The sequence below is a fragment of the uncultured Thomasclavelia sp. genome, from assembly GCF_944324745.1.
GTDB lineage: Bacteria > Bacillota_I > Bacilli_A > Erysipelotrichales > Coprobacillaceae > Thomasclavelia.
The window spans coordinates 57,672-115,132 of sequence record NZ_CALUXO010000073.1; the positions used below are offsets into that span (position 1 = coordinate 57,672).

The following is a 57,461-nucleotide window of genomic DNA, read 5'->3' on the forward strand; positions in this document are numbered from 1 at the left end:
TTAATCCGGAAAATAAGCGAGCTTATCAGCTGATAGTGACTGATTCTGGTAAAGAGGCAATCATTAAATGGGATAAGCATTGTTATGATTCTGAAAAATTAGTGCTAAAAGGGTTTACTGACAGTGAGAAAAAACAGTTAAGTGACTTCTTTTGTCGAATGTATTTTAACTTGACTGGTAAAGAAATTGAATAAGAGGGGGAAAAACATGATAAAGCGACTATATTCATATATGAAACCATATCAAAAAACATTCTTGCTCGCTTGTTTGGCTATAGTAGCGGAAACAGCATTTGAACTAGTAATCCCTTTTTTGATGGCGGATATTATTGATGTTGGTGTGGCTAATAATGATACTGATTATATAATGTGGAAAGGAATCCAGATGGCTATTTGTGCTATAATCGCTTTGGTCCTTGGGTTGGCTTATGCCCGTTTTGCAGCAACTGCGGCTCAAGGATTTGGTGCTGGATTAAGACGTGATGAATTTATTAGAGTTCAAAACTTTTCATTTAAAAATACTGATCATTTCTCAACTTCATCTTTGATTACAAGATTAACTAGTGATGTTACGATCATTCAAAATGCTATCAGTAATGGGATCCGGCCAATTGTCAGATCGCCAATTATGTTATTAATGGCTTTGTTTTTTACTTTTTCGATTAATGCTACACTTGCAATGATTTTTATTATTGTAACGCCGATATTAGGAATTGGGTTATTTATTATTGTTAGAAAAGTAGGGCCATTGTATCGCTTGATGCAATCAAGTATTGATAAATTAAATACCGTGGTTCAAGAAAATTTAAATGCTATTAGAGTGGTTAAATCTTATGTTCGTGAAGGATATGAAGAAGAAAAATTTGCCAAGATCAATGCTGATTTAAAGGGGAATAGTGAACAGGCTTTTAAAACTTCGGTTTGGAATGCTCCTTTATTTCAATATTGTATGTATACGACGATTGTCTGTATTATATTCTTTGGCGGGCAAATGATTTTCAATGGACAAATGCAGGTCGGAGAATTAACTGGATTTTTAAGTTATGTTCTACAGATTTTAAATTCATTGATGTTGATATCAAATGTCTTTTTAATGGTAACCCGTTCTATTGCTAGTTGTCAGCGTATTTTTGAAGTTTTAGATGAAGTACCAGATATCAAAGATCCCGAAACACCAATTACTGAAGTTAAAAAAGGTGATATAGAATTTAAAGATGTTTATTTTAAATATAAAAATGAAGCTAAAGAGTATGCATTAAGTAATATTAATTTAAGTATTCCAGCTGGTTCGACTATTGGTATTTTAGGGGGAACTGGTTCAGCTAAAACTTCATTAGTCCAATTGATTCCGCGTCTTTATGATGTAACTGAAGGTCAAATTTTAATTGATGGACATGATGTCAGAGAATATAGTGTAGAACATTTGCGTGATTGTATTGCGATGGTTTTACAAAAAAATACATTATTTAGTGGTACTGTTAAAGAAAACTTATTATGGGGAAATGAACATGCCAGTGATCAAGAAATTGCCTGGGCAAGTAAAATTGCTTGTGTTGATGAGTTTATTGACAATTTGGCCAACGGTTATGAAACTGATTTAGGTCAAGGTGGTGTCAATGTATCTGGTGGTCAAAAACAAAGATTATGTATCGCTAGAGCTCTTTTGAAACGTCCAAAAGTGTTAATTTTAGATGATTCCACTAGTGCTGTCGATACTGCTACTGAAGCAACGATTCGTAGTGGTTTGGCTAGTTTAAAAGAAACGACCAAGATAATCATTGCTCAACGGGTCAGTTCCGTAATGCATGCTGACCAAATTGTTATTTTGGATGATGGAAAGATTCATGCTATCGGTACTCATGATGAGCTGTTAGCACATGATGAAATTTATCAGGATATCTATTATTCACAACGGGAAGGAGCTGGTTTATAATGGCAAGACAATTGACAAATGCAAAACCCAAGGATATGCATAAAACTTTGAGTTCGTTTAAAAAATATATCGGTCATCATAAATATGCTTTGTTGATCGTAGCTATTTTAGTCGTTATTAGTACTGGGGTCAACCTCTGGGGAACTTTCCAGATAAGAACCGTTGTTAATGATTATATTTTGACTAAAGATTTTACTGGATTAGTTCGCTTTGCTATCTTGATGGCTGTAGTCTACGTCATTGGGGCAACGGCTACGGCTATTTATAAACAAGTGATGGTCCGGACGGCTGCTAAGATAATTCAAGAAATTCGTCAAGATTTATTTAATAAAATGCAAAAGCTGCCCTTACAGTATTTTGATACCAATAGCCATGGTAATATCATGAGTTGTTTTACTAATGATTTGGATACTGTTCAAGATGCTTTAAATAATAGTTTTGATAATGTTATCCAAAGTTTTATTTTGATCGTTGGAACTTTGACATTGATTTTTGTTTTAAATTGGCAATTATCATTAATTGTTTTAGTTTGTATGATCATTATGTTTGTATTAATTCAATATTTAAGTAAGCGCAGTAAATATTATTTTAAACGCCAACAAGATGCCATGGGTAATTTAAATGGTTTTATTGAAGAAATGGTTGACGGGGTCAAAGTTGTTAAAGTATTTAATCACGAAGAAAAAAATATTGAAGAATTTGATCGGCGTAATCAAACATTACAAGATGCTGCAACTGAGGCTTTAACATATTCAGGTCGAACTATTCCTACGGTTGTTAGTATTTCATATTTTAACTATGCTTTAGTAGCTAGTATTGGTGGTTTCATGGCTATTGGAGGCATGATGGATCTAGGAAGCTTATCTTCATATTTGATTTTTGTACGACAAATAGCTTTACCAGTTAATCAATTTACTCAACAATTAAACTTTATTTTAGCTGCTATGGCCGGAGCAGAACGTATTTTCTTGATGATGGAAGAATGTGAAGAAATTGATCAAGGAAATGTTACTTTAACTCGAGTTCGTCGTTTATCTGATGGCACTTTACAAGAATGTGATGAACATACTGGTTTATGGGCTTGGCGTCATCCACGTAATGATGGAACAGTAGAATTAGTTCCATTACAAGGTGATGTGCGGTTCCATGATGTCGTTTTTGGTTATAGCGAGACTAAGCCAATCTTAAAACAAATTAATCTTTTTGCTAAACCAGGTCAAAAAATTGCTTTTGTCGGTAATACTGGAGCTGGTAAAACGACCATTATTAATTTGATTAATCGTTTTTATGATATTCAAAAAGGAAGTATTACTTATGATGGTATCGATGTTAAGTTGATTAAAAAAGACGATTTAAGACATTCAATTTCAATTGTCTTACAGGACACACATTTATTTACTGGTACAATTGCCGATAATATTCGTTATGGAAAACTTGATGCAACGATGGATGAAGTTATTGATGCAGCTAAATTAGCTAATGCTCATAGTTTTATTCGTCGTTTACCAGATGGTTATGATACGATGTTAAGCAGTGATGGAGCTAATTTATCTCAAGGTCAACGACAATTATTAGCGATTGCGCGAGCAGCAATTGCCAATCCGCCAGTACTTATCTTAGATGAAGCTACCAGCTCAATCGATACTAGAACTGAAAAATTGATTGAAAAAGGAATGGACGCTTTGATGGAAGGTCGAACTACATTTGTCATTGCCCATCGTTTATCAACAGTTAGAAATGCTGATGCTATTATGGTGTTAGATCATGGTGAAATTATTGAACGTGGTAATCATGATGATTTAATTGCTCAAAAAGGGCGTTATTATAAGCTTTATACAGGACAATTTGAATTAGAATAATTTGTTATAAGTGATAGAATAGCTATTGCCAGGCTTTAGCTATTCTTTTTTGCTAGTTAGATTTTATCTTATCAATTATTATGGTTTAGAGCTATTTTGGATTTTGACATAAGTAAATGTTTATTTTAAGATAGTAATAAAAAGGGGGTAAAAAAATGATTCGAGCTGATAGAGAAGTAACTGATCCACTATTAATTGCAGAAATGTTAAAAATGTTTAATATTGTAAATGTAGGAATCAATGGTGATGATGGTTATCCTTATGTATTGCCATTAAATTTTGGTTTTGAAGTAAAAGATAATAAATTTATTTTTTATACTCATTTTAGTAAACGGGGGCTAAAAGTTGATTTAATAAAGAAAGATCCTCGAGTTTGTCTGGAATTTAGTGCTTTTAATGACTTTCCTGATCATAAATATAAGGGACATTATCATGATTATCGTAGTGTTATTGCCAAAGGGACTATGAAGATAATAGATGGTAATGCAGATTATGAAACCTTTAAACGAGGTTATGATTTATTATATTTGTGTAATAACCGTGAAATAAAGCCATTAGAAAACCGACCAGGGATACCGCCGATATATATTGGGGTCGTAGAGTGTGAGATGACTAATATCACTGCAAAATCTGAATTTCCACTTCGTAGTGTTGAAGATGTTCCGTTTATCGATGTTTATTTGCAGGAAGACTAGTTTTAAAATAATCATAGCTTGGTTATTTAAAGGAAGAATTGTTGAAAGCCTTTCTTTAAATGATCGAGCTTTTTTAAATAAAAAAAGGTCATTAATGACCTTAATGAAACATATCTTTTTTGATAAATATGATTGTTGCGATAATACAGGCAATAACTGCCAGTAACGTTGGAAACCACCAAACAGGTACTGGTAAACCAGTAACATTCATACCATAGAAACTAAAGATAATATTTGGAATTGCCATGACAATCGTAATAACGGTTAATACCTTCATAACAATATTCAAGTTATTAGAAATAACTGAAGCAAAAGCATCCATTGTTCCTGATAAAATATTAGAGTAGATATTACACATCTCAATTGCCTGATGGATTTCAATCATCACATCGTCTAATAATTCCTGATCTTCATCATATAATTTAATTGGTTTTCCGCGCATAATTTTGTTTAAAGTAATTTCATCTGTTTTTAATGAAGTAGAAAAATAAACTAATGATTTTTCTAATCCTAACATTTGGATCAATTCTTTATTTTGCATTGATTTATGCAAACGCTGTTCAGTTCTTGAAGATAAACGATCAATTTGGCGTAGATAAATCAAATAACGTTGTGAAATTCTAAGTAATAAAAGAAGTAAAAATCTTGTTTTTAAATTAGTATCAACTCCACGCACGTTACCATTAGCCATATCCGAAATATTGTAATTATCATAAAGAGAGATAGTAACAACATAACCTTTCATAATAACGATACCTAGTGGTAATGTAGTATACTGTAAAGTATCAAAACCATCAGTCTTATCTTCGGCACTTGGGTAATCGACAATTACTAGAGTCTGATTGTTGTCTTCATCGTAGTCAATATGAGAACTTTCTTCTTCGTCTAAAGCAGAGCGAACGAATTCTGGGACGATTCCCATTTTATCAATTAAGAAATTTTTTTCTTCTTCAGTTGGATCGATGGCGCTGATCCAGCATCCATATTCTGGTTCATCGATTTTTACTGTGTTATTTTCAAAAGTTTTGTAAAATTCTAACATCTTAACCTCCTTGGCAGGAGACTAAGACCATGTCTCCTGCTTTATATCATTATTTAATTGTAATTTCTTTCCAAACGACTCGGGCTCGGGAGACATAATAACACCTTCTTTCGGTGAGTAATTATAACACAAAAGAATTAATTTTTTCTATAAAAATTGTTAGTTTTAGATAAAATATTTTCTTTTTTTAATATTAACTACTTTTTTTAATTAATACTTGAAGAAATATCAAAAATTAATTATATTATTTTCTGGTTTTGATAAATATTTGACGAAATAGTCAATCTAAGTATATACTATTAACTAGTTTAATTAATAAATAAACTTGGAAATGAGGTTGAATAATGAAGATTACTGATTTATTAACTTTTGATAGTATAGATTTAAATGGAAATGTTTCTAATAAAGAAGAAGCAATCGACCATTTAGTGTCTTTAATGGTCAATAGTGGTAACATTATTGATAAAGAGACATATTTAAAAAGTATCTGGCAAAGAGAAGAGTTAGGATCTACTGGAGTTGGTGAAGGTGTGGCAATACCGCATGGACGATGTAACGCTGTAATAAAACCAGCTTTAGCGGCAATGGTTGTCAAAGAAGGGGTGGATTTTAATTCTTTGGATGGAAAACCTGCTTATTTATTTTTTATGATTGCCGCACCAGAAAATGGTGATCAGGCTCATTTGGAAGTCTTAGCTGGGCTTTCTAAGATGCTGATGGATCATGATTTTAAAGAACGATTGATCAATGCTCGTGATAAAAATGAGTTTGTAACCCTTTTAGCTCATCAAGAAAAGGAAACTGAAAATGAAGATAATCACGAAGAACATTTCGACGTTTTAGCAGTGACAGCTTGTCCTACTGGAATTGCCCATACTTATATGGCGGCAAAAAGTTTGGAGGATAAAGCTCGAGAGTTGAATATTAGTTTAAAAGTAGAAACTAATGGTGCATCGGGAATAAAAAACCAGTTAACTGATGAAGAAATTAAAAACGCCAAAGGAATTATTGTAGCGGCTGATAAACAAGTCGCTATGGACCGTTTTGCCGGTAAGTCAGTTGTAATAACTAAAGTAGCGATGGGAATTGAAGAGCCAGAAAAATTGCTGGAAGCAGCTTTGAATTCTCAAGCACCAATTTACCAAAAAGGACAAAAGAATCATGATTCTTTATTACGACAAATATATATGCAAATTGCTTATGCCATTAATCAAATTATTCCTATTATGGTAGGCGCTGGTACTTTAATATCAATACCAGTTTTATTACAGCAATATCAGTTATTTAATATTACTAGTATTTTTGATCATAGTTATTTAATGACTAGTTATCTGGCAGGAAATTTAATTGCAACCTTGATTGTTATTTTATTTGCTGGTTATTTAGGTCAGGCAATTGCTAAACAACCTGGATTTGCCTTAGGACTGGCTGGAGGAATTGGAATGATTTTAAATAGCATTTATTTAAATAATGCCAATGCCCCAGGATTATTAGGTGGTATAATTGCCGGACTTTTAGGTGGGTATTTAGCTAAAATTATGGCTAAACTAATGACAAAACTACCGGAGGATTTAGCTAGTTTGCATACGACAGTTATTTATCCAATTTTTGGTATGTTAATAACTTTGGCTATCAGTTATATATTAAGTTCTTATATTGGCTTTGTTAATCAGATTATTGCTGTTTATATTAGTAATTTGAGTATTGTTGGCAGTCTTATTTTAGGAATAGTTGTAGCTGGAATGATGGCTTTTGATATGGGTGGACCAATTAATAAAATCGCTTATATCTTTGGTATTTCACAAATTTTAGAAGGTAATTATGATGTTATGGCGGCAGTTATGGCCGGGGGAATGGTTCCACCATTAGTGATTGCAATTGCAACAACATTTTTTAAACATAAATTTACTAATATCCAACGTAAACTTGGTAGAAAAAATTATTTGCAAGGTTTAATGTTTGTATCTGAAGGAACTTTGCCTTTTGTAAAAGAAAACCGACGTTTGGTAACTGGAGTATGTATGATTGCTTCAGCCATGGCTGGTGGTTTTTCTATGATTTATAACTGTGGTATCAGTTTGCCCCATGGTGGTATCTTTGTTTTACCACTAGTTATTCATCCGATAAGATATGTCGTCGCTTTATTAGCTGGAAGCTTATGTGGTGGCATGCTTTATGGGATTTTTAAAGAAAGAGAGAGTGTAAATTAATGAAAAAATATATTTTCTTTGATATCGATGGAACTTTGACGGATAATCAAACTCATCAAATTGTTCCTAGTGCCAAAAAGGCTTTAGATAAATTACAGGCTAATGGTAATTTTGTAGCTATTGCTACCGGTCGGGCATATTATAAGTCAAAAGACTTTATGGAGGAAGCTGGTTTATCTAATATGGTATGTAATGGTGGTAATGGAATTGTTTTAAATCATCAATTAATTAAAAATGCGCCATTAGATCGTAGTAAAGCTTTAAAGATAATTAACGAAGCTGAAATATTGGGTTATGGAATTTTAGTAGCTCCTTTTGATAGTATTGATGTTTATAGTAAAAATACTTTATTTTTAAAACAGGCCGGATATCGTAAAGAACCAACTAGATATACGATTGATACTAATCTTGATTATCGAGATTTAAAAGAAATTTATAAAATTTATATTTCAATTCCTGAAGATAAAGAAGCTGAATTAACAACAAAAGATACTTTAGGGCATTTACGTTTTGAATCAGAATATTTGATGTTTCAGCCTGATGATAAAAGAAAAGGAATCTTAGATTTGATGGAAATGATAGATGGTAATATTGATGATGTAGTGGTTTTTGGGGATGATTATAATGATTTGGATATGTTTGATGAACGTTTTTATCGTATCGCTATGGGTAATGCCTGCGATGAGTTAAAAAAAGTAGCTGATTATATTACTGATCGAAATACTAATGATGGTATTTATAACGCCTGTCGTGTACATGGTTGGATAAAATAATGTAATTTTTTTCAATAGTTCACATTAAATTCATACACCAATGATAGGATAATAGTGTCGAAAGACAAACCATAATAATATGTAAAATATATTAATCCCCTCATATATGTTTTACAACCCAATGATGGATGATTCCCTCTCCCAAAAAATACATCCATCATAATAAGGAGTCTCCCCTGGCTCCTTATTTTTTATTAATAATATTACTGTACATTTTTTTTAGATAAGCATATAATCAAAAAAAAGAGGGGGTCACAAAGATGATTGATGGACATATGCATTTAGAGTATGGTGATTTAAGTAAAGAATATGTTTTAGAGTTTGTCGATGCGGCTGTTGCTAAAGGCATTGATAAAATTCAAATTTTGGATCACACACATCGTTTTAAAGAATTTGAACCAATTTATACTCAATTAAAAGAAATTCCACAACAAAAAGTCTGGTTAGAAAATAAAAAAATGAAATTTAAAGATAGTCTATCAGACTATCAGCGTTTAATTGATGAAGTCAAACAATTAGATTTGCCAATCAAAGTTACGTTTGGATTGGAAGTTTGTTATGTTCCTCAATATGAAGACTATATTCGTAAGGTTTTAAGTCAGCACCATTATGACTTTGTAGTTGGAGCGATTCATTCAATAAATGGTAAATTATATGATATGAATTTTTCTAAAGAAATATTATGGGATAAATATGATGTTAATGATATTTACCGTGATTATTATGATCTGATTTTTAAATTGATCAAATCAGATTTATTTACTCAATTAGCCCATCCAGATACGATTAAGATGTTTAATTATTATCCTGATTATGATCTAACACCAACATATCATCAATTAGCCGATTTGTTAGTGGAACATCATATGTTAGCGGAAAATAATACTGGATGTTATTATCGCTATCATCATCAGGATATGGGATTAAGTGATGAATTATTAAGTATTTTTAAACAGCATGGGGTTAAGATGATTACCGCCAGCGATGCTCATCAACCTAGTCATGTTGGTATGAATATTAAAGATATTTATGAAAAAACTATGAAATAGAAAAATAGCCAAGTTGTCTTTAAACAACTTGGTTTTATTTATCCATTTTTTAATTAGTGGTTAAAAGTGGAGTGAAATGGGTAAAATTGTAATTTTGGTATCAGAAAATTTATAAGAGGTGGGATATTGAGTAGCATTAGGGTCAATAAATGGTAAAAAGAGGGAATGAAAAGGAAATTAGCGAAAATAAGGGGTTAGAAAAGGGTAATAGTGGCTGGAAGTGGTGAAAAAGGGGAAAATGAGTTATTGTGGTTATTAAAAGTGGGAAAGTAATTCAAATTGCAACAAAAAACGGTATTACTTGAAATAGTAATACCGCTATATTTTATTGGGAAGGTGCTGGGGTATTATCAGTAGTTCCATCTGTTGGTGTACTAGGATCACTTGCAGGAGCTGTTGGAGTTTGTTCAGGCGTTGCTGGAGTTTCCGGAACTTTCATCGTTCCTTTAGAAATTATTTCTTCGTGACCTTTATAAACACTATAAGCTTCTTTAGTAGAAGAAATTAAATTACCATTTTTATCATAGATATTTCGCCATGATTGGGCTTTGGCTCCGTTAGTTCCTTTTTGAACTACAACTTCTTGTCCTTCTGGTAGACTTGGATCATTTTCATATTTAGTGGTAAATGGTATAGATGATAATTGTTTACTAGTAATTTCAACATAAGTATTATCTTCTTTAGTACCATAGATTTGAGCTGTTTGTTTATTATTAGAGTATGACATAACAATTTTGATTGGATAATTTTTGTTGTTTTTAAATTTAAAATCGGGACCACCCCAAGAAACTGTCGCATCACGACCAATTGGGACATAACCAGAAACATAAGTATGATTAGAACGTTCGGTGATTTCTAGATTTGATAATAAAACAGCATTATATAGAGTTGACGAAGTTTGACAAACGCCACCACCAACTTCTTGAACTGTTTCACCATTTAAATAAGCAGCTGCTTCGCCAAAACCATTTTCTTTAGTCCGTTTACCAACCGTTTCATTATAAGAAAACTCTTCACCTGGCAGTAAAATAACATCGTTGCACTTTTCACCAGATAAGCGAACATTGTTTTTTCTAACTGATGTTCCACTAACATTAGTAGTATAAGTTCCTAAAACATCTTTAAAAAGATTTTGTTCTAACATTTCTTTAGTGATTTCAGGTTCAATAATAGTAGCAGCTACAGTAAATTTTTTACCTTCAGCCGTTTGGTTATATTTTTTGGTTGCTTCTTCTAGATCAAATGATGCCCCAACCTGGCTATCAACGATAGCGTAATTATTGTTTTTATCTAAAGTAGCATTTTTGGCTCCATTAGCTAATTCTTTATGCAATGAATTCATTTCGTCTTCATTTTTTAATTCATGATCAACTGGCTCATAACTGATTTTATTTTTAAAATCATAATCTTTTAAAGCCTGTTTGATCGTCGCGGCAACAGAATCCGTTTCAGCGGTTTTACCGGAAGTACCTTTTGTAAAAACAATTTGATTATCTTGAATTTCATAGCTGGTTTTTACTAAAGTATTATAATTTAAAATACCACTGGCTGTTATTTGAGTTGCCAATAATTCATCATCATTGATTGTGGCTCCAACGTTATAATGACGATTAAAGAGAAAATTATAACCTCGAGTTAGAAAATTATTTGATAAATTGGCAATTTTATTGACCTGATCACTAATGTCAAAAGTTAAATTATCCTGTAAGTTAACCGTAAACTCCTGATCTTCAATTGTCAAAATGACATTAGAATCCTGAATATCTTCTTGATATTGTTTTTCAAGGGCGCTAATTGCCTCATCAACTGTTAAATCACTTACTTTAATACCATTGATCGTTGTACCGGTAATAAAAGCATTTCCCTTAGTAAAGAAACATAATCCTAAATAAATAATAATTAAACATCCAATAATACTTCCAAAAACTATGGAACATTTTTTTAGATTAATTTTAGTTTTGAATGCATTAAATTTTGAAATAAATATGTTCATTCATTATCGCCAATCCTCTCCTCATATTATTTCATCATTATGATATACTAGATAATATGAAAGTTCAAATTTTTTTGATTACTTTTATATAAAATAAGAAATATTAAGAACTATTAAAATCATGATAAAAATTGTGTAATTGTATACAATTTTTGCTTTTTTGCTTTACAAATGATACTTGATAAAATATAATTAAGGTCATACACAAGAAAGGAAAGGTGTTAATATGACTGAAAAAAGAGTATTTAATTTTTCTGCAGGTCCATCAATGTTACCTGAGCCAGTTTTAGAAAAAGCGGCTAAACAAATGTTGAATTATGAAAACACTGGAATGAGTGTAATGGAGATGAGTCATAGATCCTCTTCCTACTTAGATATTTTCAATAAGACAAAGGACTTATTAAAAAAAGTAATGAATATTCCCGATGGTTATGAAATTGTGTTTATTCAAGGGGGAGCGACACAACAGTTTTCAATGGTGCCATTAAACTTATTAAAAAACGGTAAAGCTGATTATATTATTACTGGGTCATTTAGTAAAAAAGCGGCTCAGGAAGCAAAAAAATATGGGAAAATTAATATTGTTTATGATGGAAAAGATAACGATTATAAACATATTCCTACACAAGATGAATTAAAATTAGATCCTGATGCATCTTATGTTCATCTATGTGCAAATAATACGATTTATGGTACTGAATGGAAATATATTCCTGAAACTAATGGGGTACCAATTGTGGCTGATATGTCATCAAATATTTTATCAAAGCCAATTGATGTTTCTAAATATGGAATGATCTATGCCGGAGCACAAAAGAATATGGGGATTGCTGGTCTTGGTGTAGCTATTATTAAAAAAGATATTTTACAGCCAGTAGCTAAAAATACCCCAGTGTTATTAGATTATACTTTGATGATCGATAATGATTCAATGTATAATACGCCACCAGCTTATGCAATTTATGTTTTAGGTTTAGTGCTTGAATGGATCGATAACATGGGTGGTCTTGAAGTAATGGAACAAAGAAATATCCAAAAAGCGCAAGTATTATATGATTATCTTGATAGCAGTGATTTTTACCAGGCTCATAGTGATAAAGATAATCGTTCATTAATGAATGTTACTTTTACTACCCCAAGTAAAGATTTAGATGCCAAGTTTGTTAAGGAAAGTATTGAAGCCGGGATGACAAACTTAAAAGGACATCGTTCTGTTGGTGGTATTCGTGCTTCTATCTATAATGCGATGCCATTAGAAGGGGTAGAAAAATTAGTTGCTTTCATGAAAGATTTTGAAGCAGCAAATAAATAGGGGTGTAATGCTTATGTATAATGTTAAATTGATCAATAAGATTTCACCAGTAGGTTTAGATGAGTTTGATGAAAACTATGCCTATGGTGAAGATATAGAAAATGAAGATGCTATTTTAGTAAGATCAGCTTCATTGCATGATTATGATTTTAATCCAAATTTAAAAGCTATTGCTAGAGCTGGAGCTGGGGTCAATAATATTCCTATTGATAAATGTACTGAAAATGGAATTGTTGTTTTTAATACGCCAGGGGCTAATGCTAATGCCGTTAAAGAATTAGTTATTTGCAGTTTATTTCTAGCATCACGAAAAGTAATTGAAAGTCATGAATGGATCAATGGTTTAAAGGATGAACCTGATGTAGCTAATATCGCTGAAAAAGGAAAAAATAACTTTATTGGACCAGAAATTGAAGGAAAGACTTTAGGGGTTATTGGTCTAGGTTCTATCGGAGTTAGTGTTGCTAATGCGGCAATTAAATTGAATATGAAAGTTAAAGGATATGACCCTTATATTCGCGTTGATGCTGCCTGGGCTTTATCTAAACATGCTAAACAAGCCGCTTCATTAGAAGAAATTTATAAAGAATGTGATTATATCACAATTCATGTTCCTAGTACCAAAGAAACTCGAGGTTCTTTAAATAAAGAAGCTTTTGCATTGATGAAAGATGGGGTGCGGATATTAAACTTTGCGCGTGGCGATTTAGTTAATAATGAAGATTTACTAGCAGCTATCGCTAGTGGTAAAGTTGGTAAATATATTAGTGATTTTGCAGCACCAGAATTACTAGGTAAAGAAAATATTATTATTTTCCCACATTTAGGAGCTAGTACTCCAGAATCTGAAGATAACTGTGCTAAAATGGCAGTTTCTGAAGTTCGTGAATACTTAGAAAATGGTAATATTATTAATTCAGTTAACTTCCCTGGCGTTAAACAGGCTCGTGAATCTAAAACACGAATTTGTGTTATTAATAAAAATGTGCCTAATATCTTAGCTCGTATTTCTAACTTGTTTGCTGATCACAATTTAAATATTGAAAATATGGTCAATCGTTCGCGTGGTGTCTTTGCCTATACTTTAATTGATACTAATGATGAAGTTCGTCAGGATATCGTTGATCGCATTAAATCAGCTAAAGGAGTAATTAGTGTTCGAGTGATTGCTGATTAGATTAGTTAAGTCATTATCATTAATTTGATAATGGCTTTTATTTTGTCACAAATTGTGGTAAATTAACTTATACAAAGTAAATGAGGGAATGGATATGAAAAAATTAAAGAAGTTGACGCTTAAGGGAAAAATAGCAATTTTTGTTTTAGTGACTGGTTTAGTAATATTATTGATTGCTATTTATTTTATGTGGCGTGAGCCGCTAATTTTAAAAGAAAATGAAGTAGATGTAGAAATTAATGAAGAATTTAATGCTGTAGATAATATTAAGGAAGTTTTACGGGGCAGTATTGCTGATGTTAAAATTGATGATAGCCAGGTTAATTATCAGCAACTAGGCAGTTACCAGTTAATTTATCGACTAGATAAACAAGAATATTCAATAACGGTTAATGTTGTAGATACGATAAAACCGGAATTTGATGTAGTTAATTTGGATCTTGATCTAGGCATGTCAGTCGACCCTGCAAATATGGTAGCTAATTTAAATGATGCTACCAAAACGACCATTAAATTTAAAGAAGACTATGATTTTAGTCATGAAGGAACAGTTGATGTAGTAATTGTGGTTAGTGATGAAGGAAATAATGTTACTGAAAAAAAGGGACAAGTAGTGATTGTTAAAGATGATCAAGAACCGGTCATCAGTAAGCTGGAAACGCTAGTTGTTATAGCTGGTGATAGTGTTGATTTTAATCAAGGGGTAACCGTTAGTGATAATCGTGATCCAGCACCAGTTTTAACGGTTGATTCCAGTCAGGTTGATTTAAATAAACCGGGAACTTATTATGTTACTTATGTAGCCACTGATCGCTCTGGTAATCGTGCTACTGTCAAGCGGGAAGTTAAAGTAGTTGCTAAAGTTAATCTATCGTCCAATGTTCAAAGTAATGAAAAGATCGTTTATCTAACTTTTGATGATGGTCCTTCGGCTAATACCCAAAAGATCTTGGATATTTTAAATCAGTATCATATTAAAGCAACTTTCTTTGTGACAGGAAATAATCAAAGTTACAATTATTTAATTAAAACAGCATATGATCAAGGTCATACGATTGCTTTGCATACATATAGTCACGATTATAAAACGGTATACTCTTCACTATCGGCTTATTTTAATGACTTAAAACAAGTATCGGATATGGTGGCTAATATAACTGGCAAGGCGCCTAAATATGTCCGGTTTCCTGGTGGTTCCAGCAATACAATTTCTAAAAAGTATTGTCCGGGTATTATGAGTACTTTATCCAAAGAATTAATAGCTCAAGGATATCAATATTATGATTGGAATGTTGATAGTAGTGATGCTTCAGGTAATAATGTTCCAGTAAGTAAAATTATTGCCAGTGCTACTAGTGGCAAGGCTAATAATTTAAATATTTTATTTCACGATACTGCAGCTAAATCAACAACTGTTCAAGCTTTACCAGCAATCATTGAACATTATTTAGCTCAAGGATATCGTTTTGAAGGAATAAGTGACAGTTCATTTGCACCACATCAAAATATTAACAATTAAAAGGAACTAAAGTTCCTTTTAATTTTTGTGACAATGATGACAGCGAATTTCATTTAGTTGATCGATAGCGATTTCGGCTTTATCTTTTAAAGCTTCTTCAATAGCAGCAATAGCTTGTAAAGTAGCAACAACTGTTTCATTGATACTGATCAATTCTGAAATAGAATTACCACAAGCTACAGCTTTTTGAATCTTTTCACCTTCAGCATTTAAGATATGCGCAAGTGCTGCTTCTTCTAAAGCAATCGATTGAATGACCGCAGTTAAAGCACAGCTTTCATCAACTGGTGTGCATTTGATAACTGGCATTGACATAAGTTATCACCCCCTTTACTTATATAAATATGTAAATTAATAAAAGTATTTAGGGTAAAAGTCGCAAATTATAACTAAAGATTTTCAATTTTATTAAACTATGATAAGATAATGGGAGTTGTGGAGGGTTAATGATGTATTGTGAAAAATGTGGACATGAATTAGTTAATAAAGAATGTGGTATTGATGGTTTGGTACCGTATTGCCCTAATTGTCATGAATTTCGGTTTCCGCGCTTTAATAGTGCCATTTCGGCAATTGTTTTAAATCCAAAACGTAATAAAATTTTGTTGATCCAACAATATGGTCGTCATGATAATATTTTAATTGCTGGATATATTAATAAAGGTGAAAATGCTAAAGAAACATTGAAACGAGAAATCAATGAAGAAATTGGTTTAAAAGTAACAGATTATTTATATAATGATAATTCTTATTTTAAACCAACTGAGACTTTAATTCATAATTATGTAGCTATCGTTAGCAGTGAAGAATATCATTTGACTAGCGAAGTAGATCAGGCATGCTGGTTTACGATTGATGAAGCAATTAGAGCAATCAAGCCAGAATCATTGGCTAAGGCTTTTTTATTGGAAGCAATAGAAAAATTTAATTTAAAATAGCGAAATTTAATCATTCGCTATTTTTTTAGTTAACCTATTAGAAATAATTAGTGCAATGATAATTTTTAAAGTATCACCTGGTAAAAATGGAATCACACACATCGTTAACGCACTGATTAAATGAGCATCAGTGACATACATAAACCAAAGGGTTCCAATAAAATAACAAACTGCAGTTCCAATGATCATAGCTATGATTTGAGCTAGTATACTTTTTTGGCGGCTGATAATCAAACTGATTGATAAAGCCATGATTGGAAAACTAAAGATGAAGCCGCCACTAGGTCCTAATAAACTGGCAATGCCACCGCTAAAACCACCAAAGACAGGTAATCCAATGGCCCCCATTAAAACATAAACTAAAGTACTGATCAAAGCCAGTTTGGGTTTTAAAACTGCACCAATGATATATACTCCTAATGTTTGCATCGTTATCGGTACCAAAGTTGGTAAGGAAATTTGAAGTTGGGCTAAAATAGCCATTAAACAGGCAAACAAGGAGCAATAGAGCATATTTTTAACTTTTTTGTTCAATTGATTGTACCTCCGAGTCGATTCTATCAAATCTTGATTAAATAAACAAGATTTGATTTACTATAAAATATTTTGGTTTATAATGACAATAAGCAGGTGAAATTATGTTATTAGAAAAATTAAATGATAAAAATTTATTTACTGAAAGTCAAATGCCCATAACTACTTTTATTCATCAAAATCTTCATGAAGTTAGCCAAATGACTATTGGCCAGCTGGCTAAAGCTACCTATTCATCTAATGCAACGATCATTCGAATTTGTCATAAACTCGGTTGTGAGGGTTTTAAGGAATTTAAATATCAATTAACTAAAGAATTAGAATCAAATAAATTTGTTAAGCAGTCAGTTGATTTTACTAAACCGTTTTATTTATCGGAATCAGATTTTGAAATTATCAATAGTCTAGGCTCTTTATATAAAGAAACAATTGATATTATTAATTCCAGTCTTGATTTTAAAAAATTGGAACAAATAGTTCGTATCATTCATCAATCGAAACGGGTGTTTATTTATTCTGTTGGGGATACCAGTTTGACCGTTAAAAATTTTATGAATAAGTTGATGAAAATTAATATTTATGCTATTGAAGCAACTGAATACCATGAAGAAATATCGACTAGTCATAATGTTACTAGTGATGATTGTGTTTTACTAGTAACTTATCGTGGTCAAACTAATAAGTTTTTAGAGTGTCTTCAAATTGTCAGAAAGTCAGGCTGCAAGACGATTATTATCACGGCTAATCAAGGCAGTTTATTAGTAAAATTAAGTGATTATTGTTTACTTTTACCACATAAAGAAAACGATGATCGAATTGCAACTTTCTATTCACAGCTGGCTTTTAATTACATCTTAACAATTATTTATGCCTTGTTACATAAAAAAACCGAACTTTAAGTTCTAAAAACGGGATTAAAAAAATAAAAAAAACGTATCTAATGTTCCCTTTTGCCCTCAATTCTTTTCAAATCAGCGTTAATATGTCAAAATAATTGTGGCAGGTGAAAGAAATGAATGAAGAATTAATTACATTTAAACAATTTAGTCATCAGGATGCTTTTAACTTTGGCTTAAGAGCTTTAAAAATCGTTGAAGCTGAACAGTTAAAACCATTAAGAATTCGTGTTATGATCGATGGAGATATTGTTTTTCAATATTTGATGGATGGTAAAACAAGTGACTTATGGTTGAATTTAAAAGAAAATACTGTTAAGGCTTCTAAACATTCCTCAATGTATGTTTTTAAGCATCAAACAGAATTCAAAGAATTGCTTAATAACGATGAATATGCTATCTGTGGTGGTGGCTATCCTTTAGTTATTAATGATGAGATTCGAGGAATTTTTAGTATTTCTGGTTTAGAGCATCAAGATGATCATGGACTAATAGTTCGCATATTAAATGAAATGAAACAATAGGAGGATGAAGATGAAATTAGGTATTTTAGGAACAGGAATGATCGTTAAGGATCTATTGACCACTTATGATCAATTAGAAATTGAATATACAGCTATTTTAGGAACAGAAGCAACTAAAGAAGAAACCCAGCAATTAGTCAAACAATATCATTTAGATCAATGCTTCTTTGATTATGATCAATTATTGGCTGATGATATTGATACGGTTTATGTGGCTTTACCAAATTTTTTACATTATAGTTTTGCTAAAAAAGCAATTGAACATCATAAGCATGTTATTATCGAAAAACCGATTACGGCCAATGCTAAAGAATTAAAAGAATTAATTGAATTAGCGAAAGAAAATCAGGTTTTGATGATGGAAGCGATGAATATCCATTATTTACCAGCTTATCAGGCTTTAAAAAAATATCTGGCTAAAATTGGTAATCCTAAAATTGTCAGTGTCAATTATAGTCAATATTCATCACGTTATAACGCCTTTAAAGAAGGTACAATCTTACCAGCGTTTGATTATCATAAAGCCGGTGGGGCATTGATGGATTTAAATGTTTATAATATTCATGGTTTAACGGGATTGTTTGGTAAACCAGAACAAGTACATTATCTGGCCAATATTGAGCATAACATTGATACAAGTGGAATTTTAACTTTAGATTATGGTAAGTTTAAAGCTGTTAGTATTGGAGCTAAAGATTGTAAAGCACCAGTCATGTTGACTTTCCAGGGCGATAATGGAGTTATTAGAATCGATAAACCAATTAATCAGTTAACTAAATTTGAATATATTAATAATCAAAATGAAAGTGAAGTAGTTGATTTGGATGAAGGTAAACATCGTTTATATTATGAATTTAAAGAATTTATTCGAATGATCGATCAAAATGATGTTAGTAAGGTCAATGAAATGTTAGAGATTAGTCTTACAGTCAGTGAGATTATGAATGAAGCAAGAAAACAAGAAGGGATAGTGTTTGATAATGACAAATAAATTAGTAGTTGGTTTTATTGGAAATGGTAAAAGTGCTAACCGTTATCATATTCCATTTATTTTAACGCGAAAAGATAAAATTAAAATTAAGACGATTTATACGATGGATCATACTAAAGATACTTGGGCAGAAGTACCGGGAGTAGTTTATAGTGAGAATCTTGATGATGTTTTGACAGATCCAGAAATTGATGTAGTTGTTATTTCAACCCCATCAGCTTTTCATTACCAATATGCTAAAATGGTATTAAATGCTGGTAAAAACTGTGTGGTTGAAAAACCATTTGCTAATAGCTATCAAGAAGCTAAAGAGATTTTTGATTTGGCTAAAGAAAAAGGTTTGATGGTGCAATGTTATCAAAATCGTCGTTTTGACAGTGATTTTTTAACAGTTCAACAAGTAATTGAATCCGGAAAATTGGGTGATTTATTAGAATTAGAAATGCATTTTGATTACTACCGTCCTTATATTCCTGAAAATACTAAAGAATTCAGCAGTATTAATTCTTACTTATATGGACATGGCTGTCATACATTAGACCAAGTTATCAGTTATTTTGGTAAACCAGATCATATCCATTATGATGTTCGGCAATTATTAGGAACAGGAAGAATGAATGATTATTTTGATTTAGATTTATATTATGGAGTTTTAAAAGTTTCTGTTAAATCTAGTTATTTTAGAGTAAAAGATCGACCAAGTTTTGTTGTTTATGGTAAAAAGGGAATGTTTATCAAGGAAAAGAAAGATAAACAGGAAGAACATTTAAAATTATTCTATATGCCAGGACATGAAGATTTTGGAATTGATAAACCAGAAGAATATGGAACATTGATTTATTATGATGGTGGTAATTACCATGAAGAAAAAGTTCCTTCAGTTAAAGGGGATTATGGTTATTACTATGATGCTTTATATGAAACTATTGTCAATCATCAAGAAGCATTAGTTAAGCCAGAGCAAACTTTATTGCAAATGGAAATATTGGAAAATGGAATTAAGGATTTAAAATAGAGGCAGAATTTGCCTCTATTTTGATATTGTTAAGAAAAATAATGCAATTAAATATTCTTTTAAAAAGATATTGCTGATTATACCTGGTTCGATTGGTTCTTCAGTTTTTAATGAATGATAGAAAGCACAAATAGCATCGTTACTACTAAGCGTTTTGATGGTATTAAAAATTTCTTTGATTGGAATATCTTGAAAATGGCTTTTAAGGATCTTATAGCGTTTTTGATATTCTTGATTAAAGGAAACTAAAAGTTCTTTACAAACTTGATCGAAGTTATAAAGTAGATCATTTTGGTAATGATATGTTTCCATCGTAATTTCTAAAGCTCGAATAAAATAGTCATTTAACTCTAATGTTATTAAATAAGTATCGGCAATTAATAAGTCAGTTAGTGGTGTAGACGATTGACTGATTTTTTTAGTTACGATACTTTTATTGATTTGATCTTCGTAATTTAAGATCAAATGATAAATAGTAAGTAAATAATCACGATCAATCTGCTCTTTTTTAAAAGTGTAGCGATAACCCATAAAACGATTAAAGGTTTTTAAAGTATCATAGTAGCCTAGTTTAATCCGCCAATCTAGGATATCTCGATTGAAATCAAGAAATTTTCCTAAATGATAACTAGGGCGAATGATGGTAAGGTTAGGCCGATTTAAAAAATGAGGATGAGCAGTTTCTTGATTGAGTTCAATCGCAATAATTTGTTCTGGCTGCTTTTTTAAAGCTAGCGATATGGGTAAATTATCAAAGTAGCCACCATCAATATAACCTTGATTATCGATATAATGAACGGGAAAAGCTGGAAAACAAGAAGCTGAGGCTAATGCGTATTCTACTAGTGGTGATTTCATCTTGGTTTTAGTAATTTCTAATGGGGTCAAGCTAGGATATTTAACTGTGACGATACCATAGTCAATTTTACTATTTCGCGCTTTTTGATCATCATATAGTCGATATAAGATGTTTTTTAATGGCGTAATATCAGCGCCTTTTTCATTAAGATATGATTTAAAAAATGGTTTGATTAAATTAGTTTGTGAAAGCATTGATTCAATTGAAAAATCAAAATTAACCGGGTGAGCAAAAATATCACTAATTTTCATCTGGTCCCATAATCGATATAATGCCTGATAGTCCTCTTGAACCACTAATAAGCCGTTTAAAGCACCAATCGATGTTCCTGTTACGTAATCAAAATTGTAACCGAGTTCTTTTAAAGCTTTGATACAGCCGGCTTGATAAGCCCCTTTAGCCCCACCACCGGCTAAAACTAATGCTATCATTAAATATCACCTCAAATTAATTATACGAAGAAGCTCATGAAAAATCCATTTTTTTCATCGATTCCAGTTAATTCGTTGTCAAAGTTAAAAGATTAGTTATAATTGTTTATAAAGTTTGACGAAAAATTGACTTTTATGGCTGATAATAAAAAGGGGTAGTTGAAATGAAAGAAAAATATAGATTATTGATAATTGATGATGAAATCGAGATTTTACAAATGCTTAAGCTGCAGTTTGAAAGTGATGGTTATGATGTATATTTAGCTAAAAATAGCGATGAAGCATTAAAACAATTGAGTCATCAAATTGATTTGATTTTACTAGATATTAATATGCCACAAATCAATGGCTTGGAGTTTTGTCAAATGATTCGTCGATATATTGCTTGTCCCATTATTTTTTTAACGGCTCGAGTTGATAAACAAGATATTATTAACGGTTTGATGTCGGGCGGCGATGATTATATTACTAAACCATTTAATCTTGAGGAATTGAATGCTCGAGTGATGGCGCATTTAAGAAGGGAAAATCGAAGTCAAGGAACAACAGTAGGAAAGTTTGAATATGATTTAATAATAGATTATGGTCGGCAAAAAGTATTTTATCAAAATCAGGAAATCAAATTTTCTAATAAAGAATTTGCCATTATTAAGATTTTATCAATGAATCCCAGTCAGGTTTATACTCGAGAATTACTTTATCAGCAGATTTGGGGTTATGATAGTGATGGTGATTCAAAAGTAATTAAGGAACACGTTCGAAAAATTAGAGCTAAATTTATGCAATACAGTCTGCAAGAATATATTGAAACAGTTTGGGGTGTTGGTTATCGATGGAAAAAATAAGACAATATTTTAATCGATTATCTTTAAAAAAATCATTGGTAGTAATGATGGTATCGGGACTATTGATCGTAATAGTTTTATCGATTGGAATTGTTGTATTTTTTGATCAAATTAAAAATAATCTTGATAGTAAACGTCTCGTTAATATTGAACTTAGTGAAGTCTATATTGGTGATGGGGAATATATTTTACCTTATACTACCCCAGTAGAATTATATGCTGAGATACCCCTTAGCAATAGTGAAACCATTCTCTATTATTTTTCTAGTTTTATGATGCTATCCGGACCGTTATTGATTATTATTGGGGGTCTTGCGTTGATTGTTTATAGTTATTATCGCTTAAAGATTGCCCAGCCATTGAAACAGTTAAATGATGGTATTATCGAAATAACTAAGCAAAATCTTGATTTTAAACTGGAAATTAATAGTGATGATGAATTAGGGGCTTTATGTAAAACTTTTGAAACGATGCGAGAAGAACTATATCAAAATAATCTATTATTATATCAAATGGCGCAGCAGCGACAGTTATTAAATTTATCAGTTTCACATGATTTAAGGACTCCGATTACTATTTTAAAGGGATATCTTGATTTTCTAGAACAGAATTTAGAAAGATTACCACTGGATACGACTAAAAAAACGATCTATAGTATGCAAAAAGCGTCTAATCGATTAGCTCGATATGTGGAATGCATCCAGGATATTCATAAAGTTGAAGAAATTGCTGTCAAAAAGGAACAAATAGTATTAGCAACGTTAATTGATGATTTAAGTGCTGATTTTAATACCAATGCTTTAAAAAATGATAAACAATTAATTATCAATAATCAAACAGCTAGTCCAATTATTAATAGTGATGAAGAAATCATCTTTAAGATATTAGAAAATATTTTAAATAATGCTTTTCGCTTTGCCAGAAAACAAGTAATAATAACGATTAGTGAAGATGATAATTGTTTATTTTTTGCAATCAAAGATGATGGTACTGGTTTTAGTGATCAAGATTTACAAGAAGCAACTAAGATGTATTATCATTCTAACAGTAATCAAGGGACATTTGGAATCGGACTGACGATCAGTTCTATTTTAAGTAGCAAACTAGGTGGTAATTTAAAGATTGCAAATCAAAACGGAGCATTAGTTACTGTTAAAATAAAAAAGAGCTAAAAAGCTCTTAAAAATAATTTTTAGCGAAGATAACTTTACCAATAATTTTAACTGGTAGATCATTGACTTCTTTAGGACTATAATGTTTATTGGTAACTTCGGGGTTACAGGCAATTAAAGTAATCCCGTTTTTATCTTGATAATATTTTTTGATCGTGACTTCATTTCCAATGGCAACAACAGCAATTTCATTATTTTTGACTGCCGAACAATTTTTAACATATATCAAACCACCATCGACGATCCCAATATCTTTCATTGAATCACCGACTACTTTTAAAAAATAATCGCCTAAATTATATTCTTCTAAAGTAATTCTTTCTTCACCAAGATAATTATCATCCAAAAATAAATCATAACCGGCTTTAGCCATTCCTAAAATTGGTTTTTTTAGGGTAATAGCTGTGCCATTTAATAAAGCTCCAACATCATAACCTAAAATATCTGACATTTTATCAATTGTTTCTTGTTGTAAAGACTTAACAGTTCCATTTAACCAGCGTCCAACTGTTGTATGAGTAACCCCAAATTCTTTAGCAATCTGCTGGTTAGTTAGATGATAGCGGGATTTATATTCTTTGATGAATTGTTTAAGTTCCATGGTTGTCACCTCGTAGCTATTATAGCCTAATTAAAAGTTAAAATAAAGGATTTTAAATCAAAAAGTTGACAAAAGTGCATAAATTGATTGTATTATGCACATTCAAAATACTATAATGACTTTGAGGTGAGCGTAATGCAACGAGTGTATTTGTGTATTGATTTAAAATCTTTTTTTGCATCGGTTGAATGTTCTGTTCGGAAATTAGATCCTTTTAAAGTCAATTTAGTTGTTGCTGATCCAACTAGAGGTCAAGGAGCTTTATGTTTGGCAATTACGCCTAAGATGAAAGCATTAGGAATTAAAAATCGTTGTCGGTTATTTGAAATTCCTAAACAGGTTACTTATATAACCGCTATGCCAAGGATGCGTTTATACATGGAATATGCAGCGATGATTTATGGCATCTATTTAAAATTTGTTGCTTCTAGCGATATTCATATTTATTCTATTGATGAAGCTTTTTTAGATATTACCCCATATTTAAATTATTACAAAATGAAACCACTGGCGATAGCTGAAATGATCATCGATGAAATCTATGCTAAAACCCATATTACAGCAACGGTCGGAATTGGCACTAATTTATATTTGGCTAAAATCGCCTTAGATATTATTGCCAAACATTCAAAAGATAATATTGGTATTTTAAATGAATCGATGTATCAAAAATATTTGTGGCACTATCATCCAATAACAGATTTTTGGCATATTGGTAAAGGAATCGCTAACCGATTATTAAAGTATCAAATAGATGACATGTATGGAATTGCCCATCATCGTCAAGATGAATTGTATCAGGAATTTGGGATTAACGCTGAATATCTGATCGATCATGCCTGGGGCAAGGAACCGACAACAATTGCTGAAATTAAACAATATCAGCCCAAACACAATTCGTTATCTAATTCGCAAATATTATTTGAAGATTATGATTATCAAAGTGCTTTATTAGTATTAAAGGAGATGGTGGAATTAAATGTTTTACGCCTGATTAAAAAACAATTAGTAACTGATGTGATTTATTTATCAGTTGGCTATTCAAAAAATATAATTCCGGGAACCAGAGGACAACGTAAGCTGACAGTTCGAACTAATTCACTGAAAATTTTAATGAATGAGTTTATCGAGTTGTTTACTTTAAAAACCAATAAACAGTATCCTATTCGCCAGATTGGAATTACTTTTGGTGATGTAGTTAATGAGATTTATGAAAGTTATGATTTGTTTACCGATATTGAGGAAATCAATGAAGAACGTAATTTGGAATTGGCAATTATAAAGATAAAAGAGAAGTATGGTAAAAATGCTATTTTTAAGGGGATGAATAAATTGGATAAGGCAACAACATTAAAACGTAATACTTTAATAGGGGGACATAATGAAAAATAATCAAAAGAAACTACAGCGAGCTAAGTTATTTTTATCATATGATGCCTTAAAAGGTTTTAATGAGCTATTGAAAACAAAAGAGCGAATTATAGTATCGAAGCGTGATTTGGCCCCCGATAGTTTATATGAACTTGACTGGAAGATCAAGTCACTGCAACCAGGACAAATGGCCCGGGTTGTTTATTATGATGATAATGAATATGTTTTATTTGAAGGTTTAGTTAGTAAAGTTGATTTAGAAAGAAAAGTCTTAATAGTTGTAAATCGGCAAATTAGTTTTGATAGAATTGTCGAGCTGGATGGACAATTTTAAGTAGACATTTATATATTATCAAAAACAGAAGTAGTCGCCGGTACTTCTGTTTTTATTTAATACTACTTTTATTATATTTAATAGACGGTAGTAATAATTTTAAATATTTTTTGAATAAAAAAAGATTTAGGAATTAAGGATAATGACAGGTAGTGTTTTAAAAATTTAGATAATATATTAAAAAAAGTGTGGGAATAGCTAAGATGTGTGGCGTATTTGAAGAATTTGGAAGGAATGTAAATTACGTGATAAAATCCAAGGACAAAAGTGTTTGAGTACTAGTCAATGATATTATTAAAAGAAAAACAGAAAATTTGAATGTTTAAAATTTTCTGTTCAATAAAATTATTGAATTGATGAGCTAATAGCTTTTAGTTTATAAAAATAAAATACAGATAATCCCAATAACTAGACAATAAACAGAAAAAACTTTTAATCCACGTTTTTCCAATAGTTTAAATAATAGTTTCAGGGAACCATAAGTAACGATACCACTGATAATAAATGCAATTATATATGGTAACCATAAAGAACTTAAGGTAGTAAAATCTAGATGAGTCAATTGTAAAACAATAGCGCCAATACTAACTGGCATAAACATAAAGAAAGAAAAATCGCGCGCTGTTTTTTGGGTTAATCCTCCCAACATTCCACCAGTTAAAGTTGCGCCACTACGTGAAATTCCTGGTAATAGCGCTAATAACTGAAATAGTCCCATTCTAAGCGCATCAAATAGATTAAGTTTTCGTGCCGTTCTTTTACCATGATAACCAAATTTATGTATCAATAGTAAAAAGATGGCGGTAATTAAAAGCATACAGCCAACTAATTTTGGATTAGAAAAAGCTGATTCAATTTTATCATTAAACAGTAAACCACCGATTGCTGCAGGAATGGTAGCAACGATCAATAAAATACAATATCTAAATTCATATTCGAAATAATCCCGTGTTTTAGAGTTAAAAATATAACTAAAAAAAGCAATGAATAATTCAATGATTTCTTGTCGATAATAATACATGATTGCAAGTAACGAGCCAGTATTAACAATAATTTCAAAAGTGATGTCATTTATTTGAGGAACAATCAATCCAAGTTTTTCAAAAATCCTTTGGAAAATAACTAAATGACCACTACTTGAAATAGGAATTGGCTCACTAAATCCCTGAATAGCCCCTAAGATGCCATAGATAATGATATCTTTGATCAATTCCATTTTTTCACCTCAGACATCATTATAACTTAATTGAAAATAAAAAGATACAAAAAACATGATTTTATAAAATTGTCATATATTTATACGGGAGGGCATTATGAAAGATATTATCGTAAATTGGGTTAAGGAAGACGAAGAGCTTCTAGAACCGTATGAATGGGATGAAGATGATGATTTAGAAATCATCTCCAGATTACCGGGTTATCGAGTAGATCAAAAGACTTTACATGATTTTATTTATGGTTGTCTTGATCTAGAACAAAGAGAATATTTTAATCGTATTTTTATTGTCGGTGATGGTTTTTACAGTGTGGTTGTTGAAATTAATCCTTGTGGTAAGCTGGCTTATCGTTCGTTAACTACGATGAAGCAGCGAAATTTAATCAATGATTATTTAAAAAAACAGCCACTGACAACTATAGAATATCAAATGTATGATGAAGGGTTGATCAAAGAATATGGTTTGACACGTAATGAACGGATCAAAAAACAATATGTAATTGGGATGATTGATAAACTATATGTGGAAAATTATGATCGTTTTATCCAAATTTGTAAACAGCTGGCAATCAACGATGAAAAAAGTATCAGTAAATATTTGCATTTAAAAAAGAAACTAGATGTTGGGTATTCATTTATTCATGAACTGCTTTATAACCAATTAGTAAAAAAATAAGCTGAGGTGTTGACGGAAATAATAATATGTGTTACTGTATTAGTGTATTAATACAGTAGGAGGGTTTATTATGAGTGAAATATTAAGAGTTAATAATGTCACTAAAAGCTATGGACGGTTTCAAGCATTGGATAATGTTTCGTTAACATTGCAATCTGGTAAAATTATTGGCTTATTAGGACCTAATGGTTCTGGAAAAACAACTTTGATTAAAATAATCAATGGTTTATTAAAAGATTATCAGGGACAGATTCTAGTTGATGGTCAAAAAATTGGAGTGCATAGTCGTCAAGTTATTTCTTATTTACCTGATGACAATTATTTTCAAGACTGGATGTATGTCAAAGATGTTTTAAATATTTTTAATGATTTGTATACTGATTTTGATCGGGAAAATTGTTTAACATTAATGAAACGATTTGATTTAAATCCGCAAATGAAAATTAAAGCCATGTCAAAAGGAATGAAAGAGAAGTTTCAGTTGTGTCTAGTAATGTCACGGAAAGCAAAATTATATATCTTGGATGAACCGATTGCTGGGGTGGATCCTGCTTCCAGAGAAGTAATCTTGGATGTCATTTTAAATAACTACGATCCAGATGCACTGGTGTTGATTTCTACTCATTTAATAAGTGATTTAGAAACTATTTTTGATGAAGTCATCTTTTTAAAAGATGGGAAAATCGTTTTACATCAAGACAGTGAATTATTACGACAGGAAAGAAAACAGTCAATTGATGAAATCTTCAGGGAGGAATTTAGATGTTAAAGTTATTGAAATATGAAATAATTGAATCATATCGGCAGTATTTACTGACCTTTGCAATCTTTTTGATTTTATGTGCTATTACTCCAATTATGCCTATTTTTATTGGTAATATTTTAAGTATTCTAGTTGTGGTAGCAGTGATTGGAATATCAATTGCTATCTTTTTAAATATTATTATTAGTTTTAATCGTTCAATGTACAAACGACCTGGTTATTTAACTTTAACGTTACCGGTAACTACTAATCAGTTGATTGGAGCTAAGTTAATAGGAAGTTTAGTTTGGGTTATTGTTAGTTCGCTGGTTTTAGTGTTGGGGATTGTTTTACTAATAATGATGATTGGTGAAATTCCTTTAACATCATTGTTTGATGGACTTTATGAAACAGTTAGAATCGTTTTAGGAAATTTTAGCGGTTTTATTCGGGATTTAGTAGATGCTTTATTGGCGACAATCGCGATGATTTTATCATTTTATTTTGTAATCACTTTAACTAAGACAAAATATATTCCTAAATATAAAACATTATTTGGTATTGTGATTTATGTTATTGGATTAATTTTATTTGGTAATATTTTAGCACAGTTATCTATTGATATTTATGATACGATAAGTTCAATTTTAGTAAGTATGGTTCTATCAGTTTTATTTTATTTAGGGACTGTTTATTTGATTGACCATCATATTGAAGTGGAATAGTTAGATGAAATATGAATTTGATCCCAATTTACCTATTTACATCCAGGTAATGGAAGAAATAAAAAAAGAAATCTTTACGAAGCAATATTTACCCGGTGATAAAATTGCATCAGTTAGAGAACTGGCGGTAACTTATAGTGTAAATCCTAATACAGTGCAAAAAGCTTTGAGTGAACTGGAACGAACGGGAATCATTTATAGCAAACGAGCGCAAGGTAGATATGTTAGTGAGGATGAAAAACTGATAGAAAAATTAAAAAAAGAAGTATGTAGCCGAAAAGTTAAAGATTTTGTAGTTGAAATGGAAGAGTTAGGTTTTGATACAAAATTAATTATTGAGATGATTGAGGAGCTTGCATAAGCTCCTTTTTATCGTTATAAGTTAAATTTTACTTTTAAAAGAGTAAATTATTTTGATGTAAGCGCTTTTATTAAAAAGAGCACTTAAAAAAGATAGAAAAAAAATTAAATTAATGTATAATAGTATGGGTAAGGGAGATGATATTATGATTCGTATATACACAGCACCTAGTTGTGCATCATGTCGTAAGGTTAAGGCATGGCTGAAAGAACATAATATTCCTTATGTGGAAAAGAATATTTTTTCAACCTTGCTTAGAGAAGTTGAATTAAGAGAATTATTAGAACGAAGTGAAAATGGAACCGACGATATCATTTCTAAACGCAGTAAAATAATTAAAGAAAATGATATAGATTTAGATAGTATGTCTGTAAATGAATTGATTAAATTTATCCAGGCTAATCCTTCGGTTTTAAAGAGACCAATCATGATTGATGAACGGCGTTTTCAAGTAGGATATAATGCTGAAGAAATTCGGGTTTTTATTCCTCGGGAATTACGACGCCTAGCAGAGTGTCCTAATAGTGATGCTTGTCCGCAGTTCATTGATGCTAATTCGATTAAAGAGGCTTATCATCAAGAAAAGTAACTAGATAATAATGGCCGTCAGTTGATTGACTGACAGCCATTTTTATTATTTTATTCTTTAGGAATCGTTAGAGCCATTCGATTGATCTTGCTTAGACAGTTATGAGTGTAGGTTAGATTATATTGGCTGATGAAATCTAAAAAAGCCTGTTTTCCAGTTTCATAGTCGTTGACTTCATATTCTAATTCATAATCAGTACAATTATTATATTCGTTATAATCAAGACAGATTAAACCATACGGAGTTTTTATTTCATAACGGGTAGTTGTTAAGAAATAGTCAGTTACCAACATGGTACTATCGATATTTAATGGTTTTAACAGATCAAAAATTTCATTATTGACAAATTGGTGGTTCAAGATGGCTTCTTTAGTTTCTTTAGAAATTAATAGATTATTTTCTAAAGTACCATTTTTTTGTGGCTGTTTTAATGTTAATTCAAAATGACCATCTTTATCGCGAATCCGAAATGAATAATGCAGTTTTGATAATAATGGGTGCAATAAATAATGATTAGTTTGTTGGTAATGGCGATCTACAGGATGATCTTTGATAATTTGTTCAAATAATTCTTTGGTAATTAATATTTTAAATTCAATTTCTAAGTTTTCTTCTTTCATTGATAATTCCTCACATTTATTGATGATTTTGTCTTATTGACAATTTCTATTAGTATATACTATATTATAATCATTAAGGATGGTGAAAACAATGTTACAATATGCATTGGTGGCAAAACAAGATGATATTTCAAAACAAGTTGCCAGCGAAATTCAAAATAAATTAATTGGAATTGCTGATTATAATCAAGAACAGCCTGATTTGGTAATTAGCGTTGGTGGGGATGGAACGATGCTTGCTTCGGTTCATCAGTATTTAAATCAAGATGTTTATTATATTGGGGTGCATACGGGAACATTGGGATTTTATACCGATTATCAAAAAGATGAAATTGATGATTTAATTTTGGCAATCAAGCAAAATGAATTTAAAGTCAATGACCGGAATTTATTAGAAGTCAAAATTTATCGTCATGGTAATGAAGAAGTTTTTTATGCTTTAAATGAGATGCGAGTTGATTATGGTTATGTGACGCAAGTTATTAATGTTTATATTGATGATGAGTTGTTAGAAGTATTTCGGGGAAATGGGTTATGCGTTTCGACACCATCGGGTTCAACGGCTTATAATAAATCAATTGGTGGAGCTGTTATTTATCCTGGAACACCATTGATGCAATTAAGTGAAGTTGCTCCAATACAACATAATGCTTATCGTAGTTTAGGAGCTAGTATGATTTTAGATGCCCATCGAATTATTCGCCTGGAAAGTAGTCACTTTCATTGTTTAAGTATGGGAATCGATCATTTGCGCTATGATTTTTGTGATGTTGATCAAATTGAAGTTACTTTGGCCAAAAAAACGGTTAAGTTTATTGAATATCGTCCGATGTCTTTTATTCAGCGAATTAGAAGGGCTTTTATTTGTGAATGAGATTTGTAGTTGTTAGTCATTATCATGAAAGATTATTGCGGGATTTTTTATTTGAACAGAATTTAAGTAAAAAAACAATTAAATTATTAAAGATGCAAGGACAGATACTAGTCAATGGTCAAAAACAAACAGTTAGATATCAATTAAAAACTGGAGATCAAATTGAGCTGATTTGGCCAATAGAAAAAAATAACCTGGTCCCATATCCATTAAAGCTCAAAATTTACTTTGAAGATGATCATTATTTAATTGTTGATAAACCACCTGGCTTAGTGAGTATTCCAACTAGACGCTATCCTACAGGGACTTTGGCCAACGCCCTGACAGCTTATTATCAATCTAAGCAAATTACAGCAGCAGTCCATTTAGTTAATCGTTTAGATAAAGAAACTCAAGGTTTGTTGCTGGTGGCTAAAGATAGCTATAGTCATTATCTGCTTTCAAAAGATATCAAACAGGTAAAAAGGGTCTATCATTGTTTGGTTGAGGGCAAAATAGTAAAAGCGGGTACTATTGATAAAAAGATTGCCCGTCAGGATGATAGTATTAAACGAGTAATTAGTGAATGTGGTCAAAGGGCTATTACTCATTATCGCGTGTTAGAAAGTAATGAAAACCAAAGTAAGTTAGAGTGTATTTTAGAAACCGGTCGGACACATCAGATCCGTGTTCATTTAGCCAGTTTAGGACATCCATTAGTTAATGATTGTTTATATGGAGCCAGTGGGTCTGGTCAATATTATCTTGATAGTGTTGAACTATCGTTTATTCATCCATATACTAATCAGTTGATTATGATAAAAAAGACGCCTCAATAATAGGCGCCTTTTTAATAACGTTTTTTGCCTTCAATAATTCTTGTTTGCCGTTCCATATCCAGGAAAATTCCAATCACGATCATATATGATAGTAGTGAAGAACCACCGTATGATAGAAATGGCAGGGTTATTCCGGTTATCGGGAAGAGGCCTAAAACCATTCCAATGTTCCATACCTGTTGAAAAATCAATAATCCAAAAATACCGGCTGTCAGGTATTTATCACGATTATTTTTGGCTCGAAAACCAATCCTTAAAATAATGGCATCCAAAACACAAATTATTAGAATTGTTAATCCACCACCAATAAATCCAAAACTTAAAGCAATAACGGCAAAGATAAAGTCAGTTTGAGCTTCTGGTAAAGCAATAATGGCATTTTCCATTCCATAGCCCCAAAGACCAGCCGTACCATAAGATAATAAAGCATTAAATAACTGATATCCCTGGTTACTATAGGTTCCCTCAGGATCAATCCAGCCATAAAAACGATCTAATTTATGACCACCACCAATCAGACTTGAGAAAATATCGTGCTGATAAATGAATAAATAAGCCAGTATGGCAATAATAATTGCAACGACTATGCCACCAATGATAAACCATCCAGCGCGAATTCCTGACATAAAGATAACAAAGAAGATAGCAGACATCATGATCATCGTTACCCCAGAATCGTTTTGAAGATAAACGAGGATACAAGGAGGTAAAGAAACTGCTAAAACTTTTCCAATCAACAAAACATCGTTATGAAAATCATGGACCAGATAACGATTATTATGTTTATCAACAACATCAGCCATGATCACAACCATGATTATTTTCATAAACTCGGAAGGCTGTAGATCAAACCCCGGTAAAGAGTACCAGGAAGTAGCTCCGTTGTTGAATTTAGCCAGGGGAACAACGTGCATCCCAAAGTGGGTAAAGACGAAGTGATCGATAGCCAGTCCAATCAATAAAACCATTAAGATCCAATAGATGATCCACATCGATGAATAAATGCGATCATTAGTTACTTTATAAACAATAGCGACGACAACAAAAGAGATACCATAAAAGACAAGTTGTCTAAGCCAGTAGGTACTTGGATTACCAACGGTAATTAAAGGAGTGGCGCTTTTAATTCCAAGACAACTAATAAAACATAACAAAGCAACAACTACAAGCAACGGCTTGCATATAACCGATTTTTCTTTTTCTTCCATAAAATCACTCCTGATAAAAAAGATAGTTTTTTTATTCATGGTATAGTATACTATAATTAAACGATAATTGATAGGGGGTTATTTTGATGAATTATTTACCATATATTTTAATTGCTATCGTTATTATAGCTATTTTAGCGTATATTTTTATAAAATCAATGAAAAATAAAGGGCCAAAACCAGTTAGTGCCAGTGATATACCGGTCGATGTTAATGAAATCATTAAAGCAGTTGGTGGTAAGGATAATCTTAAGGAAACAACAGCAACGTCTTCTAAAGTTACCTTTTTTGTCAATGATGATACATTAGTTGATATTGAGGCGCTTAAGGCCCTGGGAGCTTCAGGCATTGTCCAAACATCTAATAAGATAACGGCGATATTAGGAAAGTATTCTAAAGAAATATCACGAATGATAAATGACCAGTAAGCAGATTCGATGATCTGCTTATTTTACTAAAGGAGTTTTTTTATGGATATAAAGGATCGAATTGCAAGTTATGAACCGTTATTTAATCGTTGGCTGTTTGATGAATTGATGGAAATTCATGACCAGGAAGCTTTGATCAAGTTAAAACCCCTAGGATTGAATAACAATGAGGAAGCTTTTTGTAAAGTTATAACGATTTATCATCAAGATGAAAATATTGAAGAGCTAGAAAAAAGGATGGAACAGATCAAAGCTAATTTGGGATTGGACCAGCTGGAACAAACGGAGTTTCTTGATTATGAGCAATATCTAATTGAAGATAATCAAGGAATGATCATTGGAATTGATTTATGTTTATTAATGATTGAAAATGATTTTAAAAAAATCAATTTAACATCATTAAGTGGCAATTTATTATATGAAATTGGATTAAAATTATTTGACCGCCGTCAATATGATCAGGCCTTGGCTTTTTTTCGTCGGGGCGAAGAATTAGATAATAGTGATTGTATTTGTACTATTGGATATTTATATGAGCGTGGTTTGGCGGTAAAACAGGATTATCACCAGGCTCGTCATTATTATAAACGGGCTTATCAGTTAGGAAATATTGTAGCTGGCTGCAATCTGGCGTATTTATATGAACGCGGATTAGGTGGCAAGCGTGATGTCGATCAAGCGTTTGAATTATATTCAATTGCTGCTAAGACTGGTTTTGCACGCGCTATTTGTAATCTGGGATATTGCTATGAATATGGTTTAGGGGTTGAAGCGGATATGGATAAAGCCGTTGACTGTTATTTTGAAGCGGCTAAATTAGGATTTAGTGAAGCCTTATTTAGTTTAGGAACCTGCTATGAATTTGGTGAAGGAGTAAAGCAAGATTATCACCAGGCTTTTAAGTATTATGAAGAAGCTGCCAATCAAGGACATATTCGTGCGGCTCATCGAATTGGGATTTGTTATGAATCGGGAATGGGAACTGAGCAGGATTATGTTAAAGCTTTTTACTGGTATCAGCGTTCTAGTCAAGAAAACTATCCACCAGCTTTAGTTTCTCTGGCCTATTGTTATGAAAAAGGATATGGAGTTGAAATTGATTTAAAAGAAGCCCGTGCTACTTATTTAAAAGCGGCCCGACAAGGATTTTCTCGGGGGCAGTTTTGGATGGGATATTTTTATGAAAATCATCCAGAAATCAAAAATGCTGCTTTTCGAAGTGTTTATTGGTATCGTCAGGCCGTTAAACAAAATGATCTTCAGGCAATGGTAGCACTGGGATATTGTTATGAAAGTGGTTTTGGAGTTAAACAAGATCTGCAAAAAGCTGCTGCTTTTTACTTACAGGCAGCCAATGAAGATTATCCACCAGCCCAGTGTAATTTAGCTTATTGCTATGAAATGGGAATCGGTGTTCCAGTCGACTTGCAAAAAGCAATTGAATACTATCAAAAAGCTGCTGATGGTAATTATTTACGAGCTAAATATAATTTGGCTTATCTTTATGATCATGGTCAAGGAGTCGCCTTAGACCTGAATAAAGCTTTTGAATTATATTTACAGACTGCTAATGAAAACTATCGACCAGGATTGTTTCGGGTTGGTGTTGCTTATGAAATGGGTCGTGGTGTTGAGGTAAATCTTGATAAAGCCATCGAATATTATCAAAAAGCCGCTAACTTGAATCATAGTGGCGCTATGTATGCTTTGGGTTTGATTTATGAACAAAATTATCATGATGATCTTAAGGCAATTAAATATTATTTAGATGCTGCTAAATTAGGGGATGGACATGCTTCGTATCGTCTAGCTTTATATTTAGATGATGGTGAGGTACTGGTTCAAGATCATTATAAAGCTTATGAATATTTAATAACTGCTGTTAAAAGTGAATATGCACCAGCTCAAAATATGTTGGGATATTATTTGGAGCATGGTTTAGGTTGTCAAACAGATTTATCACAGGCTTTTAAGATGTATTTAGCTGCAGCTAGTTATCAGGATTATGCTCCTGGTATCTATAATGTAGGGCGTTGTTACTATTATGGAATTGGAACAGCGGTTGATAAAAAAGCAGCTTATGAAATGTTCACTAAAGCAGCTTCATTAAAAGATCCTGAGGCTAATTTTATCTTGGGATATATGTTTAGCCATGGTGAAGGAACTGTAAAGAATCTAGATAAGGCGCGATATTATTATTTAGAAGCTTTAAATTTAGGTATTGAAGCGGCTAAAGATGAATTGGATAAGTTAAATCAAGATAGAAAGGATGATGAATAGTGTTATCATTTGAAGAAAAATTAATAAAATATGCGCAGTTGATCGTTAAAGCGGGAGTCAATGTCCAAAAAGGTCAAAAAGTTGTAGTTGAAGCTCCAGTCGAAAATGCGAAACTGGCGCAATTAGTAACCAAAGAAGCCTATAAAGCTGGAGCAGATGAAGTAATTGTACATTATTATGATGAAGTGATTTCACGTTATAAATACGAGTATTTACCGATTGATAAATTTAGCGAAGTGCCTTTGTGGTACCAACATTTAAGAAATGACTATGCTAAAGAAAAAGCAGCTTTTATTTCAATCCAGGGTAATGATCCTGAAGGATTAAAGGGCATTGATCCTAAAAAGATCGCTTTGTGGTCTAAAAGTGTAGCCACTGCTTGTAAACCGTTTTATGATGGAATGGATCTAGGTGATAATAGCTGGTGTATTGCTGGAGCTAGTTCATTAAAGTGGGCCAATAAAGTATATCCAGACATGTCTGATCAAGAAGCTATCTATGCTTTGTGGCAGGCGATATTTAAAGCTTGTAAGATCGATGATGGAGATGCTTTGGATAGCTGGCAAAAACATCGTCAAAGTTTTGAAAAACGCGTAAATTATTTAAATAATTTAAATTTAACTAGTTTGACATATACTAACTCTTTAGGAACCAATTTGACAGTAACTTTAAATGAAGATTATTTGTTTGCTGGTGGTGGCAGCTATGATAATAATGGTGTTTATTATTTTCCTAATATCCCAACCGAAGAAATTTTTACTAGTCCCAATCGTTTAGGAACTAATGGTGTTGTTTATAGTTCAATGCCGTTAAATTATAATGGTAATTTAATCGATAAATTTAAATTAGTCTTTAAAAATGGCAGAATTGTTGATTTTGATTGTCAGACAGGAAAAGAAATTTTACAGGAAATGATTGAAATTGATGATGGCAGTCATTATTTAGGAGAAATTGCCTTAGTACCTTATGATTCACCAATTTCCAATATGAAAACATTATTCTATCATACTTTGTATGATGAAAATGCTTCTTGTCATCTAGCTATTGGTAAAGGTTTTGGTGAATGTATTAAAGATGGTTTGACAATGACTAAGGAACAATTACTGGAAAAAGGTATCAATGATTCATTGACACATGTTGATTTTATGATTGGAACTAGTGATTTAAAAATCGTTGGTAAAACTAAAGAAAATCAAGAAGTATTGATTTTTGAAAACGGAAATTTTGTATTTTAAAGATAACAGGGCTTACTTGTTATCTTTGTCTTTTTAGGCTTGTGATTAAAAACCTTGATTACAGTTGACAAAAATGCATTTAGTCGATATTATTAAACCTTGCAAGGAACTAAAAGATAAAGAGAAGATGCAGGTAAAACTGATTAATATAAGATGCAGGTAAAACTGATTAATATAATAAGGAGAGAATATGGGTAGTATAAAACAAGAAGTTGAAAAAAGAAGAACTTTTGCGATTATTTCGCACCCGGATGCTGGTAAAACAACTTTAACTGAAAAGTTTTTGTTATATGGGGGAGCAATTCAGCAAGCGGGAATCGTTAAAGGTAAGAAAAATAGTAAAGCGGCAACAAGTGACTGGATGGAAATTGAAAAACAAAGAGGAATTTCAGTTACTTCATCGGTCTTACAATTTAATTATGATGGTTTTTGTATCAATATTTTGGACACTCCTGGGCATCAGGATTTTTCAGAAGACACTTATCGAACTTTGATGGCCGCTGATTCAGCAGTCATGGTCATTGATGCTAGTAAAGGGGTCGAAGATCAAACACGAAAATTATTTAAAGTTTGTACGATGCGTCATATTCCAATTTTTACTTTTATTAATAAAATGGATCGTGAAGCTCGTGATCCTTATCAATTAATGGAAGAGATTGAACAGGAATTAGGAATCGATACCTGTCCAATTAACTGGCCAATTGGTTGTGGTAAAGAATTTAAAGGTGTTTATGAACGTCATAGTCAAGAAGTAATTCGTTTTATTCCTGTTGATGGTGGCCGTAAAGAAGTAGATATTAAAATAATGCATTATGATGATCCGGCTTTAATTGATGAATTAGGTCAGGATTTATTTGATAAATTACAAGAAGACGTTGAGTTATTAGATATGGCTGGAAATGAATTTGATTTAGAAAAAGTTCGCCAGGGACAATTATCACCGGTTTGTTTTGGTTCTGCTTTAACCAATTTTGGAATCGAACCATTTTTGAAGCACTTTTTAAAAATGACAACACCACCACTGCCAAGAAAAGCTGGGGATCGTCTCATTGATCCATTTAGTGAAAATTTCAGTGCTTTTGTCTTTAAAATTCAGGCTAATATGAATAAAGCCCACCGTGACCGAATGGCATTTTTTAGAATCTGTTCTGGTAAGTTTACTAAAGGATTAGAAGTATATCATTATCAAGGTAAGCGCAAAATTAAATTAAATCAATCAAAACAATTGATGGCTGATGAACGTCAGGAAGTAAGTGAAGCTTATGCCGGGGATATTATCGGTGTTTTTGATCCAGGTATTTTTTCAATCGGTGATACGATTACCACTGGTAAAGATCACTTTGCTTTTGAAGGGATTCCAACTTTCGCTCCAGAACACTTTGCTTTGATTCGTAATAAAGATACGATGAAAAGAAAGCAATTCGTCAAAGGGGTTGAACAAATTGCCAAAGAAGGGGCAATCCAGATCTTCACAGAATTAGGTGGCGGTATGGAAGAAATAATCGTTGGTGTTGTTGGGGTCTTACAATTTGAAGTTTTAGAACACCGGCTAAAAACTGAATATAATGTGGAAATAATTAAAGAACCATTACCATATCAATTTATTCGCTGGGTTAAAACCGATAGTGATTTAAAAGCTTTGAATTTATCTAGTGATACTAAGAAAGTACAGGATTTAAAAGGACAGTATTTATTATTATTTACTAGTGAATGGGCTGTTCGCTGGGCAACTGAGAAAAACGCCGATCTAGAGTTATTAGAATTTAGTAAGAATTAGTTAAACCCTTGTTTTCAAGGGTTTGCTTTATGTTTAGGATTATTTTTTAGTCTATAACATGGTATAATGGTTTTGAGTATTAAATTTTGGTTGAAAAAGAGGTGATTGACTATTACAAATATTGGAAAACGCCGAGTTTGTCGTTGTAAAAAGACAATGAAGATTGTAATAGGACGGCAAGAACGTGATTTATTTACTAAAGGTGAAGTTTACGATTGTGTAATCCGTGATAGTGGTCGCCTCCAGGTTAATTATAAGATTTATGGTAAAGAGTTTGATTTATCTTGCACTAAGGAAGAATTTGAAGAGAATTTTGTATTAATTAATAATAAAAAGACAGGAGTGAAAAAATGAAATATGAATTGTTGAAAGGTGATGAGTTTGAGAAATTTTATCAAATATTATTAAATAATTTTCCCTCAAAGGAAATTAAAGATTATGATTATATGAAAGAGACTTTTTTTAATCAGAGCTATCAGGTTTTATGTTTAAAAAATGATCAGGAGCAAATTGTTGGTGTGATGTCATTTTATTTATCAGATGATTTTCGCTTTATTGACTATTTTGCGATTGATGGCTCTTTTAAAGGACATGGGGCTGGCAGCTCGATGTTACAGCATTTTATCTCTTTAGATGATAAGATTGTTTTATTGGAAGTAGAACATCCTGGTGATTTGATCAGTCAAAGAAGAATTCGCTTTTATCAAAGAAATGGAATGGTTTTAAATGATCAGTATGATTATTTTGTTCCACCAGTTCGCAGCTTAAAGCATCGATTATATTTTTATTTGATGTCTTCTTCAAAAGGATTGAGTCTTGATGAGTATCATAAATTTTATCCCCAAATCTTAAAAATGGTCTATGGAATAGTTTAATTTGGAAAATTAGACTATCTATGATAAAATTAAGTGAATTAGAAAGGAGATTATTATGGCTGGTAATTTCTATATTGATAATATCAATGATAATGATAAGTTAAATGAGATTACGCTTCTTTTAAATGAAATGGAGGAAGTGTCGCGAATCAAAGTAGGAAAAAATGGGATTTCCTTCTATTGTGAAGAACCAGAAAATGTTCAACAGCTGTTAAAGAATGCTGGTGACAATTATATTTTAAAAGAAGAAGTCAACTCACGAAAAAGAGAATTTGTACCAACTGAAAAAAAGGTCGAGCATATTTTTATGTTCACAAACTTAGAAAGTGAAGAAGATGCCAATCAAATTAAAGAAGTTATTTCTCGCTATTCAGCCTATGAAAACGTTAGCTTAGATTTTACAAATAAATTACTAAAAGTAACAACTAGCGATAAAAAAGTCTTATTGCGTTTGAATCGTCTAGTTGATAAAGTTAATCCGAAGATTGATGTTGAATTGTGGAAAAAACCATTTAGATCTCAAGATTTATTCCAGGAAAGATATTTAAAAGCAATGATTCGAATTGCCGTTTTAGTTGTTGCTCTATCATTAGGAATTGTTACTCGTGATGATCCTAATATTATTACTCGAATTGGGTGGCTGGTCACTTTAATTATTGTCAGTGAAAAAACATTATTACAAGTATACAAGGATTTAAAAGTGAAACATTTCTTAAGTGAAAATGTTACGATAACTCTGGCTTGTTTCTTTGGATGGGTTTATCAGGCATATATAGAAACCGTATTTGTTGCTATCTTTTTCCAGATTGGAGAACGATTATTATTAAAACTGCTTAGTTATTCAATGGATCGCATCGACGATAAAATTAATCCAATTACGATGGGACGTCGTGAAATCGGTGAAAATGAATATGAAATGGTAAATCTAGAAGATGTAGATATTGGTGATATTTTAGTTGTTTTACCAGGAGAAACAGTCCCATTAGGAGCTAAGATCATTTCTGGTAAAAGTGAATTGGATGTTTTTGCTATCAATGGTAGTGATGTCTTAGAAGAAGTAGGACCTGGTGATGAAGTTCAAAGTGGTAGTGTTAATATTAAAGATACTTTAAGAATTCAGGTTTTATACACTTATGAACGTAGTGCGATGAATAAGATCTTAGAAATTGCGATGATGGCGCCAGTCGATACTTCAAAAACCCATCGATTGGTTGAATTAATCAGTAAAGCTGATTCTGTTTTATTAGTGGTTATTGGAATTCTATGTGCTGTTTTAGTGCCATTATTTGATTTACAACATAACTTTAGATATATTTATGTTGGGGTTATCTTACTGACAATTTCTGGTAGCTTTGCTTATAAACAAGCTTCCTCATTTGCTGTATTATCTGGGGTAGCCAAGGCTTTTTCTAGAAATATAATTATTAAAGAAAATAGTGGATTAGATGCTTTAAATTCATGTCGAACAATTATTTATGATCGCTATGATGGAGTGGAAGTCACTGAAGAAGAAATGGATCTGTTTGCCAAGTTAGTTAAATTGCATGTAGATTTAATTATTTTTAATGATGGACCAGTTGATCTAGAAGATGATCAGTATCGAATTTATAATAACTTGACGGCTAAAGAAAAACTTGAAGTGATGGAAAAAGCTAGTATTGCCGGTCCGGTTGCTTATATTGGTGATAATTCTAAAGATTTAGCGTTATTACAAAATTCTTATGTTGCAATTAGTCGTGGGGGAATCAAAGATAAAAAGGTAATTGAAAATAGTGATATTATGTTGATGAATTCTGATTTAAATACGGTAATTGAAACATTTATGATTTCTAGAAAACAAAAAGCAGTTACCTTGGAAAACATTTTCTTTGGCTTGACGATTAATTTAATTATGATCATTATGGCAGTGATTCATGTACTTCCATGGTGGTTATCGGCAGTGATGTATTTATTAGTATCAGTTATTGTTTTATTTAATACTTATCGAATTATCAATATGAAATAAAAGGGGGAAGCAGTTTGTGAACATGATCGAAATGAGTACCATGGATTATATTCCTGGATTTAAAATTACAAAAAATTTAGGGATTGTTTTTGGTAGTAAAATTTTAAATCAGACACTTGAAAGTGATGATAATATTGATATTGAACAACTATTGGATGCTAAACGTCAAGATGCCATGGCTTTGACGGTTGAACAGGCAATGCGTCGTCATGCTTCTGCAATTATAAATGTTCGCTTTACAACTACAAACTTAGGTCATAACATGATTGAATGTCAAGTTTCTGGTATGGCAGTAAAGGTTGAACCAATCGATGAATAAATTTCATGTTAATGAAGAAATAAGTTTGATTGATTTTTTGTTGCAAACTTATAATAAAAAGAAAGCTAAAAATCTGTTGAAATATCAACAAGTTCAAGTTAATCAACAAACTATTAGTCAGTTTAATTACTTATTAAAACCTGGCGATGAGGTAATTGTTGCTAAAAGTGCCACTAATTTACCTTTTGAAATTATCTATGAGGATAAGCAATTGATCGTCATTAATAAACCAGCTGGTTTATTATCAATGGCGACCAGTACTGAAAAAGAAAAAACAGCTTATCATTACATAAGTGAATATCTTAAAAAAAGTGATAAACGGGCTCGTGTTTTCATTGTTCATCGCTTAGATCGGGATACTTCTGGAGTGTTGATGTTTGCCAAAAACGAAAAAATTAAAAACAAATTACAGGATAAGTGGAATAAAATTGTGTATAAACGTGGTTATTTAGCTATCGTTGAAGGTAAATTGAAATCCAGACAAGGAACGATCAAAAATTATCTGCAAGAAAGTAAAACTCAGCAAGTATATATTGCTAAAACAGGAAAATTAGCAATTACTAATTATCAAGTTATTCAAGAAAATAAAGGCTATAGTTTAGTGGAAGTATTTTTGGATACCGGAAGGAAAAATCAGATCCGTGTTCATATGCAATCATTAGGTCATAGTATTATTGGTGATAAAAAATATGGTGCTAAATCTAATCCGCTTAAACGATTAGGCTTGCATGCTCATGTTTTTGGTTTTACCCATCCAGAAACTAAAAAGAAGATGGAATTTGTTGCTAAGATGCCTGAAGAATTTACTCGAATATTTAACTCTGTTTAAAAGACAGAGTTTTTTTCATATTAGATAAAAAATATTAATATAATAGATTGGTGATTTAATGTTTGCATTAATAGTTTTAATTCTTTTCTATTTATTTGAATATCTAATAAAAAAAGCGGATATATCAAAAAATCGGTCATCTTATAAATGACCGATTTTTAGATTTCACTAACCGTTAGTTGTTGTTCAATTTCATGGATAAGTTTTTCACTGGCTAAATCTTGACTAAAAGCAGTTGCGCCACCGCAGGCACTTCCTAATTTTAGGGCATAAGCATAATCATGATTGGTTAAATAACCGGCAATAAAACCAGCAACCATACTGTCGCCACTGCCAACACTATTAATGAGTTGACCTTTAGCACTTGGACAATAGTAATTACGGTTATTTGCGGCTACTAAAATTGCTCCATCACTACCTAGAGAAACTAAGACGTTTTTAGCTCCTTGTTTTTGTAATAATTTGGCATAGGTAATGATTTCGTCAAAACTTTTAATTGTTGTTTGAAATAATTCTTCCAATTCATCACGGTTTGGCTTAATTAAAAATGGATGATATGGTAAAACATTTTTAAGCAGTTCATTAGTGGCATCAACGATTATTGCTACATCTTGATGACATAATTTAATGATCTTTTCATAAATATCACTTGGTAAACTGCTAGGAATACTACCGGCTAAAACTAAGATATCTCCTTTTTTTAACTGGCTGAGTTTATCAAATAATTCATCTAATTTAGCCTGAGGAATAGCTGATCCACTACCATTGATTTCTGTTTCCTGATTACTTTTCATCTTAATATTAATTCGTGAGATTCCAGTGTCCAACTGGCATAGATCTAAATTAAAACCGCGCTTTAATAACTGTTTTTTTATCTCTTCGCCAGTAAAACCGGCAATAAAACCTAAAGCAGTAGTTGGAAAATGTAATCGATGTAAAATTGTCGAAACATTAAAGCCTTTACCTCCAGGATAAATTTCTTCGCTTTTAGAGCGATTGGTACTGCCTGCTGCAAAATTATCTACATGCATAATATAATCTAATGATGGGTTAAATGTAACGGTATAAATCATCTTTAGGCCTCCTTTTATAGTTTTAGTGTAATTTCTTTTGTCTTAAAAATCAATTGTTTTAATTAAATGATAATTATTAGTTAATTAAAAATATGTGATTAAAATATGATGATATAAGTATATAATCTCAAAAATATCACGTATTTTATTTTAAAGTAGATTTAATCAGTGTATAATTATCCTCAAGGAGGATTTGATAATGCGCGATAAATTAATACTGCTATTGATAATATTATCAGTTCTTCTAACTGGATGTAGTAAAGAAAAATACCCAAGTGATTATCCCGCATCACCAGGTTATACAGTATCTGATATTTTATATCCAGAAACTGGTACTGAGCAACTAAATAGTACTGTAGCGATGATCGATTATTCTAATGCCAGTTTAGGATATGTAATTGGCTTTTTAAAGGCTGGGGTTAATAAAAAAATTAAAATTCAAATTAGTAAAGATGATGTCAAATATAATTATGATTTAACTAGTGTAACTGGTACCAGTTATCCTTTGCAATTAGGAAGCGGTACTTATACTCTTAAAATTTTAGAAAATATTGAAGGAAGTCAATACGCAATTGTCCAAAGTTTAAATCTTGAGGTAGCCATTGATAATGAATTATCACCATTTTTATATCCAAATATTTTAGTAAATTATTATCCTGGTGATCAAATAACAACACTGGCAATTGATACGGTTAAAGATCAAGATGATGATCTGGCTCGAATTACCACTATTTATCAGTTTGTAGCCGATTATTTATCTTATGATGATAATAAAGCTCAACTTGCCAGGCAGCAATACATTATTCCGGATTTAGAATCATTGCTTAAAGAGAAGAAAGGAATTTGTTTTGATTTTGCAGCAATGATGGTGGCGATGCTTAGAATCAATCATTTACCGGCTCGTTTGATTTGTGGTGGTGTAGATGATGATGAATATCATGCCTGGGTTGAAGTTTATTTAGAAGGACATGGCTGGGTGAATCCAGATATTTTTATTGATCAAAATACCTGGACGATCATGGATCCTACTTTTGCCAGTACTAAATATGATTATGATGGACAATATGTTCAAACACTATACTATTAAGGAGGGGTGCAGGTGAAATTAACGGTCAGTGAAAAATATCTTTTTTGCACGCAAATAGCGATGATCTTAAAATCAGGTTTTAGCTTACAGCAGGGGATCGAGATGATTTATCAAGAATGTGATAATCAAAATTTAAAATCAGTTTTACATAAGTTACAAGCAGCATTAGAGGAACAATTATCTTTTTACCAGGCTCTTGATCAATGTGAGGCTTTTGATGATTATATGAGTAATCTGGTGGCTATTGGTGAAACAAGTGGTAATCTTGATGCAGTCATGGAATCATTGAGTCAGTATTATTTTCGAATTGATGATATCAGCAGCAAGTTGAAACAGGCGTTAACTTTTCCCTTGATCTTGATTGTTATGATGTTTGTAGTTGTTTCAATTATTGTTTTTAAAGTTTTACCGATCTTTAGAAATGTCCTGTTGAATTTGGGAACTGATTTATCTTCTTTTGCCACAACGTTTATGCAATTTGGTCAGGTTTTTTCGTTTATTTGTTTAATAATACTTGGTTTTATCGTAATCGGGCTATTAGGAATCTATCTATATCAAAAAACTAAACAGGAAGATGTTTTAACGACATTGGTACAAAAAGCTTTTTTTACTAAAAAATTGTCTCAGGCTTTAAACAAAGCGCAAATAACTTATGGATTATCGTTGTTTATTTCTAGTGGCTATGATTTAAATCAGGCGATGGAATATATTCCTAAATTAGTTGTGGATACAAGCTTACGAGATAGTTTGACTAAATGTTTTCAAGATCTAAATGCTGGTGATAGTTTTGTTGAGGTTATCAAACGGTACCAGATCTATCAGGGAATGCCTTTAAATATGATTCAGATTGGTTTTAAAACTGGTCAGCTTGATGAAACAATGGTCAAACTATCCGATTATTTTCAAAATCAGGTTAGTGAAGCAATCGATCATTTTTTAAATATTATTGAACCATCAATTGTAGCCCTGTTGTCTTTGATTGTTGGAATTGTACTTATTTCAGTAATGTTACCATTGATTAGCATCATGGCTTCTATTTAGAGGTAAGCGATAATGAAGAAGATTTTAAAAGTATTTTTAATAGTAGTGATGTTGATAATTACGCTCTATGGCTTTAATAATACTGCTGATTTTTCTAATGAAGAAGATTTGTCGCGAATTGAAGAAACAATAAGACGATTATCTTTAAAATGCTATAGCATTGAAGGACGTTATCCTCAAGATATCCAGTATTTAAAAGATAATTATGGTTTGTTGCTTAATGATGATGACTATCAGGTTATTTACTATTATCAGGCTGATAATCTTGAACCATATGTAAAAGTCTGGAAAAAAGGAGCCTAGTTATGAATAGACATCAAAGCGCATAATGTAAAAGTCTGGAAAAAATGAGCCTAGTTATGAATAGACATCAAAGCGCATATATGATTTTTTCTTTATCATTGTTTTTATTATTTGTCATTGGATCATTTTTTATTATCACTTATGAAATCAGAGGTTATCAGATACTAGATACGACCTGTCAAACTGAAGATGATTTAAGTGTTTGTCTTGCTTATATTAATACGCGATTGAAAGCAAATGACAGTCAAGGGGCAATTAAAGTACAACAGCTCGATCAGGTAACTTGTTTGCAGATAACTACCAGTCAAACTACAACCTATATTTATTTTCAGGATGGTTATTTAAAAGAGTTATATACTAGTAATGATTATCCGTCAAATCTAAGCCAGGGGGAACCTTTGTTTGCCATCACTGACTTTAAAATTAAACAGGAAGGTTCATCGCTTTATATTACTGTAAGTAAGGCCAATCAAACTAAAACTAGTATTATTTATTTACACAGTTAGGAGGTAAAGATGAAGTCAAAAGTAAGTTCGTTTTCATTTTTGATGGAATTAATTATTGTGATTCTCTTTTTTGCTGCTTCAGCAACTATCTGTGCCTCTTTTATTGTGGAAGCTAAAAATAAGCAGATGGAAGCGACAGAAATCCAAGATAGTCTTTTAGCAGCTAGCAATCTGATTGAATCGTTGCAGGCAAAAAATCAAGATCTTAGCTATCTCTTAAATAATTATCAACAAGTTGACACCCTTACCTATCAAAATGATAATTTAGTAATTGAATTTAGTGATTTAAATTATACTGGTGGTAAAGTAATTATAGTAATTAACAATGAAGTTATCAGTGAGTTGCCATTTATATTAGGAGGAAATTAAATTGAATCGAAAAGGTAGTCGGGTACGTTTAAGTGTCGGGGCAATTTCAATATTTATGATTTTTGTGATTCTAGTAATGACGATACTGGCAATTTTATCATTTTTACGTGTTAATTCCTATTATCAATCTACTTTAAGACAAGTTGAGTTTACCAGCAGCTATTATCAAAGTGAAAGTCGTTTATTGCAACAATTTTATCAATTAGATAGTAATAATATAGAAGAGCAGTTAAGTCAGCTGTCGATTGATTATCATCAAGACAATAATAATTATATAATTGAAGATAATATTAATGATAATCAAATATTACAGTTAACTTTTACGATCAATGGTGATCAATTAGAGATTATAAGTTTTAAGACAGTTAATTTGGAGGGTGAAGATGGAAGTTAAAGAGTTATTAAAAGATGTCGTACTAAAAGGAGCGTCTGATGTTTTTATTGTGGCTGGAGCGCCATGTGCGATTAAAGTTGAAGGACAAATAATTAATTATAATGATCAACGTTTGATGCCTGATGATACCCAACAAATGATCAAAGAAATCTATCAACTGGCTGATAATCGCTCTTTTGATCAGTTTTTAACTACCGGTGATGATGATTTTTCTTTTTCATTATCACAAATTGGTCGTTTTCGGGTTAATGCTTATCGTCAGCGTAATTCTAGCGCTGCAGTTTTAAGAATCGTGCGATTTGATTTACCTGATCCCCAAAAAATGCATATACCACCGATCGTTTGTGATTTATCAAAGCAAAAAAAGGGGATGATCTTAGTAACCGGACCAGCTGGAAGTGGTAAATCCACGACATTGGCTTGTATTATCGATTTGATCAATAAAAATCGCAATACCCATATTATTACGATTGAAGATCCAATTGAGTATTTACATTCACATAATCGTAGTATTGTTTCCCAGCGCGAAGTTTATCACGACACCGCTAATTATGTTTCAGCTTTAAAAGCAGCCTTACGACAAGCTCCTGAAGTTATTCTAGTTGGTGAAATGCGGGATTTAGAAACTATTGATATTGCCATTACAGCTGCTGAAACGGGTCATTTGGTTTTTTCTAGCTTACATACAATTGGAGCAGCTAATACGATTGATCGGATGGTTGATGTTTTTCCGGCTGCTTCTAAGCAGCAAATTCGTATTCAATTAGCGATGGTATTAAATGCGGTCGTCAGCCAGCAGTTATTACCTGGGATTGATGGCAAGATGATACCGGTTTTTGAAGTTATGATTTGTAATCAGGCGATTAGAACTTTAATTCGTGATGGTAAGACCCATCAAATCGATAATGTGATTGCCAGCAGTCGCCAATTAGGAATGGTTTCCATGGATGATGCGATTATAGATCTGTATCATCAAAAACAAATAACTAAGGAGACTGCATTGATGTATGCAGTCAATCCTAAGATGATGGAAAGAAAATTATAGTTATTGAGAAAATAAATGATTGATAAAATAAAAATGATTATTTGAGTAGTTTCAAATAATCATTTTTAAATATAGCTAAAGATAAAATATTGACCAATATTTAAAACGCCGGCTAATACCATTACTAAGATAGGATTACATTTTTTAGATAATAAATAAAGGCAAAAACCAAAAATAATGACCATCGAAAGTTTTAATTGATGCAAAGCAATAACTTCACTACCAAAAAAAGCAGTAATGATAATGGATAATCCAGCGGTAGCTATTAATGAAACGACAGCAGGTCGTAAATAGTTTAAAACGTTTTGTAATGATTGCAAGTGCTGGTATTTTAAATAAAAATAAGCAATAATTGTTACGATAAGACAAGAAGGTAAAATACAGCCAATTGTTGCTATCAAAGCCCCAGGCAATCCGGCAATTTTTATTCCGACAAAAGTCGCTGAATTAATAGCAATAGGGCCAGGGGTCATTTGGGATATCGTAATTAAATCGGTGAATTCACTTAAATTCAGCCAATGATGTAAGTTGACGATTTGATTTTGAATCAAAGGCATGGCAGCATAACCACCCCCAAAACTAAAGGCACCAATTTGAAGAAAACTTAAAAATAACTGCCAGAAAATCATTTTGAAGCCCCCTTTCCTTGATAAAAGGTATAAATCAAACCAACTAGAATACAAGTAACAATGATAAAGATGACATTAACTTTAAAGAAATAATTGGCGATAAATGCTAATAACATGATTACTAGATAAATCGGATTTCTTTCTTTTAAAATACCGGTTGCCATTTCAATGACGACGGCAGTAATAACAGCACCCACTCCAGCTTGCATTCCTTCTAATAATAACGATATAATCAAATTATCTTTAAATGCGTTATAAAAGGCTGATACGATGGAAATAATCACAAATGGGGGAATAATAGTGGCAATAACACTAATGATTACACCAGGAATTTTAGCAATCTTATAGCCGACGACGATAGCACCATTGACAGCGATGGCTCCTGGAGCCGATTGAGCAATTGCAATTAGATCTAGCATCTCATCTTCATCAATCCAATGGTATTGATGGACAAACTTCTTTTGCATTAAGGTAACGATGACATAACCACCACCAAAGGTAAAAGCACTAAGATATAATGTTGAAAAGAATAGTTTGAATAATTTTTGTTTCATTTTGACCTCCTGTTTTTATTATACTGGTGGTTGATATATAAGTAAAATAATATTATTATATAATATATATAATAAATTAGTTATGTATTGAGGTATGTTATGGATTTAAGACATTTACAAATATTTATTCAAGTTTATCAGGAAAAGAGTATTACTAAAGCTGCCAAGAAACTATTGATGGCCCAGCCAGCTGTCAGTCTAGCTATTAAAGAACTGGAAAGTCATTATCAGGTTTCACTATTTGATCGCATGAATCGGCGAATTTATCCGACTGCTGCAGCCAACAGTTTCTATCAATATGCAATTCATATTATTGATTTATTTAATGAAATGGAAGCAGTGACACTCAATGATAATAAATTTCTGAAGATTGGTAGCAGCATTACTAATAGTCACTATGTTTTGCCCAATGTATTGAAGAATATCAAGCAGAAATATCCAGATTTTTCTATGGAGATAAAAGTTAATAATTCGAAGATTTTAGAAGAACTAGTTTTAGAAAACCAATTAGATATTGCCATTATTGAGACGAATCCTCTAAGTAATCAGTTGATTAAAATTCCTTTCATGGAAGATTATTTAACGGTAATCGTCTCCAATCATCATCCATTATTGCAGCAAACCAAGCCATCGTTAGAATCATTAACTGCATATCCTTTTTTTACTAGGGAGCCAGGAAGTTCAGTAGCAACTTTAGTTAAAAGCGTTTTTCAAAGTCATCAAATTGAAATGAAATATGCGATGGAAAGTATCAGTACGCAAGTAATTATTAAAAATGTAGCTTATGGATTAGGAATTGCCTGTTTACCATATATGTTGGTTAAAGAACAATTGGAGCTGGGATTAGTTAAAAAAATAGAGGTACCGGAATTAAACTTAAAAAGACAGTATCATATTATTTATCACCAACATAAAAACATTTCTAAAATCATCCAGACTTTTATTGATGAATGTTTACAATTTAGATAAAAGGTTTAATTTTAAACCTTTTTATCCGTATAATTTGCAAGACTAATGCGGATGGGTTATTAAAGGAAATTACACGTTTTAGTTAAAGAATTGTCAAAGGGAATTGACGATTATAGTATAGAGATAATGTTTTAAAGAATTGTTAAAATGGAATTAAGAAATAATTAATTGTTGGTTATTTAGATAAATGGTTATAAAATGGTAATATTTTTGCTTGTTTTGGTTATTTTTAATAAAAAATAAATGATATCACTTGAAAAATAATCATAAATTTGTTACATCTTTTAGTATGAATAATATTTCTTATTGTTGTGATTTATTTAAGATTAATATGAGGTGATAGAAATGACAGACAACGCAGTAGAATTATTAGGGAAAACTATTAGACAGCAAAGAAAGCTACATCGTCTTACGCAACAGGAATTAGCAGATTTAACAGGAATTTCTCGAAGACACATTGCTAATATTGAAAGTGGTAAAATCAATGCATCTTTTGAAGTGGTGATGAGTTTGGTAACTAAATTGAATATTTCATTAGATAATATTGTTTTTGCAAATATTGGTAATGAAACCAATGAATTTCAAGAAGCATTTCAGGATATTGCTGTTAAGTTATCAAAATGCAGTCATGAACAACAGCAATTAGTTTTAAAAACAATTAATTATATGTTAAATGAAATGTTAAGCAATGATGAATAAAAAAATTTGAATTTTAAAGCTGTTATTTGATACAAGAATAACAGCATTTTTTCTTACAAATGATTTATATGATAAGGAAAGATAATTAAAAAATGTCATATAAATTATCGAAAGATCGCATTAGTTGCTAAGAGCATAGTAATTAGTAATTATACTGGTAAGTTATTTTAAATGTTAATGAGATGGAAATGAATTTGGCAAAAGTTATATTGATGGTATAATTATGTGTTTTTGGATATTGATCAACAAAAGCATCAAGACAGCAATTTGAATTATCATAAAAAGAATCAATCAATAATCAAAAAGCAGTTCGTTATCTTGATAGATTTTTTCAATCAGGTAATTAGTTTTTAAAACTAATCAATGATATTTTAGAAATGAAAAAGAAAATCCTAGCAGTTAAGCTACTAGGATTATTTTTAAAATAAGTTATTTATTTTTGTATGTTCAACATAATCATGACATTCGATTTCTTCACCAATTATATCTTTATTTTCTGGATTATCCATATTAAAGATATAGACATAAGCTTGATCAATAATTTCACCGTCTTGATTATAGATATCAAGTAATTCACGGTTGTATTCATTTCGAGGATCATCTTTTCCATAATAACATTCTAATTCATCAAGCTGTTTAGCTAATTTGTCATCGACTTCATGCAATTCTCCAATAATTAAATTGGAACCCTCAGGAAGAAAAGCTGGATAAACTTTTCCTTTAATTGTTTTTAAACTACCTTTGATATAAGCATTGCATTTAAAAGTATTTTTTCCTTTTAGATACAAATCATAATTATAAATTCCTTTTCTTAAAGTACCATAAACAAAAGATTTAATCATTAGTGAGTAGCCCCACCTGTTACTTTAATATCTTCATCATTATTAACAATTGCTTCAATCGCAGCTGTTAATCCAGCAACAATCGTTTCTAATGACATACTTGGTTGACCTTTTTTGTCGATAACTTGTTGTGGTAAATATGGAATGTGGATAAAACCACTTCTTTTACCAGGGTATTTAGTATCAACTAAATATCTAACACCATATAAAACATGGTTGCAAACAAAAGTACCCGCTGTATTTGAAACAGATGCTGGGATATCTTTAGATTGGATATTAGCTACCATTGCTTTAATTGGTAAGTTAGAGAAATAGGCCGCAGGTCCTTCAGGATAAACTGGTTCATCGATAATTTGTTGCCCCGCATTATCAGGAATACGGCAATCATCAATATTGATACCAATTCTTTCAACGGTAATATCAGGACGACCACCAGCTTGTCCAATTGATAAGATAACATCTGGATCATATTTAGCAATTGCTTCATCAATTACTTCTAATGATTTATGACAAATTGTTGGAATTTCTAATTTAATAATTTCGGCACCGGCAATTTCATCAGCTAGTTTTTTTACTGATTCAATAGCAGGATTAATTTTTTCACCACCAAATGGGTCAAACCCAGTAACTAAGATTTTCATTTATATCACCTCTTAAAAAGCTAATACTAACATTAAAACAATATGAATCACGATCATAATTAAAGCCATAGGAGCCTGTGATTTAATAACTGCATATTTTTGATCCTTAGTTTCCAAAACGGCACAAGGAACGATATTAAAGTTAGCAGCCATAGGTGTCATTAAAGTACCACAGTAACCACAAGTCATACCTAAAGCAGCCACAACAGAAGGATCGCCACCTTGATTAATAACAAATGGAATACCAATTCCTAAAGTAATAACAGTAAATGCTGCAAATGCATTTCCCATGATCATTGTAAAGATAACCATACCTAAACAATATACGACAACTCCTAAGAAGACATTTCCAGAAGGAATGACGTTAGAAATGATTTGTGAAATGACATCACCAACACCTGCAGAAGAGAAAACACTTCCTAATGCTCCTAATAATTGTGGTAATAAACAAGATGCACCAACTTGCATTAATAATCTAGATGTATCACTACGAGTTTCAGATAATTTTGGTTTACAAATAACAATAGCTAAAACTAAAGCAACGATACAAGCAACACCAGTCATAACTGCACCATCTAAGGCAGTAGGGTCACCAGCAGAGCTTCCAAATGAGAATAATTTAATTGTAAAGAAACTACTTAACTTCAAGAAGAAAGTTTGTGCTGTTTCACTATTGTATTGAATTAATGATAAAATTAAAGCCATAACCCCAATTGAAATGGCAGGGATAAAAATTTTGTTTCCAATTTTTTGACTTGAAGCTTGACGGAATTCTGCAGTAGATTCAACAAATTCACCCATACGAACTTGTTTAGTTGCAGTTAAGCACCCCATAACTACTAAGATAGCTCCAATAACAACACTAGGAATTAAACGACCAAACATAAATGTAATCCCTAATAAAGCCCAAAATAGTGTTGTTCCAATTCGTGCTTCTTTATTTTTAGTTGCCCGATAAGCAGTATCAAAACTGACTAAAGCACATAATACATAGAAAAATTCAGGAAGATAGATGCTTAGAAAGTTTAACATTATTTTTTACCTCCTTTTTTAATTTTTCTATCAAATAAGAATACTTGAACAAATGTTAAGATTACTGAAATTACAGCAATATAAAGTGAAGAAGTAGCAATAGTTCCTAATGTAACTTCAGTAAAACCAGCTCCAGCCATAGTACCTTGCATTAAAACAACACCACTAGCAGCAGGGAAGCAGTTTTGTGCAAAGAAGTTTCCATAGTTTTCAACCGCAGCTGATAAACCTTTGATTGATTCTGTTTCTTTTTCATCAAATTTATCACCTTTAACTTTTTCACCAGCAGCTTGAGCCATTGGTAAAACTAATGGACGAACAAATTGAACGACACCACCGATTCTGATGTTCAAAGCAGAAGCAACAGTACGTACTACTGAGTAAATTGCCAAAACTTTACCAGCAGAAGCATTTTTGATTTTTCCAATCAAATAAGCTGCTCTTTCCTTTAAACCATATCTTTCAATAATGGCAATTACTGGGAAGATGATTAAGAAAATAGACATCAAACGGTTGCTGACAAATGAGCTCCCTAAGATTTCTAAGATTTCAACTAAACTCATTCCGGAAACTAACCCAGTAACCAGTCCGGAAATGATTACTGTTGCAAGAACGTCTAATTTCAAGGCGAAACCGGCAACAATAATAACAATACCTATCAATGTTAAATATTCCATAATATTCCCCTTTCTAACATCGTATACCTCAAGTTTCGATCCTTTATATAAATAAAAAATACTTTTTGTTTATATAAATATCATCAAGGATCATTTAAAATAATCTTTGAATGAACGGATAAAATCAAATAATTGCACTTGTGTATACAATTTGATATTGCATAGGTGTATTATATACTTTTTTCACTTTTATTTCAACTTGTCAGTATATTTGACTGGTGATGAATGAATGAAGATGTTAATAAAGCTATAAATTTACTGTTTAAATTCTGAATTTGTCGAAAAAAGAAAATCCAAAAAAGAAATATTCTTTTTTGGATCAAATAAGTTATTATAAATTCTTTACTCTTAAAGCACGAATTGCATTTAATACAGCTAGAACCATGACGCCAACATCAGCAAAGATAGCAAGCCACATATTGGCAATTCCAACAGCTCCAAGCAGTAGACAGATTACTTTAATACCAATAGCAAAATAAATATTTTCATAAACGATGCGAACACATTTTTTAGCAATTTTGATTGCTTTAGAAATCTTTAATGGATCATCATCCATTAAAACAATATCAGCAGCTTCAATAGCGGCATCACTACCTAGTGCCCCCATGGCAATACCTATATCAGCCCTAGATAAAACAGGGGCATCGTTAATTCCATCACCAACGAAGACCAGATTTTCTTTAGGTCCTTTTTGATTTAATAACTCTTCAACTTTATTAACTTTATCACCTGGAAGTAATTCACTATATACTTGATCAATTTGCAGCTCATTTGCCACAGCATTAGCAACCTTGCTGGTATCACCAGTTAACATTACGGTCTTTTTAATACCAACTTTCTTTAATTCCTGAATAGCTTTTTTAGCATTTGGTTTAATAATATCAGAAATTAAGATATGACCAACATATTGATTATCAATAGCAACATGGACAATAGTTCCAACACTATGACATTCTTCATAATCAATATTAAACTTTTTCATTAATTTATCATTACCAGCTAAAACGGTACAATCATCAATTTTAGCGACAACACCATGACCACTGATTTCTTCAACTTCATGAACACGATTTTTATCTAGTTTTTCACCATAAGCTTTAAGTAAGCTTTTAGAAATAGGATGTGTTGAATAGCTTTCAGCTAAAGCAGCATATTCGATTAATTCTTTTTCATCAATCGTTGCGTGATGAATTCCATTTACTTCAAAGACTCCTTGAGTCATTGTTCCTGTTTTATCAAAAACAACATATTTAGCCGAAGCTAAAGCTTCTAAATAGTTAGAACCTTTGACTAAAACACCGGCATTGCTGGCACCACCAATTCCTGCAAAGAAACTAAGAGGAATACTAATAACTAATGCACATGGACAACTGATAACTAAAAAGGTTAAAGCTCGATAAATCCACTGTGACCAGCTAGCATTATTACCAGTTAACATTAATACTACTGGTGGAATGATTGCTAGTGCTAAAGCACTGTAGCAAACTATTGGAGTATAGTAACGGGCAAAACGGGAAATAAAGTTTTCAGAACGTGATTTTTTAGAACTGGCATTTTCAACCATATCTAGAATTTTAGATACTGTTGATTCACCGAATTCCTTAGTTGTTTTTATTTTTAACAATCCCGTCATATTAATACAACCACTGATTACTTCATCATTAGTACTAGCTTCACGTGGTAGACTTTCACCAGTTAAAGCACTAGTATTTAAAGTAGAAGAGCCTTCGATAATAATTCCATCGATGGGAACTTTTTCACCTGGTTTAACTACAATGATACTACCGATTTCTACTTCGTCAGGATCTACTTGTTCAAGATTACCGTTTTCGTCTTCAATATTAGCATAGTCAGGACGAATATCCATCAATTCAGTAATATTGCGACGACTTTTACCAACGGCATAACTTTGGAACCATTCTCCGATTTGATAGAACAGCATTACTGCGGT

At 31.7% G+C, this 57,461-nt stretch carries 61 protein-coding genes (2 of these 61 cut by a window edge); 44 read left to right on the forward strand and 17 right to left on the reverse strand.

Features of this window, described 5'->3' with window-relative positions; all coding sequences use genetic code 11:
* The 4 genes from Q0K54_RS09315 to Q0K54_RS09330 all read left to right on the forward strand — a co-directional run.
* On the forward strand, positions 1-194 hold the end of the coding sequence (locus Q0K54_RS09315) for a MarR family winged helix-turn-helix transcriptional regulator (protein ID WP_294580493.1). The gene continues 235 nt to the left of window position 1, outside the view; 194 of the gene's 429 nt are visible here — the last part of the coding sequence; the start codon falls outside the window, past its left edge; the stop codon is at positions 192-194.
* A gap of 13 nt (positions 195-207) precedes the next feature.
* The gene (locus tag Q0K54_RS09320; RefSeq protein WP_294580496.1) at positions 208-1,932 is read left to right on the forward strand and encodes an ABC transporter ATP-binding protein; all 1,725 of its coding nucleotides are present in this window, start codon (positions 208-210) and stop codon (positions 1,930-1,932) included.
* Positions 1,932-3,791 (forward strand): ABC transporter ATP-binding protein, encoded by a 1,860-nt coding sequence (locus Q0K54_RS09325; RefSeq protein WP_294580501.1) that lies wholly within the window; start codon positions 1,932-1,934, stop codon positions 3,789-3,791. The genes Q0K54_RS09320 and Q0K54_RS09325 overlap by 1 nt, the downstream gene beginning before the upstream one ends.
* Before the next feature lie 155 nt (positions 3,792-3,946).
* Positions 3,947-4,486 (forward strand): pyridoxamine 5'-phosphate oxidase family protein, encoded by a 540-nt coding sequence (locus Q0K54_RS09330; RefSeq protein ID WP_294580502.1) that lies wholly within the window; start codon positions 3,947-3,949, stop codon positions 4,484-4,486.
* 100 nt (positions 4,487-4,586) lie between these two features.
* On the opposite strand, the gene Q0K54_RS09335 is transcribed toward Q0K54_RS09330, so the two are convergent.
* On the reverse strand, positions 4,587-5,528 hold the full coding sequence (locus tag Q0K54_RS09335) for a magnesium transporter CorA family protein (RefSeq protein WP_294580503.1): 942 nt from the start codon (positions 5,526-5,528) through the stop codon (positions 4,587-4,589).
* Between the two features lie 344 nt (positions 5,529-5,872).
* Here Q0K54_RS09335 and Q0K54_RS09340 point away from each other — a divergent pair, with 344 nt between their 5' ends.
* The 3 genes from Q0K54_RS09340 (at position 5,873) to Q0K54_RS09350 (ending at position 9,560) form a co-directional block, all read left to right on the forward strand.
* Positions 5,873-7,738 (forward strand): fructose-specific PTS transporter subunit EIIC, encoded by a 1,866-nt coding sequence (locus Q0K54_RS09340; RefSeq protein ID WP_294580504.1) that lies wholly within the window; start codon positions 5,873-5,875, stop codon positions 7,736-7,738.
* Positions 7,738-8,511, forward strand: a complete 774-nt coding sequence (locus Q0K54_RS09345; protein WP_294580505.1) for an HAD-IIB family hydrolase — start codon at positions 7,738-7,740, stop codon at positions 8,509-8,511. Before Q0K54_RS09340 ends, Q0K54_RS09345 begins: the two co-directional genes overlap by 1 nt.
* 260 nt (positions 8,512-8,771) lie before the next feature.
* Positions 8,772-9,560: a PHP domain-containing protein gene (locus tag Q0K54_RS09350; RefSeq protein WP_294580506.1), complete on the forward strand. Its 789-nt coding sequence runs from the start codon at positions 8,772-8,774 to the stop codon at positions 9,558-9,560.
* Between the two features lie 325 nt (positions 9,561-9,885).
* On the opposite strand, the gene Q0K54_RS09355 is transcribed toward Q0K54_RS09350, so the two are convergent.
* A complete protein-coding gene (locus tag Q0K54_RS09355; RefSeq protein ID WP_294580507.1) occupies positions 9,886-11,553 on the reverse strand; it encodes a VanW family protein in 1,668 nt (555 codons plus the stop codon).
* Between the two features lie 226 nt (positions 11,554-11,779).
* Here Q0K54_RS09355 and serC point away from each other — a divergent pair, with 226 nt between their 5' ends.
* From serC to Q0K54_RS09370, 3 genes are all read left to right on the forward strand, one after another.
* Positions 11,780-12,865 (forward strand): 3-phosphoserine/phosphohydroxythreonine transaminase, encoded by a 1,086-nt coding sequence (gene serC, locus Q0K54_RS09360; protein WP_294580508.1) that lies wholly within the window; start codon positions 11,780-11,782, stop codon positions 12,863-12,865.
* 13 nt (positions 12,866-12,878) lie between these two features.
* Positions 12,879-14,042 carry a phosphoglycerate dehydrogenase gene (locus Q0K54_RS09365; RefSeq protein ID WP_294580509.1) on the forward strand — a complete coding sequence of 388 codons (1,164 nt, stop codon included), beginning with the start codon at positions 12,879-12,881 and terminating at the stop codon, positions 14,040-14,042.
* Between the two features lie 94 nt (positions 14,043-14,136).
* The gene (locus Q0K54_RS09370; protein ID WP_294580511.1) at positions 14,137-15,561 is read left to right on the forward strand and encodes a polysaccharide deacetylase; all 1,425 of its coding nucleotides are present in this window, start codon (positions 14,137-14,139) and stop codon (positions 15,559-15,561) included.
* 18 nt (positions 15,562-15,579) lie between these two features.
* Here Q0K54_RS09370 and Q0K54_RS09375 read toward each other — a convergent pair whose 3' ends face one another.
* Positions 15,580-15,876, reverse strand: coding sequence for a hypothetical protein (locus Q0K54_RS09375; RefSeq protein WP_294580513.1), 297 nt, complete (start codon positions 15,874-15,876; stop codon positions 15,580-15,582).
* Positions 15,877-16,010: 134 nt separating this feature from the next.
* Between Q0K54_RS09375 and Q0K54_RS09380 the strand changes: the two genes are divergently transcribed.
* The gene (locus tag Q0K54_RS09380; RefSeq protein WP_294580515.1) at positions 16,011-16,499 is read left to right on the forward strand and encodes an NUDIX domain-containing protein; all 489 of its coding nucleotides are present in this window, start codon (positions 16,011-16,013) and stop codon (positions 16,497-16,499) included.
* A 6-nt stretch (positions 16,500-16,505) separates the two neighbouring features.
* On the opposite strand, the gene Q0K54_RS09385 is transcribed toward Q0K54_RS09380, so the two are convergent.
* The gene (locus Q0K54_RS09385; RefSeq protein ID WP_294580517.1) at positions 16,506-17,033 is read right to left on the reverse strand and encodes a biotin transporter BioY; all 528 of its coding nucleotides are present in this window, start codon (positions 17,031-17,033) and stop codon (positions 16,506-16,508) included.
* A gap of 104 nt (positions 17,034-17,137) precedes the next feature.
* Between Q0K54_RS09385 and Q0K54_RS09390 the strand changes: the two genes are divergently transcribed.
* The 4 genes from Q0K54_RS09390 to Q0K54_RS09405 all read left to right on the forward strand — a co-directional run bounded on the left by Q0K54_RS09390 (position 17,138) and on the right by Q0K54_RS09405 (position 20,459).
* The gene (locus Q0K54_RS09390; RefSeq protein ID WP_294580519.1) at positions 17,138-17,932 is read left to right on the forward strand and encodes a MurR/RpiR family transcriptional regulator; all 795 of its coding nucleotides are present in this window, start codon (positions 17,138-17,140) and stop codon (positions 17,930-17,932) included.
* 113 nt (positions 17,933-18,045) lie between these two features.
* Entirely contained in the window at positions 18,046-18,453 is a 408-nt protein-coding gene (locus tag Q0K54_RS09395) for a heme-binding protein (protein ID WP_294580521.1), read from the forward strand.
* A 10-nt stretch (positions 18,454-18,463) separates the two neighbouring features.
* Positions 18,464-19,444 carry a Gfo/Idh/MocA family protein gene (locus Q0K54_RS09400; RefSeq protein ID WP_294580523.1) on the forward strand — a complete coding sequence of 327 codons (981 nt, stop codon included), beginning with the start codon at positions 18,464-18,466 and terminating at the stop codon, positions 19,442-19,444.
* Complete coding sequence (locus Q0K54_RS09405; RefSeq protein ID WP_294580525.1) at positions 19,434-20,459, forward strand: Gfo/Idh/MocA family oxidoreductase; 1,026 nt, start codon at positions 19,434-19,436, stop codon at positions 20,457-20,459. The genes Q0K54_RS09400 and Q0K54_RS09405 overlap by 11 nt, the downstream gene beginning before the upstream one ends.
* A gap of 15 nt (positions 20,460-20,474) precedes the next feature.
* Here the strand turns inward: Q0K54_RS09405 and Q0K54_RS09410 are convergent, their stop codons facing one another.
* Positions 20,475-21,749 carry a patatin-like phospholipase family protein gene (locus tag Q0K54_RS09410; RefSeq protein WP_294580527.1) on the reverse strand — a complete coding sequence of 425 codons (1,275 nt, stop codon included), beginning with the start codon at positions 21,747-21,749 and terminating at the stop codon, positions 20,475-20,477.
* Between the two features lie 164 nt (positions 21,750-21,913).
* On the opposite strand from Q0K54_RS09410, the gene Q0K54_RS09415 reads away from it, so the two are divergent.
* The gene (locus tag Q0K54_RS09415) at positions 21,914-22,594 is read left to right on the forward strand and encodes a response regulator transcription factor (protein ID WP_294580528.1); all 681 of its coding nucleotides are present in this window, start codon (positions 21,914-21,916) and stop codon (positions 22,592-22,594) included.
* Entirely contained in the window at positions 22,582-23,766 is a 1,185-nt protein-coding gene (locus Q0K54_RS09420; RefSeq protein ID WP_294580530.1) for a HAMP domain-containing sensor histidine kinase, read from the forward strand. Before Q0K54_RS09415 ends, Q0K54_RS09420 begins: the two co-directional genes overlap by 13 nt.
* A gap of 7 nt (positions 23,767-23,773) precedes the next feature.
* On the opposite strand, the gene Q0K54_RS09425 is transcribed toward Q0K54_RS09420, so the two are convergent.
* Positions 23,774-24,367: a LexA family transcriptional regulator gene (locus tag Q0K54_RS09425; protein WP_294580531.1), complete on the reverse strand. Its 594-nt coding sequence runs from the start codon at positions 24,365-24,367 to the stop codon at positions 23,774-23,776.
* Positions 24,368-24,502: 135 nt separating this feature from the next.
* Here Q0K54_RS09425 and Q0K54_RS09430 point away from each other — a divergent pair, with 135 nt between their 5' ends.
* Together Q0K54_RS09430 and Q0K54_RS09435 are read left to right on the forward strand one after the other, a co-directional pair.
* Positions 24,503-25,759, forward strand: a complete 1,257-nt coding sequence (locus Q0K54_RS09430) for a DNA repair protein (protein WP_294580534.1) — start codon at positions 24,503-24,505, stop codon at positions 25,757-25,759.
* Positions 25,749-26,072, forward strand: a complete 324-nt coding sequence (locus tag Q0K54_RS09435; protein WP_294580537.1) for a hypothetical protein — start codon at positions 25,749-25,751, stop codon at positions 26,070-26,072. Before Q0K54_RS09430 ends, Q0K54_RS09435 begins: the two co-directional genes overlap by 11 nt.
* A 376-nt stretch (positions 26,073-26,448) precedes the next feature.
* Here the strand turns inward: Q0K54_RS09435 and Q0K54_RS09440 are convergent, their stop codons facing one another.
* A complete protein-coding gene (locus Q0K54_RS09440; protein WP_294580539.1) occupies positions 26,449-27,288 on the reverse strand; it encodes an undecaprenyl-diphosphate phosphatase in 840 nt (279 codons plus the stop codon).
* A 97-nt stretch (positions 27,289-27,385) separates the two neighbouring features.
* Between Q0K54_RS09440 and Q0K54_RS09445 the strand changes: the two genes are divergently transcribed.
* The 5 genes from Q0K54_RS09445 to spx all read left to right on the forward strand — a co-directional run bounded on the left by Q0K54_RS09445 (position 27,386) and on the right by spx (position 30,381).
* Positions 27,386-27,964, forward strand: a complete 579-nt coding sequence (locus tag Q0K54_RS09445; protein WP_294580542.1) for a hypothetical protein — start codon at positions 27,386-27,388, stop codon at positions 27,962-27,964.
* Positions 27,965-28,034: 70 nt separating this feature from the next.
* A complete protein-coding gene (locus tag Q0K54_RS09450; RefSeq protein ID WP_294580544.1) occupies positions 28,035-28,733 on the forward strand; it encodes an ABC transporter ATP-binding protein in 699 nt (232 codons plus the stop codon).
* Entirely contained in the window at positions 28,727-29,431 is a 705-nt protein-coding gene (locus tag Q0K54_RS09455) for a hypothetical protein (RefSeq protein WP_294580547.1), read from the forward strand. The genes Q0K54_RS09450 and Q0K54_RS09455 overlap by 7 nt, the downstream gene beginning before the upstream one ends.
* 4 nt (positions 29,432-29,435) lie before the next feature.
* A complete protein-coding gene (locus Q0K54_RS09460) occupies positions 29,436-29,792 on the forward strand; it encodes a GntR family transcriptional regulator (RefSeq protein ID WP_294580549.1) in 357 nt (118 codons plus the stop codon).
* 145 nt (positions 29,793-29,937) lie between these two features.
* Entirely contained in the window at positions 29,938-30,381 is a 444-nt protein-coding gene (spx, locus tag Q0K54_RS09465; RefSeq protein ID WP_294580552.1) for a transcriptional regulator Spx, read from the forward strand.
* Positions 30,382-30,431: 50 nt separating this feature from the next.
* Here spx and Q0K54_RS09470 read toward each other — a convergent pair whose 3' ends face one another.
* The gene (locus Q0K54_RS09470) at positions 30,432-31,001 is read right to left on the reverse strand and encodes a CYTH domain-containing protein (protein WP_294580554.1); all 570 of its coding nucleotides are present in this window, start codon (positions 30,999-31,001) and stop codon (positions 30,432-30,434) included.
* Positions 31,002-31,092: 91 nt separating this feature from the next.
* Between Q0K54_RS09470 and Q0K54_RS09475 the strand changes: the two genes are divergently transcribed.
* Entirely contained in the window at positions 31,093-31,875 is a 783-nt protein-coding gene (locus Q0K54_RS09475) for an NAD kinase (protein WP_294580557.1), read from the forward strand.
* On the forward strand, positions 31,872-32,693 hold the full coding sequence (locus Q0K54_RS09480) for an RluA family pseudouridine synthase (RefSeq protein WP_294580560.1): 822 nt from the start codon (positions 31,872-31,874) through the stop codon (positions 32,691-32,693). The genes Q0K54_RS09475 and Q0K54_RS09480 overlap by 4 nt, the downstream gene beginning before the upstream one ends.
* 11 nt (positions 32,694-32,704) lie before the next feature.
* Here the strand turns inward: Q0K54_RS09480 and Q0K54_RS09485 are convergent, their stop codons facing one another.
* Entirely contained in the window at positions 32,705-33,901 is a 1,197-nt protein-coding gene (locus tag Q0K54_RS09485) for an FtsW/RodA/SpoVE family cell cycle protein (RefSeq protein WP_294580563.1), read from the reverse strand.
* Positions 33,902-33,987: 86 nt separating this feature from the next.
* Between Q0K54_RS09485 and Q0K54_RS09490 the strand changes: the two genes are divergently transcribed.
* The 9 genes from Q0K54_RS09490 to Q0K54_RS09530 all read left to right on the forward strand — a co-directional run bounded on the left by Q0K54_RS09490 (position 33,988) and on the right by Q0K54_RS09530 (position 43,649).
* Positions 33,988-34,329: a PTS transporter subunit EIIB gene (locus tag Q0K54_RS09490; RefSeq protein ID WP_294580566.1), complete on the forward strand. Its 342-nt coding sequence runs from the start codon at positions 33,988-33,990 to the stop codon at positions 34,327-34,329.
* A 42-nt stretch (positions 34,330-34,371) separates the two neighbouring features.
* A complete protein-coding gene (locus Q0K54_RS09495; protein WP_294580569.1) occupies positions 34,372-36,609 on the forward strand; it encodes a tetratricopeptide repeat protein in 2,238 nt (745 codons plus the stop codon).
* Positions 36,609-37,844 carry an aminopeptidase gene (locus tag Q0K54_RS09500; RefSeq protein WP_294580572.1) on the forward strand — a complete coding sequence of 412 codons (1,236 nt, stop codon included), beginning with the start codon at positions 36,609-36,611 and terminating at the stop codon, positions 37,842-37,844. Before Q0K54_RS09495 ends, Q0K54_RS09500 begins: the two co-directional genes overlap by 1 nt.
* A gap of 190 nt (positions 37,845-38,034) precedes the next feature.
* Positions 38,035-39,621 (forward strand): peptide chain release factor 3, encoded by a 1,587-nt coding sequence (locus Q0K54_RS09505; protein WP_294580574.1) that lies wholly within the window; start codon positions 38,035-38,037, stop codon positions 39,619-39,621.
* Positions 39,622-39,726: 105 nt separating this feature from the next.
* Entirely contained in the window at positions 39,727-39,975 is a 249-nt protein-coding gene (locus Q0K54_RS09510) for a hypothetical protein (protein WP_294580578.1), read from the forward strand.
* Positions 39,972-40,496, forward strand: a complete 525-nt coding sequence (locus Q0K54_RS09515) for a GNAT family N-acetyltransferase (protein WP_294580580.1) — start codon at positions 39,972-39,974, stop codon at positions 40,494-40,496. The genes Q0K54_RS09510 and Q0K54_RS09515 overlap by 4 nt, the downstream gene beginning before the upstream one ends.
* A gap of 55 nt (positions 40,497-40,551) precedes the next feature.
* Positions 40,552-42,501: a hypothetical protein gene (locus tag Q0K54_RS09520; protein WP_294580583.1), complete on the forward strand. Its 1,950-nt coding sequence runs from the start codon at positions 40,552-40,554 to the stop codon at positions 42,499-42,501.
* Positions 42,502-42,523: 22 nt separating this feature from the next.
* Positions 42,524-42,820: a YbjQ family protein gene (locus tag Q0K54_RS09525; RefSeq protein WP_294580644.1), complete on the forward strand. Its 297-nt coding sequence runs from the start codon at positions 42,524-42,526 to the stop codon at positions 42,818-42,820.
* Entirely contained in the window at positions 42,813-43,649 is an 837-nt protein-coding gene (locus Q0K54_RS09530; RefSeq protein WP_294580586.1) for an RluA family pseudouridine synthase, read from the forward strand. The genes Q0K54_RS09525 and Q0K54_RS09530 overlap by 8 nt, the downstream gene beginning before the upstream one ends.
* Positions 43,650-43,807: 158 nt before the next feature.
* Here Q0K54_RS09530 and pfkB read toward each other — a convergent pair whose 3' ends face one another.
* Complete coding sequence (gene pfkB, locus Q0K54_RS09535; protein WP_294580589.1) at positions 43,808-44,722, reverse strand: 1-phosphofructokinase; 915 nt, start codon at positions 44,720-44,722, stop codon at positions 43,808-43,810.
* Positions 44,723-44,921: 199 nt separating this feature from the next.
* Between pfkB and Q0K54_RS09540 the strand changes: the two genes are divergently transcribed.
* Genes Q0K54_RS09540 through Q0K54_RS09570 form a run of 7 tightly spaced genes read left to right on the forward strand, consistent with a single transcriptional unit; the run spans position 44,922 to position 49,467 of the window.
* Positions 44,922-45,809, forward strand: a complete 888-nt coding sequence (locus Q0K54_RS09540) for a transglutaminase family protein (protein WP_294580591.1) — start codon at positions 44,922-44,924, stop codon at positions 45,807-45,809.
* A gap of 12 nt (positions 45,810-45,821) precedes the next feature.
* Positions 45,822-46,850 carry a type II secretion system F family protein gene (locus tag Q0K54_RS09545; RefSeq protein WP_294580594.1) on the forward strand — a complete coding sequence of 343 codons (1,029 nt, stop codon included), beginning with the start codon at positions 45,822-45,824 and terminating at the stop codon, positions 46,848-46,850.
* A 12-nt stretch (positions 46,851-46,862) separates the two neighbouring features.
* Positions 46,863-47,153: a hypothetical protein gene (locus Q0K54_RS09550; RefSeq protein ID WP_294580597.1), complete on the forward strand. Its 291-nt coding sequence runs from the start codon at positions 46,863-46,865 to the stop codon at positions 47,151-47,153.
* A 56-nt stretch (positions 47,154-47,209) separates the two neighbouring features.
* Complete coding sequence (locus tag Q0K54_RS09555; RefSeq protein WP_294580598.1) at positions 47,210-47,659, forward strand: DUF4860 domain-containing protein; 450 nt, start codon at positions 47,210-47,212, stop codon at positions 47,657-47,659.
* Between the two features lie 9 nt (positions 47,660-47,668).
* Entirely contained in the window at positions 47,669-48,028 is a 360-nt protein-coding gene (locus Q0K54_RS09560; RefSeq protein ID WP_294580601.1) for a hypothetical protein, read from the forward strand.
* 1 nt (position 48,029) lies between these two features.
* Positions 48,030-48,422 (forward strand): hypothetical protein, encoded by a 393-nt coding sequence (locus Q0K54_RS09565; protein WP_294580603.1) that lies wholly within the window; start codon positions 48,030-48,032, stop codon positions 48,420-48,422.
* Positions 48,412-49,467 carry a type IV pilus twitching motility protein PilT gene (locus Q0K54_RS09570; RefSeq protein ID WP_294580605.1) on the forward strand — a complete coding sequence of 352 codons (1,056 nt, stop codon included), beginning with the start codon at positions 48,412-48,414 and terminating at the stop codon, positions 49,465-49,467. The genes Q0K54_RS09565 and Q0K54_RS09570 overlap by 11 nt, the downstream gene beginning before the upstream one ends.
* 65 nt (positions 49,468-49,532) lie before the next feature.
* Here Q0K54_RS09570 and Q0K54_RS09575 read toward each other — a convergent pair whose 3' ends face one another.
* Complete coding sequence (locus tag Q0K54_RS09575) at positions 49,533-50,096, reverse strand: chromate transporter (protein ID WP_294580606.1); 564 nt, start codon at positions 50,094-50,096, stop codon at positions 49,533-49,535.
* Positions 50,093-50,650: a chromate transporter gene (locus tag Q0K54_RS09580; RefSeq protein ID WP_294580608.1), complete on the reverse strand. Its 558-nt coding sequence runs from the start codon at positions 50,648-50,650 to the stop codon at positions 50,093-50,095. The genes Q0K54_RS09575 and Q0K54_RS09580 overlap by 4 nt, the downstream gene beginning before the upstream one ends.
* Positions 50,651-50,749: 99 nt before the next feature.
* Here Q0K54_RS09580 and Q0K54_RS09585 point away from each other — a divergent pair, with 99 nt between their 5' ends.
* Both Q0K54_RS09585 and Q0K54_RS09590 read left to right on the forward strand, forming a co-directional pair.
* Positions 50,750-51,619, forward strand: coding sequence for a LysR family transcriptional regulator (locus tag Q0K54_RS09585; RefSeq protein ID WP_294580611.1), 870 nt, complete (start codon positions 50,750-50,752; stop codon positions 51,617-51,619).
* Positions 51,620-51,964: 345 nt separating this feature from the next.
* The gene (locus tag Q0K54_RS09590) at positions 51,965-52,318 is read left to right on the forward strand and encodes a helix-turn-helix domain-containing protein (protein WP_294580613.1); all 354 of its coding nucleotides are present in this window, start codon (positions 51,965-51,967) and stop codon (positions 52,316-52,318) included.
* A 419-nt stretch (positions 52,319-52,737) separates the two neighbouring features.
* Here Q0K54_RS09590 and Q0K54_RS09595 read toward each other — a convergent pair whose 3' ends face one another.
* The 5 genes from Q0K54_RS09595 to Q0K54_RS09615 all read right to left on the reverse strand — a co-directional run.
* A complete protein-coding gene (locus Q0K54_RS09595) occupies positions 52,738-53,160 on the reverse strand; it encodes a gamma-glutamylcyclotransferase (RefSeq protein ID WP_294580616.1) in 423 nt (140 codons plus the stop codon).
* Positions 53,160-53,801, reverse strand: coding sequence for a pyroglutamyl-peptidase I (pcp, locus tag Q0K54_RS09600; RefSeq protein ID WP_294580618.1), 642 nt, complete (start codon positions 53,799-53,801; stop codon positions 53,160-53,162). Before pcp ends, Q0K54_RS09595 begins: the two co-directional genes overlap by 1 nt.
* Before the next feature lie 12 nt (positions 53,802-53,813).
* Positions 53,814-54,833, reverse strand: a complete 1,020-nt coding sequence (locus Q0K54_RS09605) for a DUF979 domain-containing protein (protein WP_294580621.1) — start codon at positions 54,831-54,833, stop codon at positions 53,814-53,816.
* Positions 54,833-55,510, reverse strand: coding sequence for a DUF969 domain-containing protein (locus tag Q0K54_RS09610; protein WP_294580624.1), 678 nt, complete (start codon positions 55,508-55,510; stop codon positions 54,833-54,835). The genes Q0K54_RS09605 and Q0K54_RS09610 overlap by 1 nt, the downstream gene beginning before the upstream one ends.
* A 331-nt stretch (positions 55,511-55,841) precedes the next feature.
* Positions 55,842-57,461 carry the 3' portion of a heavy metal translocating P-type ATPase gene (locus tag Q0K54_RS09615; RefSeq protein WP_294580625.1) on the reverse strand. 249 nt of this gene lie beyond the right edge of the window, so the window shows 1,620 of its 1,869 coding nt (coding positions 250-1,869); its start codon lies beyond the right edge, outside the window; its stop codon occupies positions 55,842-55,844.

What these genes read in the sequence shown, in the direction of transcription:
- Q0K54_RS09370 (WP_294580511.1), top strand. Translation starts at nt 14,137, where the DNA reads ATGAAAAAATTAAAGAAGTTGACGCTTAAGGGAAAAATAGCAATTTTT.
- Q0K54_RS09460 (WP_294580549.1), top strand. Translation starts at nt 29,436, where the DNA reads ATGAAATATGAATTTGATCCCAATTTACCTATTTACATCCAGGTAATG.
- Q0K54_RS09425 (WP_294580531.1), bottom strand. Translation starts at nt 24,367, where the DNA reads ATGGAACTTAAACAATTCATCAAAGAATATAAATCCCGCTATCATCTA.
- Q0K54_RS09335 (WP_294580503.1), bottom strand. Translation starts at nt 5,528, where the DNA reads ATGTTAGAATTTTACAAAACTTTTGAAAATAACACAGTAAAAATCGAT.
- Q0K54_RS09375 (WP_294580513.1), bottom strand. Translation starts at nt 15,876, where the DNA reads ATGTCAATGCCAGTTATCAAATGCACACCAGTTGATGAAAGCTGTGCT.
- Q0K54_RS09610 (WP_294580624.1), bottom strand. Translation starts at nt 55,510, where the DNA reads ATGGAATATTTAACATTGATAGGTATTGTTATTATTGTTGCCGGTTTC.
- Q0K54_RS09540 (WP_294580591.1), top strand. Translation starts at nt 44,922, where the DNA reads ATGCGCGATAAATTAATACTGCTATTGATAATATTATCAGTTCTTCTA.
- Q0K54_RS09570 (WP_294580605.1), top strand. Translation starts at nt 48,412, where the DNA reads ATGGAAGTTAAAGAGTTATTAAAAGATGTCGTACTAAAAGGAGCGTCT.
- Q0K54_RS09485 (WP_294580563.1), bottom strand. Translation starts at nt 33,901, where the DNA reads ATGGAAGAAAAAGAAAAATCGGTTATATGCAAGCCGTTGCTTGTAGTT.
- Q0K54_RS09405 (WP_294580525.1), top strand. Translation starts at nt 19,434, where the DNA reads ATGACAAATAAATTAGTAGTTGGTTTTATTGGAAATGGTAAAAGTGCT.
- Q0K54_RS09590 (WP_294580613.1), top strand. Translation starts at nt 51,965, where the DNA reads ATGACAGACAACGCAGTAGAATTATTAGGGAAAACTATTAGACAGCAA.
- Q0K54_RS09380 (WP_294580515.1), top strand. Translation starts at nt 16,011, where the DNA reads ATGTATTGTGAAAAATGTGGACATGAATTAGTTAATAAAGAATGTGGT.
- pcp (WP_294580618.1), bottom strand. Translation starts at nt 53,801, where the DNA reads ATGAAAATCTTAGTTACTGGGTTTGACCCATTTGGTGGTGAAAAAATT.
- Q0K54_RS09595 (WP_294580616.1), bottom strand. Translation starts at nt 53,160, where the DNA reads ATGATTAAATCTTTTGTTTATGGTACTTTAAGAAAAGGAATTTATAAT.
- Q0K54_RS09440 (WP_294580539.1), bottom strand. Translation starts at nt 27,288, where the DNA reads ATGGAATTGATCAAAGATATCATTATCTATGGCATCTTAGGGGCTATT.
- Q0K54_RS09550 (WP_294580597.1), top strand. Translation starts at nt 46,863, where the DNA reads ATGAAGAAGATTTTAAAAGTATTTTTAATAGTAGTGATGTTGATAATT.
- Q0K54_RS09525 (WP_294580644.1), top strand. Translation starts at nt 42,524, where the DNA reads ATGATCGAAATGAGTACCATGGATTATATTCCTGGATTTAAAATTACA.
- Q0K54_RS09325 (WP_294580501.1), top strand. Translation starts at nt 1,932, where the DNA reads ATGGCAAGACAATTGACAAATGCAAAACCCAAGGATATGCATAAAACT.
- Q0K54_RS09530 (WP_294580586.1), top strand. Translation starts at nt 42,813, where the DNA reads ATGAATAAATTTCATGTTAATGAAGAAATAAGTTTGATTGATTTTTTG.
- Q0K54_RS09400 (WP_294580523.1), top strand. Translation starts at nt 18,464, where the DNA reads ATGAAATTAGGTATTTTAGGAACAGGAATGATCGTTAAGGATCTATTG.
- Q0K54_RS09395 (WP_294580521.1), top strand. Translation starts at nt 18,046, where the DNA reads ATGAATGAAGAATTAATTACATTTAAACAATTTAGTCATCAGGATGCT.
- Q0K54_RS09520 (WP_294580583.1), top strand. Translation starts at nt 40,552, where the DNA reads ATGGCTGGTAATTTCTATATTGATAATATCAATGATAATGATAAGTTA.
- Q0K54_RS09515 (WP_294580580.1), top strand. Translation starts at nt 39,972, where the DNA reads ATGAAATATGAATTGTTGAAAGGTGATGAGTTTGAGAAATTTTATCAA.
- Q0K54_RS09410 (WP_294580527.1), bottom strand. Translation starts at nt 21,749, where the DNA reads ATGATAGCATTAGTTTTAGCCGGTGGTGGGGCTAAAGGGGCTTATCAA.
- Q0K54_RS09340 (WP_294580504.1), top strand. Translation starts at nt 5,873, where the DNA reads ATGAAGATTACTGATTTATTAACTTTTGATAGTATAGATTTAAATGGA.
- Q0K54_RS09415 (WP_294580528.1), top strand. Translation starts at nt 21,914, where the DNA reads ATGAAAGAAAAATATAGATTATTGATAATTGATGATGAAATCGAGATT.
- Q0K54_RS09580 (WP_294580608.1), bottom strand. Translation starts at nt 50,650, where the DNA reads ATGAAACAAAAATTATTCAAACTATTCTTTTCAACATTATATCTTAGT.
- spx (WP_294580552.1), top strand. Translation starts at nt 29,938, where the DNA reads ATGATTCGTATATACACAGCACCTAGTTGTGCATCATGTCGTAAGGTT.
- Q0K54_RS09585 (WP_294580611.1), top strand. Translation starts at nt 50,750, where the DNA reads ATGGATTTAAGACATTTACAAATATTTATTCAAGTTTATCAGGAAAAG.
- Q0K54_RS09555 (WP_294580598.1), top strand. Translation starts at nt 47,210, where the DNA reads ATGAATAGACATCAAAGCGCATATATGATTTTTTCTTTATCATTGTTT.
- Q0K54_RS09435 (WP_294580537.1), top strand. Translation starts at nt 25,749, where the DNA reads ATGAAAAATAATCAAAAGAAACTACAGCGAGCTAAGTTATTTTTATCA.
- Q0K54_RS09560 (WP_294580601.1), top strand. Translation starts at nt 47,669, where the DNA reads ATGAAGTCAAAAGTAAGTTCGTTTTCATTTTTGATGGAATTAATTATT.
- Q0K54_RS09495 (WP_294580569.1), top strand. Translation starts at nt 34,372, where the DNA reads ATGGATATAAAGGATCGAATTGCAAGTTATGAACCGTTATTTAATCGT.
- Q0K54_RS09490 (WP_294580566.1), top strand. Translation starts at nt 33,988, where the DNA reads ATGAATTATTTACCATATATTTTAATTGCTATCGTTATTATAGCTATT.
- Q0K54_RS09350 (WP_294580506.1), top strand. Translation starts at nt 8,772, where the DNA reads ATGATTGATGGACATATGCATTTAGAGTATGGTGATTTAAGTAAAGAA.
- Q0K54_RS09330 (WP_294580502.1), top strand. Translation starts at nt 3,947, where the DNA reads ATGATTCGAGCTGATAGAGAAGTAACTGATCCACTATTAATTGCAGAA.
- Q0K54_RS09480 (WP_294580560.1), top strand. Translation starts at nt 31,872, where the DNA reads ATGAGATTTGTAGTTGTTAGTCATTATCATGAAAGATTATTGCGGGAT.
- Q0K54_RS09345 (WP_294580505.1), top strand. Translation starts at nt 7,738, where the DNA reads ATGAAAAAATATATTTTCTTTGATATCGATGGAACTTTGACGGATAAT.
- Q0K54_RS09455 (WP_294580547.1), top strand. Translation starts at nt 28,727, where the DNA reads ATGTTAAAGTTATTGAAATATGAAATAATTGAATCATATCGGCAGTAT.
- Q0K54_RS09445 (WP_294580542.1), top strand. Translation starts at nt 27,386, where the DNA reads ATGAAAGATATTATCGTAAATTGGGTTAAGGAAGACGAAGAGCTTCTA.
- Q0K54_RS09430 (WP_294580534.1), top strand. Translation starts at nt 24,503, where the DNA reads ATGCAACGAGTGTATTTGTGTATTGATTTAAAATCTTTTTTTGCATCG.
- pfkB (WP_294580589.1), bottom strand. Translation starts at nt 44,722, where the DNA reads ATGATTTATACCGTTACATTTAACCCATCATTAGATTATATTATGCAT.
- Q0K54_RS09470 (WP_294580554.1), bottom strand. Translation starts at nt 31,001, where the DNA reads ATGAAAGAAGAAAACTTAGAAATTGAATTTAAAATATTAATTACCAAA.
- Q0K54_RS09450 (WP_294580544.1), top strand. Translation starts at nt 28,035, where the DNA reads ATGAGTGAAATATTAAGAGTTAATAATGTCACTAAAAGCTATGGACGG.
- Q0K54_RS09505 (WP_294580574.1), top strand. Translation starts at nt 38,035, where the DNA reads ATGGGTAGTATAAAACAAGAAGTTGAAAAAAGAAGAACTTTTGCGATT.
- Q0K54_RS09390 (WP_294580519.1), top strand. Translation starts at nt 17,138, where the DNA reads ATGTTATTAGAAAAATTAAATGATAAAAATTTATTTACTGAAAGTCAA.
- Q0K54_RS09365 (WP_294580509.1), top strand. Translation starts at nt 12,879, where the DNA reads ATGTATAATGTTAAATTGATCAATAAGATTTCACCAGTAGGTTTAGAT.
- Q0K54_RS09605 (WP_294580621.1), bottom strand. Translation starts at nt 54,833, where the DNA reads ATGTTAAACTTTCTAAGCATCTATCTTCCTGAATTTTTCTATGTATTA.
- Q0K54_RS09575 (WP_294580606.1), bottom strand. Translation starts at nt 50,096, where the DNA reads ATGATTTTCTGGCAGTTATTTTTAAGTTTTCTTCAAATTGGTGCCTTT.
- Q0K54_RS09355 (WP_294580507.1), bottom strand. Translation starts at nt 11,553, where the DNA reads ATGAACATATTTATTTCAAAATTTAATGCATTCAAAACTAAAATTAAT.
- Q0K54_RS09475 (WP_294580557.1), top strand. Translation starts at nt 31,093, where the DNA reads ATGTTACAATATGCATTGGTGGCAAAACAAGATGATATTTCAAAACAA.
- Q0K54_RS09320 (WP_294580496.1), top strand. Translation starts at nt 208, where the DNA reads ATGATAAAGCGACTATATTCATATATGAAACCATATCAAAAAACATTC.
- Q0K54_RS09420 (WP_294580530.1), top strand. Translation starts at nt 22,582, where the DNA reads ATGGAAAAAATAAGACAATATTTTAATCGATTATCTTTAAAAAAATCA.
- serC (WP_294580508.1), top strand. Translation starts at nt 11,780, where the DNA reads ATGACTGAAAAAAGAGTATTTAATTTTTCTGCAGGTCCATCAATGTTA.